Raw genomic sequence first — 57,671 nt, forward strand, 5'->3', positions numbered from 1 at the left:
GAAGGCAGTTTCTTCAGCCGCATTTACGACTACTTACGTTTACAGATCATGCAATAACCCTGTATCTAGTACGTATATAAAGCAACAGCGCCTCTATTTGAGGCGTTTTTTTTTGCCATAAAAATGATAGAATGCCGCCATTATTGAGGTAATGATGCCTAAGTGAAAACAATTCACATTACACAATCATTGCTTAGTATCTGTAGTGAGGAAACCGTCGTGGTAACACCTGTAAAAAACACTAAGTTTGATGAGTACTTAGAATTTCCCTGCCCGTTTACTTTTAAGGTCATGGGCTTGGCTAATGTTGATCTAACCGATCAGATTCTTACCAAAATGCAAGCCATTGCGCCTGGCGATTATGCGCCAAAGGTTAAACCGAGTAGCAAAGGCACATACGAATCTGTCACTTTGGTTGCAACAGTGACGTCAAAAGAGCACATTGAGCAGATATACACTGAGCTAGGTAGTATCGAAGCTGTTCGTTACGTACTGTAGTGAAGGAAGTCCATGAGCAACCATAATGTCATCATTCGCCACCTTGGGCGACAAAGTTACGAGCCTATTTGGCAAAAAATGCAGCACTTTACTGATCAGCGTGATGACTCAGCGGCCGACGAAATTTGGTTAGTTGAACACAGCCCTGTTTTTACACAGGGGCAAGCTGGCAAAGCGGAGCACGTACTCGCTCCGGGTGATATCCCTGTTGTTAAAGTCGACAGAGGCGGTCAGGTGACCTATCACGGACCTGGCCAGCAGATGATGTACGTTTTGTTCAATTTACGCCGCCTGAAAATTGGCGTAAGAGAACTGGTTACTTGGCTTGAAGAGACCATTATTGAATCATTGCAAGAGTACAATATCGATGCCTATGCTAAAGCTGATGCGCCAGGTGTTTATGTCAACAATTGCAAAATTGCTTCTTTGGGCTTAAGAGTTAGACGAGGCTGCTCGTTCCACGGACTTGCACTCAATGTCAACATGGACCTGAGTCCATTTTTGCGTATTAACCCATGCGGCTATGCAGGCATGGAGATGATACAAACTAGCGATTTAAATGGGCCTGCTACGCTTGAAGAAGCAGGTAACGGGCTTATTAAGCATATGCTTAAGCGCATTAACGCTGAGCATGTTGTTCACACTGAAGGGTTTGAGAACGAATGAGTAAACCAGTCAAAATGGAGCCGGGTGTAAAATTACGCGATGCCGAAAAAATGGCATTAATTCCGGTCAAAGTACTACCAACTGAGCGAGAGCAAATGCTCCGTAAGCCTGAGTGGCTTAAGATCCGCTTACCAAAATCAAGTGAGCGAATTGAAGGTATTAAAAGCGCAATGCGTAAGCATGGCTTACACTCAGTTTGTGAAGAAGCATCTTGTCCCAATTTATCTGAGTGCTTTAACCACGGTACAGCAACATTCATGATTTTAGGCGCTATTTGTACTCGTCGTTGCCCATTCTGTGATGTCGCACACGGTCGCCCATTAAAGCCTGATGCAGCTGAGCCAGAAAAGCTTGCACTGACAATTAAAGACATGAAACTTAAGTACGTGGTAATTACCTCAGTAGACCGCGACGACTTACGCGATGGCGGCGCACAGCATTTTGCAGACTGTATCAGAGAGATCCGTAAGCATAATCCGGGGATCACCATTGAAATCCTAGTCCCTGATTTCCGTGGCCGTATGGATAGAGCACTTGAGATCCTAACCGAAACGCCACCTGATGTATTTAACCACAACTTGGAAACTGCGCCTAGACTCTACAAATTAGCACGTCCAGGTGCTGATTATAAATGGTCTCTAGAGTTACTACGCCGCTTCAAAGAAGCACACCCAGAAGTTAAGACCAAATCTGGTTTAATGGTGGGGTTAGGTGAAGAGATCTCTGAAATTGAAGAAGTATTAAGAGATCTACGTGAACACAACGTGGATATGTTAACTGTTGGACAGTACCTGGCACCTTCGAAGCACCACTTGCCAGTTAAGCGCTACGTGCCACCAGTAGAGTTTGACGCACTGAAAGACTACGCTGATGAAATTGGCTTTTCACACGCAGCATGTGGCCCGTTTGTTCGTTCAAGTTACCACGCAGACCAACAAGCGGCCGGTAAAGAAGTAAAATAACTTTACGTCACACAAAAAAAGCAAGCGCCTGAGCTTGCTTTTTTTGTGGCTAATTTTCTATTTTACAATTATTTGGTCTTCCCACAGGTGGATGATATTAGGGTTCGTTAGGTTAAACACTTTAACAACCATGGTTTTACCCGCCGCATTTTCACATTCAATAATTTGATACAAAACCTGGTGGGCAGGGTTTGTTAACACCTCATTTTTAATAAACACATCTGAGTGAAATGGCCCTTTGCGATCTTCCCCATGGAACAGACCTAATGACACGCCTCGATTCGCTACTGTTGAGCAGTAAGATTGTGTGTTTTGATTATTCACACTTAAGCGACTGCGAATACGATATGCTGAGTGGTATCCGTATGAATATGGCTGATAAATAAACTTACCTTCAGGCTCTAGTGTTACCTGCCAATCCACAATTGGAGCGCCTGGCACATTGACCAACACGTTGTAATCGATGCCGTCGCCATCAAGACAGTTAATATGCACCGTTTTGGATGCCTGCAATGCATTTTCATCATGCAGATCCGCCTCTAACGTCAAGCTCTGCGTCGAATCCACATCCACAGACAAGCTTAAATTTGCGAGGTTATTATGGGTTTCGTTAGAATAAACGTTGGCGTTATAACAGCGGCTGAACTCATCTCTAAGCTGCACATTGAGCGTTAACTTGTGGGCATGTTCACTGGTGATCAGAACATGACTCACAGGGCCTTCAGTATAGTGTGTTAACCGTTCAAAGCCATCTTCGTCAGCAATATTTTGCGCAAGAGCAACCGCATTCAAGCTCGTCATTAACGTACCAAATACAATCGAAAGTTTAGATAAAGACATGACAATTTCCTTTTCATTGAGAGAAATCGGTATAGTCTGTACTACATACTCAGCTATCTGATGACTACAACTTATCAGCCAGTTCCTTCTATTACAAAAAACATGATGATGGTCGAAATCATCGTAAAAATTGAGAATTTATCCAAATTTTTTAACCTGTTAGGTGAGTACCTTTTTAAAATAATTAGTTGATAAAAAGTATTTCATAACCCTTCATAATCACGCACTAGTATTCCTATGAAACCCACTAGTAATCATCATCAATATTTTACAAATAACTAAGTGCATCCATTTCATTTAGCAACAAAGTGCAATCCTCCTTTGACAACTGGTTATTACGCACCTACTCTAAATGCGTAATAAATAAAATAATCGATATCATTTGGTATGTGCGTCATATTTTACGCAATCAACTCAGGATCATTTCGCACACCTTCAATCACTTGAGTGATGTCCATCAGGTAAACATCTTCAATCAATGAAATCACATCATTCCAACGAGGATTATATTCATTATTTTCCCATCGCCTTAGAGTCCGCTCTTCAATACCATAACAAGCTGCTGATTCAGCCTGCGTATATCCCCTGCACTTTCTCGCATACTTTAATAACTGTGCACCTTTTGGCGTACGAATTAACTTAGATGGTTGGGGGCTTATATCAGCACTACTTTGAGCAGACACCAAGTGCTGAGATAAACGAGCTTTCATTTGGGTATTGAATGTAAGGTGTTTGGCCATGTTCACTTTCCTTATTTTTTTACGCAAGTGAGTACGTCTGCACCCAGAGGTGCCCTACTAACTGTTATAACTTACCGTAATTAATGCATACTGAACCATTAAAAGGCTCGAATGCGTAATTTTTTAATAAGTATAGATTAAAATACTACGCACCACAACCGTAATTGAATTTAATAATGCGTAAAAAATTGCATTGAGTTTACTTTTAAACCTCCCTATAATGTCTGACATGACGCTTAAACAAATGTGATATAGGAAATAGAACCCATTATGGACGGAGTAAGTTACCTCAATACCTTGGCTGAGAGAGTCGAGGAAGCGATTAAACCACATAGTATTAGGGCATTTGCGTCAAAAATTGATGTTTCTGAAGGTACACTGCGTCGTATTTTAAAAGGCGAAGATCCTAAACTGAGCATCATTGAACGAATAGCCAATGAAGCGCAGGTAAACCTATTATGGCTTATCACTGGCACAGAAAGTGGTGTAGAGGATGTTGAGTCATTACATCCAGTCGTAAAATTAGATGAATTTAATGATGCCTTTGCTTTAGTTCCTGGTTACCACGTATCTGTAAGTACAGGGCATGGTGCATTTAATGACCAAACTCAAGTTTCAAGACATCTCGCATTTCGAAAAAAGTGGCTTGAATACAAAAACCTTGAAAAAAGTAAACTAGCCGTTGTTTTTGCCAAAGGCGACTCTATGGAGCCCACCATTCATAACAACAATACAATTTTGGTCGACTTAAGTGACAAGAAACTCAGTGAAGGCCTAATTTATGTAGTTAGACTCGGGGAAGAGCTATACGCAAAGCGCTTGCAACAGTATCTAGACGGGTCAGTAAGGCTTATCAGCGACAACAAAGAATATGTTGAGCAAGTCGTAAAACCTGATGAAATGGAGCAACTTGAGATCATTGGGAAGGTGGTATGGATAGGAAAAGATCTCACTTAAATCTTTTCCTATGGGTTAATGTGTGGACTGTCAGCCCACACATATTTTAATTAGAGTTTTTGCCATGCACTGCTTTTACCTGGCTCATCACCTTTGGTCCACCATAATGCTTTGTAACGTGCACATGAGTTAGCAGCGTCACAATGATTCACTTCTGAACCTGCATTGTAAGCAACATCAATGTGCCATGGAAATTCAGCTTGAGTGATCAAAGTCCATGCGTCAGCAAAACGCGTTGGCTCCACACCAGAAACCCAGTATTTAGCTTCCCAAACAAGTGTTTGCTTTACTTCTTGATCAAAATGACTCACTCGATCGCCGGTGTTGTAAACCGCTTGAGCATCATAAGCTGGATGACCACCGGCGCCTTTTGGTGTAACTGTAACGATTACTGTATCAGTATAGTTATCAACACCATTGTCAGATACACTCAACTGGAATACCAATTGCTCTGCTTGTGATACTTGAGGCGCTGCAAAACTAGCTTGATTGGTATCTGAACCAGCCAGTACAACAGCTGTGCCAGAAACCTGAGACCATGTATATGTTAAAACATCACCATCTGCATCTGACGTTGCGCTACCATCTAACACGACACTCGCTGTTTCTGATTCAACTTGTTGATCTGCTCCAGCATTCACCACTGGTGGTGTGTTTACAACACTGTCGCGAACTGTGATCACAACTTCGTCACTGGTATTTCCGCCTTTGCCATCGCTGGCACTAAAACGTAAAGTTACCGTTGCTTCGCCTATCACATCAGGCGCGACAAATTCTAGGTTCAATGCACTGGTGACGCCTAAAGTAGCCGCAGGGCCTGACACTTGCTGCCATTGATAAGTAAGTGCGTCATTATCTGCGTCACTCGCTGAGGCAGCCAGTTTAACCACAGAACCTGATAACACACTTTGATCCGCGCCAGCATTCACAACAGGTGCACGATTAGAGCCGTCCACGAGAGGGTGACCAAGTGACTCGTGCATCCAGTTCAAAATATCGCCATTGTCAGTATCGATCTCCCAACCGAACATACCAGCTAGGCCTTCTTGGAATACAAGCTCACCTTTTGCCTTAATCGACTTTTGATCATCATAAGAGATCAGATCCCCCGTACTAGGTCGGTAGATATATGGTGCTTGCGCAACCGTATCATAGTGGTACTCCCAGTCAGGGTGTTTTGCCCACTGTGCGATATTGGCATACATCAAGGTACCAGGTTCTAGCTTAAATGCATCTGCCGGTGCTGAAGGACCAGTTGCTTTACCTTGCATATGGTGTGTACCAGGCGTATGTTCAACACCAGTCCAACCACGACCATACATGGCAATACCTGCGATCAACTTATTGCCAGGCACGCCTTGTGCTTTAAGTAAATCAATACCTGTCTTGAGATTGTACTGCGTGGTACGTACATCTGAAGGTTTAAAATCTGAGGGATATACTGCTGTTTGGTGACCTAGGCCTTCTAAATCCCATGCGCCGAAGTAGTCATAGGACATCATTAAAATGTAGTCCATATACTTAATCGCTTCGCCGTAATTCACTTTCTCAAGCTTATCAAAACCGACATTAATCGCAGAAGTAAGTTCATACTTACGACCTGTACGCGCTTCCTCTTCATCCAACATCGCACGAAGCTCTTTCATCAACTTAATGTACGTCGCACCATCACTTGGAGACCCTAAGTTCGGGTTTGCTGCCGCGACGCCTGGGAATTCCCAATCGATATCAATACCATCCCAGAACTGCCATGTTCTTAAATACTGACGGCAAGATTCAACAAATGTTTTACGCTTAGCATCGTCTGCCATAAAATAGAAAGGATCAGAGAGCGTCCAACCGCCGATAGATGGAATTATTTTCAGATCAGGATAACGCTGCTTAAGTGCCATCATCTGGCCATAGTTACCTTTTATCGCATCTTGGTTTACCTGATCGCCGACAGGCTTCATATACGCCGCCCAAGGATCAGGTGGCGCAAGTTCAAAATCGCTCAGACCGGCTGTAACACGTTGAAAGGTGTCATAACCTGTCGGGTTTTCCTTTTTGAACGACTCGTTAGGTCCGGCAATCGCAACAAACCCATAAAAAATATGCGTCAGGTTTTCCGCAGGGATATTATCGATGTAATAATCCATCCCTTCAACACGATACACAGACCATTCCGCGGCATATGCCGCGACCACTTTGCCTGTTGTATTAACATAAGAGCGGTTAGTCATCTCGATTGGAAAACGAGGATCGTTCACTTTCATCGGTAAAGGATCTAGGTGACTGCCCGCAGTGTCTGCCACCACAAGCACTTTATTATTGGTGCTGTCACTACAACCATCAATATTACACAGTTGAACCGTTAAGTTGAATTTACCGCCTTTGGTAAATGTTAATGTTTCTACACCCGATTGCGAGCTGCCGACTTCAGTTAATACACGACTGTGGACTACCTGACCATCAAGTAATACTTTAACTGTTTCACCAGCTTCCCCAGTCCACTTTGACCAAGGCACAGAAACATCAACACTTGGCGCAACCAAAACGTCTTTGTATGCAAGTGAATCTGTGATTGTAACTAAACTGTGTTTTTCAACCATCCATTCTACTTTTGGCGCGCCAGGGGCTGCTGCAAGCGTAGAAAGAGAGGTGAAAAAACCAGAGAGAAGCAACGCGTGCTTAACCCGGTTTAATGCCCTTTTGTTTGATGTTTTCATTTTATATCCTTCAACATGTTTTTATTGTTACGCAGGTTTATCGACCTGCTTTTTTAAACTTCAGCGGACCCTTACTTCCCCCTGAAGCGTATTCTCCTATCAAATACTGTCCGTCCTCGGACAGAGTCAACGTATGGACACCCTCTGTTGTCCATCCCGGAATTTGTTGCGTTACCTGAACCTTCACCGTAATAGTGTCTTTTTCACGTACACCATTGCCATGCTCTACAAACGGCGTCCCTTTAAATTCTAAATAATGCGCAGTAAACACTTCATTCCCTTGCTGCGAAACAATCAAGTGGCCATTGGCAAAATTGCTGTTGTTTACATCATGCCAAAGACCTGCAATACGTCGCTCAGATACCTGTTCATTTACGTTTATCGAAGAAGAGACAGCGCTGTCATCAGCGTTTGAATAAAAAGCACAATTTATTGTCAGAAGCACACATATCGAACGAAAAGCTTTGTACATTGCTATAGGCCCTCAAATTAAGTTAACAAAATCATTAATGTTATTAACACCAATGTACCTAATATAAAGTAAAACACAACCCGCTTTAGGAACTAGCAAATACCAACTACGCAGAACTTAAAGCATAACTCCATCCAACTTTCGCTTTTTATAAGCGCTATCAGGCTGAATTTATTACTTTTAAAAAAATCACATGAATTACACTCAATGTAATGAAATAGTAAAAATAATGGACTAAAGCGTATTAGCTATCTGTATTATCTTCCAAATACCTGCCGGATGAGCGATTAACTAACTCCTTATACATAACAAAATCAACTAAAGTACTTGTAACTTATACATGGGACTCTGCACTAATATTGATCAACTGAATTGAAAACGCGCTGACCACGGTCCACATTAGAAGATTAAAACCAGTGAATAAAAGGAAAGGTGATGACAAAGACTAACTATACACCAGAACGAGTTTGGCAATGGCAAGCAGGTAACGGCGGAAAATTTGCCAATATAAATCGCCCAACAGCAGGACACAGATTCGACAAGGCTCTGCCAATTGGCAAGCACCCGCTCCAACTTTATTCTTTAGCGACTCCTAATGGCGTTAAGGTCACCATTTTACTCGAAGAGCTACTTGAAAAAGGTATCGCAGGAGCAGAATACGATGCCTTTTTAATTGATATTATGGAAGGAGATCAATTCTCCTCTGGATTTTGTGATATTAACCCCAATTCAAAAATCCCTGCGCTCATTGATAACAATCAAACGCCATCTATTCGAGTATTTGAGTCTGGCGCAATCTTGTTATATCTGGCAGAAAAATTCTCTGAGTTTATTCCTAAATCTCTCGCGCTTCGAACCGAGTGCCTTAACTGGTTATTCTGGCAAATGGGATCAGCACCTATTTTAGGTGGTGGATTTGGGCACTTTTATGCTTATGCACCGGAAAAATTCCAATATCCCATAGACAGATATACCATGGAAGTAAAAAGACAGCTAGATGTGTTAAATAATCACCTACAGAACAATACTTATATGTGTGGCGATGAATATACCATTGCAGACATAGCTATTTGGCCTTGGTATGGGGTACTCGTGGAAGGCGGGCTGTATGAGGCGGCAGAGTTTTTAAATGTACAAGAATACGGTCACGTTCAGCGCTGGGCTAAATCAATTTCAAAACGACCTGCAGTCAAGCGCGGGCGAATGGTCAACCGTACATGGGGTGAGCCAAGTGAACAGCTTCGCCAAAGACACGACAGCAGCGATTTCGAATTAAACACCCAAGACAAGCTCAACCAGTAATACAAGCACTATTAGCCCCTTTTGTGGGGCTTCATTTGATGTTATCACTGCGCTTGATGTTTAGACATAAACTCACCCATCCTCTCTTGTAACTCTGCTTCAGTTAAGTCTTCGATATGAGTTGCAATTGTCCAAACATGTCCAAACGGGTCTTCTAATGTGCCCGCCCTATCACCATAAAACTGATCTTCAACAGCTCTGATCTCTTTTGCCCCCATTGCCAAAGCTTGTGAGAAAACAAAGTCGACATCTTCTACATAATGCATCAAAGAAACCGAAGTTCCCCCCAATTGCTTTGGCCCCTTGAAATGCATATCAGGGCATTCATCACTGATCATGATATGCGAGTCGCCAATTTTCAGCTCAGCATGTGCAATTAATCCACCCGGCATGTTTAGCTGCATAACCAATGACGCATTAAATACTTTTTGATAAAAATGAATGGCATCAGCGCCACCTTGTACAATTAAATAAGGCGTGATCGCATGATACCCTTCGGGAATTCCCTTAACCGCCATAATTGTTGCTCCTAAGCCATGTATGTGAAACTAAAACTAGCCTAATATTTGTAAAGCACAACTTTGCCCTGAACTTCCCTCGTAACACGGATAAAAATATGACACTTTTATTCCGTCAAAAAAACGCTAAACTATGCGTTTTTATCGCATCTCAGGGTCATTATGCAGCGCAAAAAATTAGTTAACCAACTCACAGAATTACTCAAACCTTTTCAAATAAGTGACTTTTGCCCCAATGGTTTGCAGGTTGAAGGTAAATCAGAAATCAAAAAGATTATTACCGGTGTTACCGCCAGCCAAGCGCTGATAGATATTGCAATAAAAAAACAAGCCGATGCCATCTTAGTGCACCATGGCTATTTTTGGAAAGGTGAAGACCAACCAATTACAGGTATGAAAAAGCGTCGCATCCAAAGTTTACTTGCACACGACATTAATTTACTGGCTTATCACCTGCCTCTTGATGTGCACCCAGAGCTTGGCAACAATGCACAACTTGGTCAGCTCCTAGACCTGATTGTAGAGCGCCCACTGGAGCCGTGGAATAAGAACAGTGTCGCTGTTAAAGGAAAGCTAAAAACCCCGATGACAGTCGATGAGTTTGCGCAGTTAATAGAACATAAGTTAGATAGACCACCACTGGTAAATCAAGCTGGTGAGCACAAGATTGAAACGATTGCGTGGTGCACAGGCGGCGGTCAAAGCTTTATTGATCTAGCGGCAAGTCAAGGCATTGATGCCTACCTAACAGGTGAAGCATCAGAGCAAACTATCCATAGCTCTAATGAGCAAGGCATTCACTTTTTTGCCGCTGGACACCATGCAACAGAACGTTACGGTGTTAAAGCCTTAGGAGAATACTTGGCTGACAAATACGACCTTGATGTTGAATTTGTCGATATTAATAACCCGGTATAAGCCAACATGGCGAAAAAGCAACGTAAACCTAGCCCACAAGATCGTCACTTTTGTGATATCGCTGGCAAGTTTAAGAATAATATCTACGGTACAACCAAAGGAAAAATTCGTGAAGCTGTCCTCAAGCGTGATTTAGACGAGCTATTGAATCAACACTTTACAGATAAAGCCCTCAGGATACTGGATGTTGGTGGAGGTCAAGGCCAACTTGCGCTTTACCTTGCCAAGCGAGGTCATCACGTGACTTTATTGGATGTATCTGAGCCTATGTTAGAACTTGCTAAAGAACGAGCTCAAAATGAAAACCTTATCAATGAGATGAGCTTCATTCATGCTCAGTTACAAGATATCCCGGCACTTGACCTTGGACAGTTTGATTTAGTGCTTTGTCATGCCGTTTTAGAATGGATAGTTGAGCAGCAACACGCATTAACCATATTAAAAAATTGCTTAAAGCCTGATGGCGTATTATCTCTGATGTACTTCAATAAGGCAGCGCAACGTTTAGCCAACATGGTCTATGGTAACTTTGATTACGTAGCAAGCGGTTTGAAGGTTAAACAAAAAGTTGGACTTAGTCCAAATCAGCCACTAGAAAGTGAGCAGGTTGAACTTTGGTTAACCGAGCTTTCTCTCAAAACGATGAGTAAAACGGGCGTACGTTGTTTTCACGATTATTTACGCGAGCTGCAAAAAGCAGAAAACCAATTTGAAGCACTTTTAGCGCTTGAATTGCAATACAACAAAACAGAGCCATATGCATCAATAGGAAGGTATACGCATCTGCTGTTACAAGCATAAAAGAAAACGGCCTTAACATCTGCAGCACCCACCACGGTACTAATGTTAAGGCCAAGACATTTGCTGTAAGAGAGCAGCAACTAAACATTGACATAGTTGCATGAATTTGTCCCTTGAATCGCTTTGAAACAAGTTGAAAAGCAGATAAATCAAATATTTAACTTTTTAGATTAAATTTTTTCATCACTAAAGTGCAGCAATACATAATTGTAGAGCTCTTGCTTTTTAGTAGCGACTCCCTGGCCACCTGCCGATATGATCACTTCTTTTTGCTTATCAGACTCAACCCAGGTATAGACATAAAATGGGGTTTCATCTCCCACAGCACGCATCGCTCTGAGCAGTTTCAATCCTGCTAAAGGTTCACCATCGCGTCCCATATCTGAAATAACGACCGAATATTCGTACATGCTCAATAATAGCAGTGCCTCTTGTGTGGAGGTCGTATTGTAAACGCCTATCTTTTTCTTAAGAAAATACCCTTGCTCTTTTGTATTGTTTTTAGGGTTATCATCGACCCACAGTATTCTCCCTTTGGCATCAACGGGTTCACTGGCCTTAAAGCTCGTAGTTTGTTCATGTACAAAGCCGTGGTTAATCACTAGCCATATGCATACGCAACACATCAACAAAGTAACACCTATCCAAAACTTTAGATGCGCTCCATCAGAATTATGCTCTGCGCGTAGTATTGCTAACTCAAGCTGAGCGGTGTCATTTGCACTGCGAATTGTGACTTCAGGATTAAACTTGTAGCCCTGCCCTCGCACAGTAAAAATCACATCTTGTTTTACACCTAATCTTCGTAACAAACTTCGTGTATCTGAAATCAAGCGAGGCAGCGACCATGGGGAGACGACTGAATCAGGCCATAAGTAGGCAACCAGCTCTTCCTGAGAGCAAACTTTAGGGTGGGTATCAATTAAATAAGCAAGTAGCTTAAAAGTGCGATCTTCAAGTACCGCCTTTTTCCCATCTACTTCGAAGCTTTGACTTCGAGTGTTTAACACTGCATTAGAAAACTGATATTCCATATCTTCATGATTTCCAATTAATTAACTAATAATCAAAAGAATTCATAGACTATACCAAAGTCCTCAACAGAGCTAGTCTTTCAAGCTAGTAATAATGTCTAATGGAATGTACCTAAATACACACTTTCTTTGTCTGATTAGCTGAACACATTTAGTCCATTTATCATACGTAAACAGTGTGCATACAGGCTTTCAATCGGGCTGTTAGCGGCAAACATCATATATTAACTGGTTAGCTAGACTCGCTATGATACTCGCGTCCTTTTGAGCTTGAGAAAATGTCCTAAGTCCATAAATGCCAACAATTAAACTTTGTGCACGCTGCTCAGGTAATCGCTCCCCAGTTATAACACCTTCTTTTTCTGCTTGCATAAAAATGTCTTTCATAAAACTTTGCCACATGACGCACTGCTGGCTCAAAACAGCTTGTGCCTGCGCATCTGTTTGTGCAATTTCATTAATGGCTTTTTGGCTTAAGCAAGATTGAGTGGGATCGCCACTAATACACTCAGCAACAATACTATCTAAGTATGCTTGTAAACCACTTAATGCGCCGTTTTGCTCATGAAAAATAGCACGTAACTCTTCGCTTCTATCCAAGTTGTACTGTTCTAACGACGCAAGTAATAATCCTTTTTTATTCTCAAATGCACAGTAAATCGAACCTGGATGCAGCCCTGTGGCACGCTTTAAGTCTTGCATACTGGTTTTATTATAGCCTTTTTCCATAAATGCATTCATAGCGGCTCTTAGAACAGTTTCTCTATCAAACTCTGCGCTTCTCATTGATAACTCCACGTGGGGATTTAAAGGTATATTAAACAATTTTGAACAAATGTTCAAAAACACTCTTGAATGATCGTTCAAATAAAGCTATCTTGAATAAACATTCAAAATAAAGAGAACCACAACCCATGACAGACATCTTATTTCAGCCCTATAAATTAAACGCCGCAATCTCGTTAAAAAACCGCGTATTAATGGCGCCCTTAACACGCTGTATGGCAGACGATGCACTCGTCCCTACGGATGATATGGCAGCATATTATGCAAGACGAGCTGATGCTGGATTGATTATTTCTGAAGCGACTATTATCCGACCTGATGGCCAAGGCTATCCGAATACGCCAGGGTTATTTACTCCTGAGCAAATCATTGGATGGAGAAAGGTCACTGATGCTGTGCACAAGAACGGTGGTAAGATTTTTGCGCAGCTATGGCATACAGGCCGCACGGCACACCCCTACTTTTATGATGGAGACACCGTCATAGCGCCCAGTGATCGAGGTCTTGAGGGAACAGTCCCACGTATGAGAGAGCTTAGTTATCAAGTGCCAACTCCTGCTACCGTTGAGCAAATCAAGCAACTGGTTGATGACTACGCTCAGGCAGCTGCCAACGCGATAGATGCTGGCTTTGATGGTGTTGAGATCCATGGTGCGAATGGTTATCTCATCGACCAATTTTTGCATTATGATAGCAATACCCGAACTGACCAATACGGCGAAACTCCAAAAAATATGAGCCGATTTGCTTTGGAAGTCGTCGATGCCATTGCAGCACGTATCGGTCATGAAAAAACAGCCTTACGCCTATCTCCAGGTGCATATTTCAACATGGCTGCAGACGCACGCGACAAAGCTGTGTTTGACTATTTATTACCTGAATTGGAAAAACGCGATTTAGCCTTTTTACATATTGGGATATTCGATGATGACATGACGTTCGAGCATCTTGGTGGCCGAGCTTCTGATTATGTTAGAGCAAGATATCAAAAAACATTGGTCGGTGTGGGTGGATTTACCCCAGAAACAGGGGCTACAGCAATAGAGACCGACCGCTTTGACTTACTCGCAATTGGCAGGCCATTTATTGCCAACCCAGATTACATGTCCAAAGTGAAGAATCAGCAAGCTTTAACCGAATACAATGAAGAAATGCTAGCAACTCTCATATAATACTTTGACTATCGGGGTTACTACTTTACCAGTGGTAGCCCCTGCGACTTCCAGCCCAAAATGTCTCCCTCTAGGTGGAACAATGTAAAGCCGCGTTTAAATAAAGTGTTTTCAAAAATTTGCGCCCTCCTGCCAGAGCGGCAATAGACAACTAATGTTTGATCTTTTAGCTCATTAAGAAGAAATGACTGTGCTTCAATTTGGTCATAAGGAATATTGATTGCACCTTTAATATGACCATCAGCGTATTCTTCAACAGTACGCACATCGATAATCGTATATGGAGCATCTGACATTTGATTAATTAACAACTCTGCTGCTTTGACAACTTGAACATTAGCACTGACCACTGCACTAAAACACAGTGAAGAAACCAACACTATTTTTATTATAAATGCCTCAATAAACCGTCCAGAACTCAACATCAACAAACTCCTTAAAAAATTTTGAAAAATCGCATTACCAAAATAGCCTACCTTAGAAATCATGAAAAGACGATTTATGTACCATTGAACAAATCTTTTTTTAAAAAAAACACCAACCCCAAAAAAACATTAACCATCTAATTTTTAAAAGAAAATAAAACGCTTATTGAATTAATTAGCGTCTACTATCCTTTAGTCTAATACCGAAAATCCCAATACCTACTATTACTTACTGCACGCGCGATTGGACAATTGGTTAGACAACTCACCTTGTTAAATTTTGAGTTTTTAGTCTAATCTAAAATTGGATATTGAGCAGTATGGCAGGGATTTAAGTAATACGTGCCTAAATCAAATACAAAATCATGAGTATTTGTCTTTTATATTAAACAAATTAGTTATTAATTCGTCACATTAGACATGAACAATAACGTTAGTTTTAACCCGTCACTGAATACAACCACTTCAGTGATACGTGGCTTAGTTGTTCAGTTGTTTTGCCACTTAATGTTCGGAACAGCACATTATGGAAAATAAAAAAATAGCAGTAGTAACAGGCGCTTTAGGTGGAATCGGTACAGCCATTACCCAAAAGCTCGTAGAAAATAATTACTTTGTTATTGCAGTCGCAAGCCCAAGACGTAACGAGGCAGACTTTGATACTTGGTGTAATGAATCAAATATCAACCCGAAATATGTTTCACCATTATTTTTAGATGTGACTGACGCACAAGCATGCACTGATAGCCTTGAGTCAGTTATTGATAATCACGGGAAAATTGACGTTTTGGTTAATAATGCAGGTATTACTCGTGATGCTTCATTTAAGAAAATGAACGCGCAGCAATGGCACGATGTCATTGATACAAATTTAAATTCTATGTTCAATATGACTCAACCTCTTTTTGCACACATGTGTAGCAATAAGTCGGGTCGTATTATCAACATCTCTAGCGTCAATGGTCAAAAAGGACAATTTGGCCAAGCAAACTACGCGGCAGCCAAAGCAGGTATGATTGGCTTTAGTAAATCTCTTGCCTATGAAGGCGCAAGAGCAGGTGTCACCGTGAATGTTGTTGCACCTGGTTATACAGAAACCCCTATGGTTGCAAAAATGCGTGAAGACGTATTAGAAAGCATCAAGGCGCAAGTACCGATGCAACGACTAGCGACACCATTAGAAGTTGCAGAAACAGTGAGCTTTTTAGCCTCTGATGGTGCAGCGTATATTACTGGTGAAACGCTTGCCTTAAACGGCGGCCTGTATATGAACTAAGAACTCAACGATACCATTTAGAAAAGGCAACTTTTCTGTAGTAGATGGGTATTGCATTTTTAAACGGATTATCTCTCAATAGGAAGCAAGCCATGTACAACGACTTTTTTAAATCAATCACTGATCAAAGCGAAAAATTCTTCTCACCTGCAATTCAGTTCAACCAACTAGTTGCAAAAAATATCGAGCAACTAGCGAAAATTCAGCTAGATGCTGCGCATTCATTTACAGAGACATCTGTAGAGCAACTTAAAACTGCCGCTGAAGTAAAAGACGTTAAGTCTTTCATTGACTTCAATGCAAGCCAGCTAAGTGCAGTGAACAAGCTGAGTCAGCAGCTTATCGAAGATGGTCAAAAGTTAACTCAATTAGGTCAAGAGTTTAAAGATAACCTAGAGACTATCTCGAACGAGACTGTTAAAGCGGCAAAAGTATAATGCGCCAATATCAGCCTAGTGGAATTCAATTTTTCTAGGCTGATCTACCTTATTCACATGCAATACCACTGACAAGCTTATATTTGGTCATCACGATCTGTGAGTATGAGTATTAGAGAATATATGTGCCAATAAACAACGTCGACTCACACTCTCGTTAAAAAGTTTGTACAGCACATGCAGCGCATCTTTTAAAGCAATAACTCGTCTGTCACATCTCCGACTAGGAAGCATAAAATGGATACCGACAATAAAGATTTTACTCAGACCATGACCGCTTGGTGGCAGTATAATCAAGATCTCTACAGTATTTTTTCGCAAAACCTTTTTAATAACAGCCCGGTTCAAAAAGCGCTCAACGAACAAAGCGCGGAAGACTTTGGCCAATGGGCAAAAGAAATTACTAAGCAACCAGAACTATTCGCAAAACAACAAATTAACTGGTGGCAAGAACAATTAAAAATTGTTCAACAAACTTGGGAACAAAGCCTCAATGCATCAAGCGAAGAGGTAATTTCAACTGAGCGCGGTGACAAAAGATTTCTTGCCGACGAATGGCAAGATAACCCTTGGTTTAGCTATATCAAGCAAAGTTATTTACTTTTTGGCCAGTCATTACTTGACTCAATTCGCCAAACTCCTGGCTTAGATGAAAAATTAAAAGAAAGACTCGAATTCTTTGCAAGACAAGTTATAAACTCTATTTCTCCGAGTAATTTTATTACGACTAATCCAGAGCTTTTAAAATTAACCATTGAGTCTGAAGGTCAAAACCTCATAAATGGACTTGAACTATTTAAAAAAGACATGGCTAAAAGCGGTGATATGCTGAGGATCAGCATGACCAATGAAAACGCTTATGAGCTGGGAAAAGATCTGGCCACAACACCTGGTAGAGTCGTTTTTAAAAACCATTTATTTGAATTAATTCAATACACTGCGACAACTAAGCAAGTGCACAAAACACCATTGCTTTTTGTACCGCCCTACGTCAACAAATACTATATTTTAGATTTAAAAGAAGAAAACTCATACGTTAAATGGGCCGTTGATAACGGCCATACCGTGTTTATGATTTCTTGGAAAAACCCAGATCCAAGCATGGCAGAGGTTGGATTTGAAGATTATGTCGTCGATGGTGTGATTGCCGCTTTGGATGAAATAGAAAAGCAAACTGGTGAAGCTTATGTCAATGCCATAGGATATTGCATCGCTGGTACGCTGGTGGCAACAGCCATGGCATACTTTACATCTAAACGCATGAAGCAAAAAATTAAGAGCGCGACTTTGCTAACAACCCTACTAGACTTCTCACAACCAGGTGAACTAGGTGTCTTTGTTAATGAAGGAACTATATCTGCGCTAGAGGCCTACAACCTGCAAAATGGTGTTATGCATGGTCACCTGTTAGGCGTCTCGTTTAGCATGTTAAGAGAAAATAGCCTGTATTGGAATTATTATGTGAATAATTACCTCAAAGGCCAGCCACCAATGGACTTAGATCTGCTGTACTGGAATGGAGATAGCACCAACCTTACAGCTAAGTGTCATAACTTTATGCTGCGAGATTTATATTTAGAAAACAGGTTAATCGCCACAAAAGAAGTTGAAGTCCGAGGCACAAAGATCGATTTAGCCAAGGTCAAACAGCCTATCTACGCGTTATCAACCCGAGATGACCATATTGCACTGTGGCAAGCAACGTTCAAAGGCTTTCAATACACCAGTTCAAAAACAACTTTTGTACTTGGCGAATCTGGCCATATTGCCGGTGTTATTAACCCACCAAAAGCTAACAAATATGGCTTTTGGTCAGGCCCGGCACCACAGGGGGGTGCCAATGCTTGGCTTGAAAAAGCGGACCATACTAAGGGCTCTTGGTGGAATCATTGGGGTAAATGGATAACCCAATTTACTGATGAAAAAGTCCCGGCACGCGCTGTAAAAACGAAGGCAAACCCAGGTATTTACGACGCCCCAGGCGAATATGTAAAAGCTAGACTTTAACCATACGAGTAGGTAAAGGCACGGGTCTTTGCCTACCTCACTGCGACCTGCTTTGTATAACGATTTAGTATCTTAATAATCTGATTTTCTGAAATATATGGAAAATCCCGTCTCGATTTATAGCGCTTATAAAGCGGCATAAACATGTTATTCTCGGCTAGCATATCAAAATATGACAGGAACACTGTGGCGCTTTGGCTGACATTTATAGTTTTATTATCCCGGCAACAGGTCTGGTAACGCGCGAGCAATTTAACCATGTTGCAATCGGCACACTTGGATTGTAATTCAAGTTCAGCTTCAATAAAAAAAGCAACGCCACTCCAATATACACGCTGATAGGCTTTCAACTGCCACATGTTATTGGATATCTGCGATAATTGTCCAGCAAACTGCTTAGTCGCAAGCTCACCACGTTCGAGCCCTGCTTTAATTCTTTCGACAAAATCACGATTTGAAATAATGTCACCTTTGAGCATAATCACATTTTGTAAGTAAGTGGCAAGTCCTTCAGCCAACCAACTATCATGATTATCTAACCGTGGATGATATAAATGCGCTAATTCATGATATAACGTCCAATCGGCTGTTAGAGCACTAAGCGAAGCATGTTCATCAATATACAACTTGATACTATCTGGTTCACCACGCAATATTTCCCCCCAAGGTACAGGCTCCTTCGCATGCTTCATGTAATAAACAGATACAGGAATTACATTATTTGGAAGCTCACCAAGTGCTGATACCGTCTTATCAATTCCATGATGGATCCACTCTGGAACTGCTTCAACATGGGGAGCTGTAGGTGAAGTATTGTGCCACGTGATCACGGCCGAACTGCCCAAAGCAAACAAACTTGAGCTAAAAAAACAGAGTAACCACGTAGCAAAGTGCATAGACACTCAATAGAAGTAAGGAAATCGGAACTCCAATTATAGTGCTAGTTGCAGTCCTGCGTAGGATGCCTCGGTGTGCGAGCCCTTCTTAATAGTAAAGTGCTTTCCACCGAATCTGACACGACCACGTTTGCGCTCAATGATCTGCTCAGCAAGGCTTTTGTCATTAACTAAGTCGACAAACTGTTTGCGAGCACGGTGGATCTGTATATTGATATGGCTTTCACTAATGCCTAAGTCTTTTGACAACTGTGAAACACTGACCCAACCGCGTTCATTTTCTTCTTCGACTGCTGCCTCATCTCTTGCTTTATAACGGGCTAATAAGGCAGTTAAATAGTGATGAGTCCTAACATCAAAATCAAGTGATGCGCCGTTATGATTGACTTTTAGCTCAGTTATTTCTTCGTCTAGGCTAATATCAAATACAAACTCTAAACTGGACTGATGCGCCTTATCAATTGGCATAGTCGCTTCTTGAGATGCTGCTTCAACTTGGAACAAATACCAAAGTTCATTAGCAACACACAGATTGTCACTGTCAGTCAAAGGCACAATTTTGCCCGAGGCCAAGTGCTCGTAGCACCAACATAACTTTTCATTGTCGTAAAAAACAACCAACTCAGGGTCAGTTTCTGATGGCAAGAAGTGGTATTTCTCTAGCGGTATCACTTCATCTGGTTGCTCATTACATGACGGAATTAATAAATCTTTTGGTGGAGCAATAGAATCGACGACAAATGTTTGAGGATGCATCTCAGAAAAGGTAATTTCATCATCCACTTTAAGATGTATCGCTTGGTTGTAAGCTATGCGCTGACCATTTAGCCACACGCCATTTTTACTGAGATCTCGGAGCTCCCAATCCTCACCATTATGCTCTATCACAGCATGGATACGAGAGATTTCTACGCCACTAACATGAGTATCTACAGAATAAGTCAACCTACCAAAGCGATGGAACGCCTTTAAGTAGATAACATCTGAACAATCCTTTACTTTAAGCTTAGCCATGGGGTCACCTATTCCTCTATTAATACTCTATGTTGCAAGGACAAGTAAGCGCTTAATCACAGCGCTTTTCCTTGCCTATAGTGTAACTCTAAAGCACAGACAAATAAATTACGCTTCATTACAGCATGGTAGCTGTGTGTAAAACCGCGCTTTTCCCCGTAATCGGCTAACCATTCCCACTGGTAATATCGACCATAGTTGCCTAAAGTTATCAATGACTGCCTTCAATTTAACTATTACACTATTTATGATGCGTCCCATGCTTTCCCTGCTTGTTGTTATGCTTTTGGCCTATGGTGCGCTTTTGCCCTTAAATTCACATGCCACTATAAAACCACGTGTAACAATCTTAGTTGACGATAGCTACCCACCCTACTCTTATGAAAGTAACGGTTATTTATATGGCATTTATATTGAGCAAGTGAGACTCGCTGCGAGGCGATTATCCAATCATTATCAGGTGATATTAGAGCCTATTCCTTGGAAGCGTGGTGTTGCAGCTATGGAAAATGGTGAAGCCTTTGCACTGTTACCACCCTATATTCATAAAGATAAGCGGCCTTATATCTGGCCCTACTCAGTACCGCTGGGAGAAGAAGCCGTTGTTGCTTTTTGCAATCCAGGGATCACACTCAATAATATACTGGACAGATCCACTCAAAAGCCCCCAATCAATATTGGCATCAATGCCGGCTTTTTAATTCTGGATAAAGAGCTTAGGTTAGCAAGAAAAAAAGGCTTAATTAAAATATGGGAAAACAAAGATACCCTGACGAATATCAAAAAACTATCTAAGTTTCGTTTAGATTGCTATGTCAATGACAGATTGTCGACATTAATGGGCTTTGAATCCGTCAAAAAAGAACGAGACGACATAAATGTTAGGCAGTTTAGCGAAGATAGAGTCGTTTTAAGCCGCACTGCACATATTGGCTACACGAGAGACAATGGCAGTAAATATCCATTTAAATATGATTTTATAAAAAAGATGGATGAAGCGCTGCTTAATGTCCAGAAACAAATGCGCGAATAACAAAGTAGAAGTGCCAAGAGCACACTTGCTCAACTTGGCACTTTTCATCTGCACTTAATAGCTTTAACGCATCCACACTTTAATTTCAGCTAAACCATTAGACTGAAGTAGTTGCAATTGAGATTCTACATTCTGGCTTTGCTCAAATTCAAACGCATCCAACTCGTCATCAAAAGCCACGGTTGCTGCGCCATCACCACCGCTGCGCTTAACTTGGTGCAACGCAATATCCGCAAGGTTGACTGAGGCTTCCCATCCAATAACGTGTCCGCCTAACATTTGTAGTGGGTAGAACGACCAACCAACAGAGACTGTCATTTTTGTAGATTTGCCATTAGGCAAAGTAAAATCAAACTCTCCAATTGCCTTACAAAGATCTTTAACATACTGATCCACATCAGAACACTGAAAATCTCGCAGTAAAAGTAAGAACTCATCACCACTCCAACGCGCAACATAATCAGAGCCTTGCGTGCGAGTATTTAATAAAGTCGCTAATTGTTGTAAGCAACTGTCCCCGCCAATCGGTCCATTTGCATCGTTAATTTTACTGAACTTATCAATATTCAAAATCATCAATACAAGACTTTTACCTTGCTCTTTCAATGAGTGTGCGTTGCGCTGATAATGTTCAATATCTTTAGGCAATTGGTCAAATAAAAATCGTCTGCTTTTCAATCCGGTAAGTTCGTCTGAATGACTCACAAGCTTTAATTGTGTATTCACTTTATTGAGCTTTTCATTGGCTTTTCTAAGTTCAGTGGTACGCTCTGTAACCAGTTCCTCTAAAGCAGCTTGCTTCCGTCTTTCCTGCGCTCTAAACACCCAAAACACGAGATAGAATAAAAAGATAAAACCACAAGTAATAATAAGCCTAAAAAATACGGTTTCATCAAAACGGCGCGGCAACGTCAATTTGACCGCTTTCGAATGGGCTTCTTGCCAATCTTCTCCACGACGTTTTACTTCTAAGCGAAACGTAAACTCACCCGGTGGTAAATTAGTATAAATGGCTTCACGTCTTGCAAGTGCATCTCGCCACTGATCATCATGACCTTCAAGCCTATATCTAAACTCAATACTTTGCGGTGCATAGAAGTCAATGGCTGTGTAACGAATGGTTAAGTCTCGCTCATTGGTATCCAAAACGATACTTTCTACAATTTTGTTTGGCGTGAGCTCTCTAATTGGTGTGGTGATCCCTTCAAAGCGAGGCTCAAGTTCACTGTCGCTGAACAGCTTAACGCTTTTCGGAATTCTAACTACACCTTGTAGACTTGGGTACAATAAGACATCATCCACTTCAACAACTGAGTCATGGCCAAGGCCAGTACAACATTGACTGGGCATCCCATCTAATTGCCTATCGAACGGGTTGATAACTTGTTCCACTTTTAAATTTTCAATCTCTTGCGTAAATTGCTCTATTGACATGCGATAAACACCTTTCATAGAGCTGACCCAGATAAAGTTTTGCTCTTTGTCATAGTGCAAAGACAGAATAGGACCATAAGGTAAGCCATGAGAGGCATCTAATTGAAACCAATCACCAGACTCGGTGCGATAATATAATCCGTCGTAAAATGACCCCACCAAAGTGGTGTAGTTTTCAACATGCAATATACTGGTCACATAGGCAGTTTCTAACGACGTTTGACCACCTATTTTTTCAATACCGCGCTCATTGTATTTATACGCACCTTTATCAGTACCTATAAAACCATAACGGGGGAAATCGACAATATAAGTTACAAATTGACTCCCCAAAAACGCATTATATGTAAACGGCGTGAGTCCATTATAGTCAAGGCGATATAACCCACGACCTGTACCTATCCACAGCCCACCTTGATTGGATGGACTAATGGTAAATACTTGAGTTTGACGAAATTCTCGATTTGGAATAGCGAGTAATTGACCATTATCATATATCACGACACCACGGCCAGTGCCTAAATATAGGCGGCCATCTAAAAACTCCATGTCATGTACTTCAACACCCTTTAGTTGCGCTGGCGTAATAATTGGCTGGTAGTTATCATCTTGGTCCAGCATGCCAACCCCTTCTCGGGTAGCCACCCAAACATTACCTCGAGGCCCCATGGTCATTGCGGAGATTGCTTGTTTACCTCGAAGACCCGCTTGAAAGCGTTCAACGCGACCTGAATGAGCAAGCCATAAGCCTTCATTGATACTCGCAAGCCAAACGTTATTACTCTTATCTATGAATAGGTCGGTAAACCAAATACCCTGATCAAGTTGTACTAAATCTACTGATTGCCACTCACCGCCACTCTCTTTATACAACAAACGGCCATAGGTAGAGACCCACATCCCCCCTTGTTCATCACTCAGAAATTTGTAGACCGCGCTATTACCTATCTCATCAAAACGTCTTAATACTTCGTCAAAGTCAAGGAAAAATGCACCTAATTGAGATGCAAGAAAAAGCTTGCCATCAACCCAAGCTAAGTCATGAATATTGGTCTGTGCAAGCTGACGTGGCAAAGATATTTTGCTCGATAACTCTAACCGCATACCGTTAGACCCAACGAACTGTGCTTCGCCTATACGTAAAAGATGGCGCTCATTGACAACCCAAATACCATCAGGGGATGGCGCCATTTTTGTTACTGAGCCAACAATCTGGCTAATATGAGTGAGTGATAATTTACTATCGTCTAAGTTGTTTTTATCCAACATTAAACGTTTTGCAGAAATATAGTAAAGCCCATTTGCAGCGACCCAAATATTGCCATTATTATCTTCGATAATATCTTTGACATCGGCTTGAATTTTGAACTTCTGCGCCTTCATAGTTTGGGGATCTATACGCAATACACCTCGGCGTGTACCTACCCAAAGCATGCCGAAGCGATCAACAACCAGCTTATTGATCGCATTACTGACTAAAAAGTTGGTGTTTTGAGTGTTAAAGTTGACGAATTGATGCCCATCAAATCTGCTCAGACCAAATTGAGTACCTAGCCAAATATAACCTTGTTGATCTTGCACCACACTTTTGATGCTTTGTGATGGTAAGTCATTTTGCATGTTCCACTGTTTTACGACGTAATCGTTAATAGCGGCATTCACATTGAATGTCACTAGCATGATTAACAGTAGAAAAAATGTGCGCATAGATTCCCTCTTTTTCAACTTTGAGTTAGCCGCCTAGGACCCCTGTTTTAAACAAAGCTTGGACACAAATCAATGAAAAAATACCTGCCAAAACATCATCAGCCATAATTCCACGCCCGCCGTGCAGCTTTTTATCTAACATTCTAATGGGTCCAGGTTTTGCTATATCGAAAAAACGAAACAAAACAAAGCCCACAATCAACGACTGCCAACTAATAGCAGCGCCAATCATAGTAATATAAAAGCCAACCACTTCATCCCAAACAATCGCAGGGTGGTCATGCACATTTACATCTCTAGCTGTTTTACCACATACCCAAATGCCAAATATCGTCATCAAAACGGCAAGGCTAACCTGAAACCAAACGGGCAATGTCATTGTGGCAAAAATAAACGGCAATGCTGCTAGTGTTCCAACTGTGCCAGGTGCTTTGGGCGCAAGGCCCGTACCAAACCCCAACGCAAACAATTGGTGTGGGCGTTTGAGATTGAATTTTAACGACTTATCCAAGCTCGCTCCTAATTAAAGTGTTCATAGCCAGCTTGCTCTGAGATAGAGTATTTCTCGCCATCTTTATAAAGTTCTACGGTGCCCGCTGTATTGGTGATCTGCCCAATACAAATTGCCTGGACGCCATACTGGACCAGCCTCGCTTCAACAGCACTTCTGTTGTTGTCATTGACAGTAAACAGAAGTTGGTAGTCATCACCATAAGACAAACTCAGCATTTCTCGAAGGTTTTCGTTATCTAGTGCGCGTAAATCGTCGGAAATCGGGACCTTGCTTACATCTACCTCAGCACCTACCATTGAACGGTCAACAATATGCTGGAGATCCGCGAGTAAGCCATCAGAGATATCGATACAAGAAGTGGCAAGGCCTCTTAATACCTGCCCTGCAGCAACATGAGGCTTTGGATAGTGCAATTTTTCGGTTACACGCTTTTCTTGGTCTGGATCTAATGCAATGCCACGCTTGCGAGATTCAATTGCCAAAGCAGCATCACCTACTGGGCCTGTAATATAAATCCAATCACCCACATTTGCGCCCGATCGTGTTAAGGCTTTACCTTTGGGCACGATACCTTTAGCACAAATAGTAATTGTCAGCGGACCTTGTGTTGTATCACCACCAATCAGCTGTACATTATAGTATTCAGCGATTTCGTGCAGACCCTCAGTAAACTCCTCAAGCCATGCCATATCAACTGCAGGCAGTGTTAAACCGATGGATATCCAAGTGGGTTCAGCACCCATGGCTGCCAAATCACTTAAGTTCACGGCTAGAACACGATGTCCTAACGCCCTTGCGGGAATATCGGGAAAGAAGTGCACACCTTCAACTAAGGTGTCTGTGGTAACTGCAAGTTGACAATTTTCAGGAATATCAACTACAGCACAATCATCACCAATTCCAACGGCAACATCACGGCGAGTTATGCCTCTGCCTTTGAAGTAATGATTAATTAACTCAAATTCCTTCATACATTAAAAAAGCCGGCCAACGCCGGCTCTCCTCATGATTCTGATTACTTGCGGATTTTCTTAACTGCTTTGTCCAACACGCCATTCACGAATTTATGGCTGTCTTCTGCACCAAATATTTTGGCCAGTTCAATCCCTTCGTTGATAGCCACTTTATATGGCACATCTTCACGGAACTTAAGCTCATACGCGCTTACGCGTAAAGTCGCTAATTCAACCATGTCTAAATCGTCAAATGGACGAGACAGGTGAGGCTGAATCGCTTCATCCAACTGTTTATGGTTTACTGCAACACCACGTGCTAAATCTTTGAAGTATTCCACATCGACTTTTGATACGTCGTTCTCAATTAGCATTTGCTGCTCAATATCAGCAATTGGGTTGCCACTTAACTGCCATGAGTAGACAGCTTGCAATGCAAGCACACGCGCTTTACGTCTAGCTGCTGGTTTCACTTAGATTCCTCTTAAATTTGCTCAAGTACGTTAACCATTTCTAGTGCACCAAGTGCAGCTTCGCCACCCTTGTTACCCATTTTAGTTCCCGCACGCTCAATAGCTTGCTCAATACTTTCTGTCGTCAATACACCAAAAGCAACTGGAATATCGTAGTCTAATGAAACGCATGCTAGTCCTTTATTTGATTCGTTAGCAACCAAATCAAAGTGTGGCGTACCGCCACGAATAATAACGCCTAGCGCGATAATAGCATCATGCTCTTTTTTCATTGCAACACGTTTAGCTGCAAGAGGTAACTCAACTGCACCTGGTACATAAACCACAGTGATGTCTTCATCTTTCACGCCACCTGTGCGCTTAAGCTCATCTACTGCACCTTCTAATAAGCTGCTGCCGATGAAATCGTTAAAACGAGAAATGACAATGGCAAATTTTTTACCTGGTGCGAACTTGTTACCTTCAATTATTTTCATTAGATGATTCCTGATCAGTATTAGCAATAGCCAAATTGACGCGCATAATAGCACATCTTAAAGAAAAACACCTACTGTCCAACCAGACAGTAGGTGTAAAAAGTGAAGAGCGAGACTATTTCGGCTCTACGTAATCGACAACTTCTAAGTGGAAGCCAGAAAGTGCATGATATTTCTTCGGCAAACTCATCAGACGCATTTTCTGAATGCCCAAATCTGCCAAAATTTGTGAACCTACACCAACTGTGCGAGATGTACCTTGAAACTTACGGTAGTTGATTTTCTCGCCTTGATCTTCAGCTGCAAAGGCTTTAACCAATTGCTCTAAGTCTTCAGTCTGTTCATTTTTACCAAGAATGACCAATGCGCCTTCATGCTCTGCGATGTATTCCATTGCACCATGTAAAGTCCAGCTGCGATCTGCACTTCTATCAGATAGGAGAATATCATTGAATGTGCTTTGTAAATGAACACGTACCAGTGTCGGCTCATCTTCTTTAACTTCACCTTTTAGCAACACGTAATGCAGCTGATTATCAATGGTATCTTTGTAGGTAACTAGGTCAAATTCACCGTACTCAGTTGGCAGCTTACACTGAGCCACTTTTTCGATTGTTGTTTCATTCAGGTTACGGTATTCGATTAAATCAGCAATGGTGCCAATTTTAATATCATGTTCTTTTGCAAACACTTCCAGCTCTGGACGCCTTGCCATAGTGCCGTCTGGGTTCAGAATTTCAACAATTACTGACGACGGTTCTAGTCCAGCCAAACGTGCTAAATCACAGCCCGCTTCGGTGTGCCCTGCACGAGTCAAAACACCACCAGGTTGCGCCATAATAGGGAAAATATGACCAGGCTGAACGATATCTTCTGGAACAGCGCCTTTAGCAACAGCCGCTTGCACTGTACGGGCTCTATCCGCAGCAGAAATACCTGTTGTCACCCCTTTAGCCGCTTCGATTGACATCGTAAAATTAGTAGAAAACTGCGCGCCGTTATTTCGCACCATAAGTGGCAGGTCGAGTTGTTGACATCTTTCTTGTGTCATCGTTAGGCAAATCAAACCTCGGCCATAGGTCGCCATAAAGTTAATCGCTTCAGGCGTAATATGTTCTGCCGCGATGATCAGGTCACCTTCATTTTCTCGATCTTCATCGTCCATCAAAATAACCATTTTACCGGCTTTAATGTCTTCGATGATTTCTTTTGCGCTGTTTAAGCTCATAGTTTTCCCATTAATTACTTTGTTTGAATGGCCAATTACTTAATAAAGCCAGCTTGTGCCAACAAACTGGTTGTGAGAGTCGATTCACTTGAAGTCGTTTGAGTACCTTGCATTAAGCGCTCCAAGTATCTAGCAATTTGATCAACTTCTAGATTCACCACAGTACCGACTTTAAAATCCGCTATTGTTGTTTCTTGTGCGGTATGTGGCACTATGGTGAGTTTAAATTTATTTCCTTCAACAGCATTGACTGTCAGGCTTATCCCGTCGATAGCAACAGAGCCTTTATAAGGAATATATTTTATCAGACTATCTGGCGCCGATAGCCAATAATCCGTGGCGCGAGCATTTTCTTCAACTGCCACAATGGTTGCAACGCCATCAACATGGCCAGATACTAAATGCCCGCCAAGACGCGAAATCGGCTGCAGTGCTTTTTCCAAATTGACCTTTTGTCCAACTTGATAATCGCCAAAACGTGTAAGCGACAAGGTTTCATTTGATACGTCCGCTTTAAAGCCATTACTGTATTTTTCAACTACGGTAAGGCAAACACCATTAGTGGCGATACTATCGCCGAGCGCCACATCAGTCATATCTAAATTGTGAGATTGCACTTTTACACTTAAATCACCTTGCTTCAAAGTAAGTTCAGTGAGTGTACCCGTTGCTTCAATGATACCTGTAAACATATGTACTCTTATTTAGTGGTCGCACTTATGCGAATGTCTGTGCCAACTTGGACACACTCTGTAATTTTAACTTCTGATATTTGGGACATCTCTGTTAAAACAGAACTGTTAAATAGGCCCCTGCCACCTTCACCGATAATTTTTGGCGCCATGTAAATGATATATTCATCAATGAGCTTTTGCTCGTGCATTGCACCGCATAAAGTTGCGCCGGCTTCCAGCCAGATTTGATTAATATTTTGCGTCGCCAAGTAGTCAATTGCAGCATGTAAATCTAGCTTACCTTCGGTTTCAGGTAAGCACACTTGCTCTACAAAATGAGGCCATTGATGCTGTTTATCAAGCTTGGTACGTAAAATAATAATTTTAGATTCTTGGCTAAATAAGCCTAGGTTAGGATGTAAGCGATTTTGCGTATCGATGATCACACGAATGGGTTGACGTAATTGCGCTAGGTTATCCACCAATTCAAAGTCTTTAAATTCACTGGCGCGCACATTGAGCTTGGCATCATCAACCAACACCGTGTCGGCACCAGACAAAATAGCACAGCTTTGCGCTCTATAGCTCTGTACATCTTGTCTTGCAATTGGACCAGTGATCCACTTACTTTTGCCATTTCGTAGCGCCGTTTTACCATCTAAACTTGCGGCGAGTTTTGCAATCACATAAGGCTTTCCAGTTTCCATCTTTTTGAGAAAGCCTTTATTTAAAGCCCGCGCCTCTTGCTCCAGCAAGCCAAATGCGGTTTCAATACCTGCTTGCTCTAACATTTTTATGCCATTGCCAGCCACTTGTGGATTTGGGTCAACCATGGCGCAAATCACTTTTTTCACGCCCGCATCAATTAACCCTTTAGCACAAGGCGGAGTTCGGCCATAGTGACTGCAAGGCTCTAGGGTTACATAAGCTGTAGCGCCATGCGTCTTCCCTTCTGCTTCTCTTAAAGCATGTACTTCAGCATGAGGACCACCTGCCTGAATATGAAAGCCTTGCCCTATTATTTTTTCGTTCTTAACAAGGACACAGCCAACATTTGGATTTGGCGTTGTGGTGTACTGACCCTGCTTAGCAAGTTCAATGGCCAGTGCCATATACTCATGATCAGCTTGTGTAAAATGCATCAGTCTCCCAACCTCGCGATTTCCTCACCAAACTCTTTGATGTCTTCAAAACTGCGATAAACTGAAGCAAAGCGAACGTAAGCGACTTTGTCGAGCTTTTTCAGAGCTTCCATAATGCATTCGCCGATCATTTTGCTGTTAACCTCTCTCTCTCCGGTTGCTCGGATCTGAGATTTGATTTGATGTACGACTTCTTCAATTTGCTCAGTGCTAACTGGGCGCTTTTCTAATGCGCGATGTAAACCATTTAGCAATTTATCTTCATTGAAAGGCTCCCGTGTACCATCTTGCTTAATCACTCGGGGCATTAATAATTCCGCGCCTTCAAACGTCGTAAAGCGCTCATGACAAACTATACATTCACGGCGGCGTCTTACTTGGTGCCCAGACGCCACCAAGCGCGAATCAATCACTTTAGTATCTTTTGCCGTACAAAAAGGACAATGCATAAATTCTCACTGTTGGGTAGTATTTTTAATGCGGCGTATAAATATGGTCAATCTCTGCTTAACAGGTGCCTTTGTTTAGCACACCGAACGCATAGATAATAAAAAGGCCGCATAAATGCGGCCTTTATAATATCAAAAATAACGCAAATTGTGACTCTAATTATGCGTAAACAGGTAATTTAGCACAGATGGCTTTTACCTTTTCTTTTACTTGTGCCTGTACTGATTCATCATCGATGTTATCTAATACATCACAGATCCAACCTGCCAATTCACCTGCTTCAGCTTCTTTAAAGCCACGACGTGTGATAGCCGGTGAACCAATACGAAGACCAGATGTCACAAATGGTGAGCGAGGGTCATTTGGTACAGAGTTTTTATTTACTGTAATGTTTGCACGGCCCAGTGCTGCATCAGCATCTTTACCTGTGATGTCTTTATCAATAAGGTCAAGCAGGAATAGGTGGTTATCTGTTTTACCAGAAACAACTTTATAACCACGCTCTTGTAGAACAGCGACCATCGCTTGTGCATTCTTAACAACTTGTGTTTGGTAAGTTTTGAATTCAGGCTCTAGTGCTTCTTTGAATGCAACCGCTTTTGCTGCGATCACGTGACATAAAGGACCACCTTGACCACCAGGGAATACTGCACTGTTTAGCTTTTTGTAAACATCTTCATCACCACATGCAGAAACAATCAAACCACCGCGAGGACCAGCCAATGTTTTGTGCGTTGTTGTAGTCACAACGTGTGCATGAGGTACTGGGTTAGGGTAAACACCAGCAGCTACAAGACCAGCAACGTGTGCCATGTCTACAAGTAAATATGCGCCAACTTTGTCTGCAATTTCACGGAATTTAGCCCAATCAACAATACCAGAGTAAGCAGAGAAACCACCAATGATCATTTTTGGTTTGTGCTCAAGTGCTAACGCTTCTACTTGTGCATAGTCAATTTCGCCAGTCTCTTCGTTTAGGCCATACTGGATTGCATTGTATGTTTTACCTGAGAAGTTTACATGAGAACCGTGCGTTAAGTGACCACCGTGAGCAAGGCTCATACCTAATACAGTGTCATGTGGCTGAAGTAGCGCTTGAAAAACAGCAGCATTTGCTTGAGAACCAGCGTGCGGCTGAACGTTTGCGTAGTCTGCACCAAATAGTTCACATGCGCGGTCAATTGCCAGCTGCTCCACCACATCTACGTGCTCACAACCGCCGTAATAACGCTTACCAGGGTAACCTTCTGCGTACTTATTTGTAAGTTGTGACCCTTGAGCCTCTAAAACACGCGGGCTACAGTAGTTTTCAGATGCGATTAGCTCAATGTGCTCTTCTTGACGAGTCGTTTCAGACTGGATCGCGTTAAATAATTCAGGGTCAAAATCTGCAATATTCATGTTACGTTCTAACATGGTTTCTCCTAGGTGCACGTATGATTAAATTTACCGAATGCAATTGTACGCAATTTACATCCAATTGCCTACGAAATCTGCGTGGCTCTATTTAAGCAAGGATTGAATTTATTTCACAGTGTTTCAGGGATGATATTTTTTTATTTAAATATAAAAAATATTTATGTGGATTAGCTCATTCATTAAAAAATAAAATGTGCATACATTCACCTTTTGTTGATTTATGTATGCACAGGCCAATGAAATACGTGCGGTTAAGACCCTAGTTTCTCAAACAAACGTGACTTAAGCACACCATAATCAGCGTGGATAACCTCTGCTAAGCATGGCTTAGCTAAAGCCTGTGCAAGCACTTGCGGCATATCAAGTTGTTGTTCTAACACATCTTCAACAGAGTCTTTAAATTTAGCCGGATGTGCTGTCGCCAAAAATATCCCCGTTTGATTATCGGATTTATTAATTTGCAAACCTTCATAAGCGATCGCGGTATGTGGTTCTGCAACATAGCCAAGCTTGTTGATGTGCTTCATCACTTCTTGAGTACGAGATTCATCCACCGAACATGAATAAAAATCATCTTTGCCAAATATTTCTGCATTAAGTATGCTTTCAACACGAGGCCAGTTATTAGGTTTACTCACATCCATTGCATTAGATAACGACTCTAAAGTCGCATTGGGAGACCAACTTCCTGTTTCAATATAACGCGGTACAGTGTCATTTTGATTTGTCGTCGCACTGAGTTTATTGACAGGCAGTCCAATCGCCGCGGCTATCATCGCAGCACACACATTACCGAAATTACCACTAGGGACAGAGATATGTAATTGCTGGCGTTGACGCTCAGGTAATTGTGCAACTGCTTCAAAGTAATAACACACTTGAGCTAACAAACGGCTAATATTGATTGAGTTTGCCGAATTTAGCCCGAGCTTAGACTTTACTTCCTCATCCAAAAAAGCCTGCTTTACTAGTGCTTGACAATCATCAAAGCTCCCTTCTACCGCATAGCAATGTATGTTTTTACCCAGCGTTGTGAATAGTTTTTGTTGTGCCAGCGAAATTTTGCCTTGCGGGTATAAAATTACGACGTCTACATTTTCTTTACCGTAAAATGCATGGGCAACCGCCGCGCCAGTATCTCCGCTGGTCGCTGTTAAAATTGTAACCCGCTCGCCTTGATTAAATAAGCCGATGCACTCAGACATAAAGCGCCCGCCGAAATCTTTAAAGGCTAGTGTCGGGCCATGAAATAGCTCTAAGCAATACGTATTCTTTTCAACCTCAACAATTGGCGCAGGAAAATTAAAGGCGCTATCCACCATTTCATCAAGCGTATCACTTGGTAGCTCATCACCGATAAGATGCTGTAAGATTTTACTACTGCGGGCTTTAAATGGCATCGCTAACAGCGCATCAACATCTTCCATTGCCACTAATTTCTCAGGAAAAAAAACGCCTTGATTACGCCCTAGGCCAATTTTCACCGCCTCTGTAAATGAAACCTGCTGCTCAGGATCCATAAGATTAACTAAATTCATTTTTAATTCCTTAAACCAATTCTCTGGTGCCCATACTGTCTATTTGACAGATGTGACTAAACCCTTGTTCGTTCAGATAGTGTGACTGCAGCCAATTTTGACACTTTTGCGCAATCTCTAATGAATCGCACAGCGCAAATAGTGTTGGTCCAGCGCCAGATATACTCACTACACTGGCGCCCAACTCCGGTAAGCTCAACTTTGCTTCCTTCAACCCTTCAATAAGTGGCGAACGACTTGGCTCTGCCACCTTGTCTTGCATAAGCGCAACAGCCTCATCAAATCGATTTAACTGCAACAAAGTACAAAATGAGGACATTCTTTGGGCAAACTCAACACTTTCACTTAATGTGAGCGTCGTAGGTAATACCGCCCTTGCTTTAAATGTATTTAATGCAAATCCAGGATATGCCACAACAATATACCAGTTCGGGTCGACAGGTAATGCCAGTGCTCTGTCTGGTATTAATTCCGCAGTAAGCTGCAACCCACCCAAATAACATGGCGTAATATTGTCATAATGACGTGCGCCACTCACTTTTGCCTCAAAGTCCGCCATTAGTTCAATCATTCGGGGTTGAGACAGCTCAGTGCCAGCAAACCCATTCAGTGCCGCAAAAGTTGCAACAACAGAACAAGCGCTCGAGCCTAAACCAGAACCAACTGGTAATTTTTTCTCAAGTGTCAAAGAGACACTTGGCATGTCAGATTTCACATGCGCTCTAAAATGGACCAAACATTGAAATGCCAAATTTTCTTTTGGATCTGTTGGGAGCTTATGCGCATACTCACCAATACACTCAAACCTATCGTCATGGGCTTGCTCAATATGAACAACGTCACCCAAAAGCTGCCCATCTATCGGCGCGAGTGACGCACCGAGAGAATCAAATCCGACACAGAAGTTTCCGATAGAAGCCGGTGCATAAAATTTTTTCATCGTGTACCCCTAGCGAGACAGTGTTTTTAAGATATCGGCAAAAACACCCGCAGCGGTGACTTCTGCGCCTGCACCGTACCCTCTAATAACAAAAGGCTTCGGCTGATAATACTGGCTTAAAATTGCCAACGCGTTTTCACCATCACGAATATCATATAGCGCATGTTCTGAATCGACCGCTTCAATGCCAACGCGACAAATACCCTCTTTTATGCTGCCAACATAACGTAACTTCTTCCCCTCACTCGCTGCACTTTGCACGCGATCTGCGAAAGCTGCGTCCAGTTCAGGCAATTGCGCCATAAAATCATCAACGCTAGTACCAGCCGCAAATTCCTCAGGCACAACGGGCTCAACTTCAATATCACTTAGTTCAAGTTCCAAGCCTGATTCACGTGCAATAATTAATAGCTTTCTAGCCACATCGGTACCAGATAAATCATCTCTTGGATCTGGTTCTGTGAAACCATTTCGCTTCGCTTGTGCAGTTGCTTCAGATAAGCTTAACCCATCTTCAATGGCACCGAACATATATGATAAAGAGCCAGATAAGATCCCACTAAAGGACAGTAGCTCATCCCCTGCGCCAAATAAAAGCTGTAAATTATCGAGTACCGGTAAGCCCGCACCGACGTTTGTTTCATATAAAAACTTGCGCCCTGATGACTGAGCAGCTTGTTGCAATGCTCGATAATAGGCCATGTCACCTGTATTGGCTTTTTTATTAGCTGCTACCACATGAAAGCCTGCTTTGAGAAAGTCTGCGTATTGATCTGCCAATCGTTCAGACGAGCTACAATCCACAATAACTGGGTTGATCAGATGATTGCGCTTTACAAATTGTTCAAGTTCATTGAGCTCGAAGCCTTTATTAGCCTGTTTTAATTCGTTTTCCCATTGATCAAAAACAACGCCTTCATAGCTCAGCAAGCATTGCCTTGAGTTTGCCACGCCGTATAGGTTTAATTTGATATTGCGATTTGCAAGCCAGGCTTGCTGTTTTTCTAGCTGCTTAATTAACTCTTTGCCCACTAAGCCGCAGCCAAGTAAAAAGACATCTATTGACGGAACATGAGTGAAAAAGTTTTCATGGCACACCTTCATCGCATCTTTGCATAAGTCACCCGGCACAACCGCAGATATTGCGCTCTCTGTAGAGTCTTGCGCAATGGCCACTACATTTACTTGAGCTTGCGACAAGGATGCAAAAAGCTTAGCCGCTAAGCCCTTATGTGACTTCATGTTGTCACCAACTAGGGTAACAATTGCAAGATCTTTGCGAACTTCAACAGGTTCGATTAAACCGGCTTGTGTTTCTAATTCAAATGCCGACTCTAAGGCGCTTAAAGCCAAAGATAAGTCGTGTTCATAAACACAAAAGCTAATGCTAAATTCACATGAAGATTGTGTGATTAGGACAATTGAAACGTTGTCGTTGGCAAGCGCACCAAATACCCTCGCAGCCATCCCCACTTTGCCTTTCATGCCTGGCCCTGAAACAGTCAACATAGCCAGCTTATCCAAACTTGATAAGGCCTTTACAGGTTCATCACCACCGCCTTGGGAAGAAATGAGCGAGCCGGGCACGTCTGGATCATGCGTATTTTTGATTTCACAAGGTACATTTGTTTTCGCACACGGTAAGATAGTTTTAGGGTGCAGCACTTTAGCACCAAAATAGGCGAGCTCCATGGCTTCTTTATAAGAGAGACGTTCAATTTTTGTCGCTTTTTTTATGAGTCTTGGATCTGCACTATACACACCGTCAACATCAGTCCATATCTGACAAATATCTGCATTTAAACTCGCTGCCATAACTGCTGCCGAGTAATCAGAACCATTTCGACCTAGGGTTGTTAACTCGCCTTCGACATTGCTGCCAGTAAAGCCTGCCATAACGAAGATGCCGTCATTCTTATCATTAATATGTTGGCGAACTTCAACTTTTGTTTTGTCTAAATCAACTTCTGAGTCAAGATACTCTAAGTTCGTTTTTATACATGCTACAGCATCTAACGCCTGAGCATTATGTGTTTTCAACATAGAGACCATCAAGGAAACGCTAATTCGCTCACCAAAGCTAATTACATATGCATTAACCGCCGCAGGGCACTGCTTAAGTAGCTTAACACCCTCCAACTTTTCACGAAGCTGCTCCAACTGAGGCCAACCTAGTACTTCACCATACTCAGATTCAACTTCCTGCTTCAAACCTTCGCTGCGCGCGACAAATGCATTCCACTGAGCTGTGTATTGTTCACCTTTTTCTGCGCTTTGTGCTAAAGACACTAAACTGTCGGTCATACCGCCAGGTGCTGATAAGACAACAACAGCCTTATCACCACCGTAATTTAGAATTAAAGATCTGACCCGCTTTAAACAAGCCATATCGGCAAGTGATGAGCCTCCGAATTTTAAAACTCGCATAATCAATTTTCCTCATTCCAAAACCAAAAAAGGCCTGTGCTCTCAGTGAGCACAGGCCTTTTTCAAATATGCACGGACCTATGCCACTATCCAGTGTGGATGGTGGTCGTAATAATAATTGTCACGTTACATAAAATTGGGTTCATGGTTGTTTGTTAACCTAACTAAAATTTGTTTATAAAATGTCTACGTGATTTAGATTGCCCGATTTACAGTCAACCTGTCAAGACGATAAATGAAAATTAAATATGCAAAATGTTCAAGATACGTACAGGAAAGTGAAAAGCTTATCTAACGGATACCATATTCATTGAGTAAAGAAAGTAATTGTTCTGGCTTTACTGGCTTTTCGAGAAATTTAAGTGCGCCCAATTGAGCAACTCTCACTTTCATCTGATCCTGAATATCTGCAGATATAACCACAACATAAGTTTCTATTTTGTTCGCTTTAATCGCTTCAAGGACACCAATGCCGTCAAGGATCGGCATAGTTAAGTCTAAACACAGCAAATCTATTTGCAAATTTTGCAATATTTCAACAGCCTCTTGGCCGTTTTTTGCCTGACGGATCTCAACATCAAGGTTGGAGCTCAAGCATCGCATAACTTGCTTACGTGCAACAGTAGAGTCGTCACACACTAACACGGAGTAGCTCATAAGAAGGTAAATCTTTATTGTTCTAGTAACAAATAAACGTTATTGTTGTCTTAATCTTATAACACAATAATCAACATCCAGTAAGTTTTTTATATACTCTTATATGTTGTAAAGATAGCAAGATAAACATTTATTTTTAGCCATTTATTGGCTAACTTTAAGTTTAATACGTGTGCTATAACATGGTCTTCAGGAGCTAAGAACTCTCCATGCTACAGAAAAGTCTGTCCAAAAAACTACTAACAAACGTTCTGTCAGTTTACTTTCTACTAACGTTCGTCGTCACTTGTGGACAAGTGGTTGCAGAATATGTCAATACCAAAGACTACATTCGTAACGAACTGACTATGTTACAGAAAACATTCAGCCGTAGCCTTACTCGTGCGATTTGGGAATTAAACACAAAGCAAACGGTCACCACAGCAGAGGGCCTGCTTGCGATCCCCATGATTGAAGGGATCATAGTGCGTGATGACAGTGGTGAAATCATCTCTCAACTTGGCCGCTCTTTGAACATCCATGAGCTCTACAGTCAGCAACTCGTGCAAGAAGAGGCATTAATTGAAGATACCCCTTCAGGACTGTTTGGTTACACCTTTCCACTCATTTTCGAATTCTCTGGCCGTGCCACACAAGTCGGCGACGTCACACTATTTTCAAGCCGGGAAGTGGTCTTTAGCCGGATCATGATCTCTATCTATTTCTTGATAGGGAATGCCATGGTCAAAACAACCTTCTTAATCATTCTATTTTTGTTGGCATTTAGAAAACTGCTCACCGAGCCGCTGACAGATTTGACTGAGCAAATTGAAGATTTTGAAGTGGATAATGTGGATGGCCACAAGATTGACATCGATACCACAGAGCGAAATGAGCTCAAAGTCATGGAAGAGGCATTCAACAAGCTCATAGATAAAGTGGCTGAATATCGAAAACAATTGGACCAAACCCAAAAAGAGCTCATCATTAGCAATGAAAAGTTAGATCAACATAATATTCAACTTGAACAAGAAGTAGCGAGGAAAACCTCAAATCTTAGCCAAGCAATGATGGACCTGCAACAGCAAAAATATGAATTAGAAAAACAAAAGCTGACGTTAACCGAAGAAATTGATCTCAGACGTCAAACAGAAGAAGAGCTACTGACTAAGCAAAATGAATTGGAAAAATATGTCGAAGAACTTAATATGGCCCAAGAACGTTTAGTTGGCTCCGAAAAAATGGCAGCACTAGGCGGGCTCGTTGCAGGTATAACACATGACATTAATACACCAGTTGGTATTGGCGTAACCGCAACTTCTTTCTTGCAAGAACGTTTAGATCAACTAGAGACCGCTTACAAAGAAAAAACACTGTCGCCCAAAGCGTTAGAAGAATTTATGCATGAAGCGAAACAAAGTGCGAGCTTACTCACCAACAACTTAGCACGCGCTTCTGAGCTGGTGGCTAGCTTCAAACAAATTGCCGTCGACCAAGCAAGTGAGGCCGTTCGAACCATTAATTTTCAGCAATATTTAGAGGAAGTGCTGCGTTCATTGCATCCCAAGCTGAAAAAAACAGCACACGAAGTGAACATAGACTGCCCTGCTGATCTTACTCTCAACTTACCTGCGGGTGCTATCAGCCAAATATTTACCAACCTGATAATGAACTCTTTGATCCATGGTTTTGAAGGCGTCAATAAAGGCACCATAGATATTCAGATCACAGACGACAACGATGATGTCAAAATCGTTTACAAAGACAATGGTAAAGGCGTATCAGCTGCACAACTAGAAAAGCTGTTTGACCCGTTCTTCACCACCAAACGAGATCAAGGCGGTAGCGGTTTGGGAACGCACATCACATTCAACCTTGTGAAGCAAACTCTCAATGGCGATATTGAAGTCAGTTCCGAGGAAGGTCAAGGGCTTACATACCACATACGTTTTCCGAAAGAAATGAAAGCACAACAAGCTATGTTTAGCTAACCTCACGCTCTGGGGCATGAATAAATCATTTTATTCATGCCCCACTAACCAACCACTTTGCAAAATAACCAGCACAATAATTTTCGTTTTGCCCAGCCCAATAGGTTTGCTATGATGCAAGTCGATTTTTAACTTGGATATTTGAATATATGTGGTTCAGCAACCTAATCTGTTACCGTTTTAAACAAGATGTTTCGTACACACAAGAAGACTTTGAAAAAGCACTAGAGCAAGACATATTTCGCGCTTGTGGTAGCCAAGATATGAGCACCTTTGGTTGGGTAAACGCATTAGGGAAACACGGTCAAACCCTGTCTCACTTTTCACAAAATAGCATTCTTTTATGCGCTAAACGCGAAGAAAAAGTACTACCCGCTGCCGTTATTAATGACATGGTTGCAGAAAAAGTAGAGCAAATTGAGCGCGAAGAAAACCGCCCAGTTAAGAAAAAAGAAAAAGACGAGCTCAAAGAAAATATCTTAGCAACATTGCTCCCGCAAGCATTTAAAAAGTCGAGCTTACAATTTGCTTTTATCGATCAAGAAAGCGGTTGGGTGATTGTAAATAGCGCGAGCTTTAACAAAGCCGAAGAGATGATGGCCTTGTTGCGTAAATCGCTGGGTACCTTGCCTATTGTGCCAGCATTTGCAAACTACGACCTAGATGTCTTTTTAACTGACTGGTTGACTAAATTTGAGGCACCTGAAGGGTTTGCCATTGGCAATGACGCTGAATTGCAAGATGCTGCCGATGAAGGCGCACAGGTTAAACTAAAACAACATGACCTAGCTAGCGACGAAATTAAGCTTCACTTAGAAAATGGTAAGCGTGTTACCAAGCTTGCATTAGATTGGAAAGAGCGTGTTCAATTCCTCTTACAAAACGATGGCTCAATCAAACGTGTTAGCTACAACGATGCACTCAAAGAGCAAAACGCTGATATTCCAAAAGAAGACTTGGCAATCAAACTAGACGCTGACTTTATCCTCGTTTCTGAAGAGATCAAAGAGTTGCTCGAAGACCTCACCAAAGAGCTTGGTGAAAAAGACGACCTATAATAGACAAAAGGGCCAACTGGCCCTTTTTACTTTAATTAATCCATCTTAGGAAAACATCGACTTCACATCCGTTAGCAAGTCTAAATACGCGTCATCTGTAAACATATCAATAGAGCGAAGCACACCTTTTTCTTCATAGACCCCAAGTGCAGCAGCTTTATCTGACACTTGTAAAATACCCTCTACAATGGCCCCTGCACGAATAAAATCAACATAACAAACATGCTCCGGCTTATAATTCGGATTCGCCCAACTTTCTGCCACTTCAACAAAATCATCAGTAAAGCCCCACTCTCGCATAATCGCTCCGCCAATACGCCCAGCTAACTTTTGGATTGCATGCGCTAAGAAGCTGGGATTGGCAAACACTTCTGGGTGCTTTTCTGCCTCAGTTAAAATTGGCAAAACCCCAATGTTAAACACCAAAGATGCCAGCGTAATGGTATCTTTATTCAGTGAAGTATGCTTGTTTAAACGCAGATAAAACTCCATGGTAGAAATGGCCTGACAGGCAACTTTTAACGTTTTTTGCCATGCCTTGTCCATGTAGGTTTTGATTAACTTATTGTTAGAAACAAACAACTGCTCCATCGCCATCGCCGTTGCAATGTTTTTAATTTGCCGCAAGCCGATTCGGGTCACAGCCTGATTGAGCGTATTAACTTTAATAGAGCGCCCCATAAAGCCACTGTTTGCGACCTTAATCATACGTGCAGCCAATGCCGGATCATGAGAAATGACATCCGCCATTTGCAACAAGTTTACTTCAGGGTCGTCGGCAGCCTGACGGACTCGAACAGCAACTTCGGGGAGTGTAGGTAAGACAAGTGTGTCATTATTGATTTTATCGACAAGAATGGTAAGTAATGCGTTTTCTGTAGACATATGGTCAAGTCCTTTAAATTCGCCACTTAACTATGGCCTTATAATTTTTACTGCTTTAAGTATTGTCTAACTTCTCGATAAAGTTAAGAAAAGTATAAAAATTATTCTTAGCATTTAGGCGCGAATAAATACTTCGTTTTAACTGTTTGCTCAATTGCTATTTTTTAAGCATCATAGATGCCTCACAATCATAATAACTAAAATCTCAAGGGTAAATGATGAAACTTTCTAAACTATCCAGTGCTATTTTGGTCGCCTCAGGCCTGATAGTAAGCGCATGCTCTCAACAACCATCAGAAAAAGCAGATGCTAAGCAAGCAGAAACGCAATCCTCTGCAACACATTCATTAATAAATATTGATCAGCAGCGACTCAATATTTATACCGAGGTCACCTTAACAAGTGATTTGAGTCACCTTAATGACAACCAAAAAAAGATGATTTCACTGCTCATTGATGCATCTAAAATAATGGATGATTTATTTTGGAAACAAGCTTTCGGTCAAAATAAATCCGCATTCCTAGCGGGCATCGAGGATGACAAAATACGCCAATTTGCCGACATTAATTATGGCCCTTGGGACCGCTTAGATGGCGACAAAGTATTTCTGAGCGGGTTTGAAGAAAAAACACCTGGCGCACAGTTTTACCCAAGTGACATGACTAAAGCAGAGTTAAACCAAGCTGAATTTAAAGACAAGCAAGGTCTTTACTCCATGGTAAAAAGAGATGAGCAAGGAAACCTATATTCCGTACCCTACGCCACTGAATATCGAGCTGAGCTAGAACACGCTGCAAACCTGCTCAGACAAGCAAGCTCATTAGCTGTAGATAAGCAATTTTCTAACTACTTAAACCTGCGCGCAGATGCCTTATTAAATAACAGCTATCAACCTTCTGATTTTGCATGGATGGAGATGAAAAATAATCCCATTGATGTTGTCATCGGCCCTATTGAAACATACGAAGACCAACTATTTGGCTATCGCAGTGCATTTGAGTCTTATGTATTAATTAAGGACTTAGCATGGAGTGAGCGTCTAGCTAAATTTGCGGCCTTTTTACCAGAACTTCAAACAGGTTTACCAGTTGCGCAGAAATACAAGCAAGAAGTACCGGGCTCTGATGCAGATCTCAACGCCTATGATGTAGTGTACTATGCAGGTCACTCAAACGCAGGCAGTAAAACAATTGCCATCAATCTCCCTAATGATGAGCAGGTACAACTAGAAAAGGGTACCCGTCGACTTCAGCTAAAAAATGCAATGCGTGCTAAATTTGATAAAATTTTAGTCCCTATCGCTGATGAACTGATTGTGCCAGAACAGCGCAAGCACATTACCTTTAACGCATTTTTCGCCAACACCATGTTTCATGAAGTTGCCCATGGCCTAGGTATTAAAAATACCATTACAGGTAAGGGCACTGTTCGACAGTCACTACAAGAGCACGCCAGTGCAATCGAAGAAGGTAAAGCCGATATTTTAGGTTTATATATGGTTGAACAGCTTTTGAGAAAAGGCGAAATTACTGAAGGCACATTGGAAGATTACTATGTCACCTTTATGGCTGGCATATTCCGCTCAGTGCGCTTTGGTGCATCCAGTGCTCACGGTAAAGCCAATATGATCCGCTTTAACTTCTTTAAACAAGAGGGCGCGTTTTCTAAAAATACACAAGGCCTTTATCAGGTAGATATGAATAAAATGGGCGCTGCCATGGAGAAATTATCAAACTTGATCCTCACATTACAAGGAGAAGGTGATTACCACAAAGTCGACCAGCTCATTGCAACCCACGGTGATATAAAAGCTGAGCTGCAAGCTGACTTAGATAAGCTGGCAAATGCGAATATCCCAGTAGATGTGACATTTAAACAAGGTAAAGCAGTATTGGGCCTTTAACCATTAAAGGCGCTACAGTGCGAGCGCCTTTTTCAATTCTGTGAGCTGCTCATCCGTATACGGTATTGCAGGATGCAGACCCCATACTGGTTTTGGCCATGCCACATCATGCGTAAAACGCGCGATATGATGTACATGTAATTGCGGCACCATATTACCAAGAGCGGCGACATTGAGCTTTTCAGGCGTAAAAACTGCCATTAACAACTCACTCAACTGCTTTGACTCCTGCCAAAACTGCTGTTGTTGCTGCTCATTTAAATCAATGATCTCACGCGCGCCATCAACTTTAGGGACCAGAATAAACCAAGGGTATTGGCTATCATTCATTAAAAGCACCGTACTTAAAGGCCACTGCGCTAATTCAATACAATCTCTTTGTAATTCTGGGGCAAGTTCAAATGCCATTTTTTCTACTCCGATAAAAAAGCAGATAACGAGTATCTGCTTTAGGGTAATTTTACTTAGTTAGAGCACATAATACTCTATCAATGCTTACAGGCAATAACGTGCAAACAAACTGCTCACAGTTGCAGCCGTTGGCTTACCATGCTGCCAATCGCCGCCTTCAACACCACTACCTGCAATGTCCATATGAACGTAAGGTAAAGGTAGTTCAGAGTCACAACCATGTTTATCCAAGCCACCTACAATCGCCAAAAATGCCATAGGGAACTGGTGACCACGTGCTGTCACAGCTGATGGCGCATTGTTACTTGAAAGCACATCATCCGCCAACGTGCGAGGCTGAACAAAATCGTAATCTTCACGACGACTGCGAGATACCTCTGCACAATCAGCCCAAATATCCCCTTGATCTGCAATTTGGCGTGAAACCGCATTAGCGCGTGCCGGACCGTTTTCAACAAACGCACTGTATGGACCCATAGCGCGCGCTGCATGACCTGTCAACGTTGCTACAGTGAACAGCTCAGGGTTAACCTCTGATTTAGCTAAATCTTTCATTTCACTTAGCAGATCGCCCATCGCTAAACGCCCTTCAGCGTCGGTATTTCCGATACGAACACGCACGCCTTCGCGAGTTTCAATGATCTCATCTGGCACAAAACAATCAGAGCCAATTGAATTTCGCACAACCGCCAAGTAAGCAATCACTTTCACGCCTTTTGGCTGATACTCTGCTACTGATTTCATAAAGCCTGCAACAGATGCTGCACCACCTTTATCGCGGCTCATGCCTGCCATAAAACCACCTACTTTCAGATCTGCACCACCCGTGTCATAAACAAGGCCTTTACCGACAAACATCAATGTGCGTTCAATATCGCCTTCAGGTACATATTCCATCTTAACTACGCGTGGGTGATGACGCTCAACGGCATACGATGCACGCGCCACAGTGCCAAGCATAGGGTAGTCTTTGTCAATGGCATTAATGTCTGAGATCACCTCAACTTTGACTGAGGTGTTTTCAAACAATGAAACACAATAGTCAGCAAAGCGCGGCGGTGCCATGCGCTCTGGTTCAGTACCACATAAATCACGTGCCGCATACTGACCCGCTGCGATCGCATTGATCTGAGCACACATAGCGTCATCGGCATCAACCAAGAAAACCTGCTCAACTGGCTCAATATGCTCACCGCGATACTCACGCGCTTCTAGTGGTTGCCACAATGTTTGACAAGCACCTAAAAAAGCAACTTGTAACGCATTTTTATAACGTTCGTCACTGGGGACGCCCGCTAACACGATCACTGGTTTCACAGCACCTGACGCTTTTGCTTGAGCAATGGCAGCTTGGCCCGCGGCAAAAAAGCGACGCACATCATCATAATCACGGTTAAGTGGACCTGTTGGTGCAATGATTAAACGCTGCCCTGGCACTTGAGGTGCTAACAAAACATTCGCTTGAGTGGCCAAACGCGCATCAACGGCTAAATACGGTGCGGCTATGTCATTAAGTTGCTGATCGCCTAAGTCGTTTACATCAGATGTGATAACGATCACTGCATCGGCATCGCTTTGCTGCCAGTTAGAAGCTGGCAATGAGAGAGGAAAAGACATAAAAATGGCCCTTGTTCTTGTAATTTAAGGGCCAATTATCGGTTATTTAGGCACAAGAGCCAAGCTAGCTGCTCGATTCTTCACTGTCCGGAGCAGCTTCCGCTGTACTTTTGAGTTTACTGACAACACTCCATGCTTCGAGCATAACAAGGACACTCACCACCAAAACCACAATATCCAGGCCAACCAATAGCCAGTTACCTTTCTCATAGTATTCACCCAATTTAATAAGACCGGCAAAAAAGGCCATTAAAATAACAAATATCATGGGGATTAATGTAAATTTTGCGGGTCTGCCAAGCTTGATAAGGTACACAGAAATGACCAACAAGGTTAAGCTTGCCAGAATTTGGTTGGTCGAACCAAATAAAGGCCAAATGATCATGCCACCGCTGCCAGATGCGCCACCAGCCCCAAAAGCCAATAACAAACAACACCCTACTGCGACTAAGGTAGCAATAATGCCATTTTTCAAAATAGGGAGTTTATAAATATCACCCCACTCTTGGATAATGTAGCGCTGCAATCGAACACCTGAGTCCATCGTTGTACCTGCAAACAACACCACCATCACAGCCAGTAATGTAGAAGCTATCTCAGCAGACAGCCCCCAACCTGTGCTTATCAAGTTTGAGCCTCCCTGAATGAACGCACCGACTGAGCCCGCACCTAAATGGCTATAAATTTCATGCCACTCTTCAGGGGAAACCGCCAGCATCACACCACTGACGGCCACCAGCGTGATCAGCGCTAAAGAACCCTCACCAATTGCACCTAAATACCCAACAAATCGCCCGTCGGTTTCTTTATTTAATTGTTTGGAGCTTGTACCTGAAGACACGATACCATGAAAACCAGATACAGCACCGCATGCAATCGTGACAAACAGTAGCGGAATAATACTAGGGGTATCTATTGCGGTTTGTGTGTTAAAAGCAGGTGCTGTGATGTCTGGCATTACGACAAATACCGCACCGTATAGAAGAACGAGACCAACCAGCAGTTGCATGCCATTAATGAAATCACGGGGTTGAAGTAACATCCAAACTGGTAATAGCGAAGCAACCGCCGCATAGACGAATAAAATTAAGATCCAACTGGCTTTATCTGTTAGCCCAAACACTTCACTGGGCAGTGCAATCGGCATTCCACTACCTGCATAAATCGTTGCATACAATACCACAACACCGACCAAACAGAGCGGAATTAAAGGCACTTTACGCTTTAATAGCTGACCAATGATAAGTGCAACGACTATAGCAGCCCAAGCAGGGAAAACAGCATTTGGATTAGCAACAAATGAATTTGCGATCACCACACCAAATACGGCGTTGACCATCAGTAATACCAAAAATACCACAATCATAAACAGTGAACGTGTGCGTTTACCTATAACTGACTCAGACAGTGCCCCCATGGACTTGCCTTTGTGACGCGCACTGGCCCATAAAGCGCCCATGTCATGCACACCGGCAAAAAAGATAGTACCAAAGACCACCCATAAAACAGCTGGTACCCAACCCCAATATACGGCAATCGCTGGACCGACGATGGGAGCTGCGCCAGCAACAGATGTGAAATGGTGCCCCCAAAGTACCACTTTATTAGTTGGGACATAGTCAACACCATCGTTAAATTCATGGGCAGGGGTGACGAAGTTATCGTCCATTTTAAAGATTTTCGTTGCGATAAACTTGGAGTACACAAACCAGCCAAATAGCATCCCCAAGATACCAAACAATACTATCATGATAGATTGCATGGGTTGTCCTCAGTGTTATTGTTGTATTAACACCACTTTAACACGGAAAACTGCAATTTCAGTTATATTTTAGTCGCACAGACGGGCAGAGATAAAATGACATCATAGCGTCAATTAAATAATCCCATTTGAATTTGATTGCTTGGCGAATCACCCAACCCAATTTGCACCCCAACTAAACGAACTGGTTTATTGCCATGACGAGCAATCGCTTGCTCTAATAAAGTGCACAAAATATCTGGATCAATATGGCTACATTGGCATTCTTTTGTGGTTTGAGAAAAGTCGTAAAACTTCACTTTAACACCCAACTTTGTGAAGGCACGCTCTGTTTGATACCCTTCACTGCGACGAGTCAGTTCAGGTATGAGTTTGTCACATAAAATCGACTTTAATTGCGTCAGATCTTGGATATCTTTTTCAAACGTGGTTTCAACCCCCACGGATTTTCGCACACGCTCCGTTTCAACACCCCGCTCGTCTATTCCTTGGCACCGTCGCCAAAGCACCCTGCCAAACTTACCAAAGCGATGTGCCATTTCATCCAAGCTTAAGCCTTTCACATCCTTGCCATGCACTAAGCCACAAGCCAATAATTTTTCATGTGTAACCTTACCCACCCCCGGAATTTTGCGAAGTGGTAGCTCATCGATAAACGCATCTACACGCTCTGGCGTGATCACGCACTGCCCATTGGGTTTGTTTTCATCACTGGCTATTTTTGCCAAAAATTTAATTGGCGCTATACCTGCTGATGCAGTGAGCCCTGTCTCATTAAAAATATCTTTGCGGATTTGTTCTGCAATTAATGTGGCACTGCCATGAAATGCAGTGCAATCAGTCACGTCAAGATAAGCCTCATCTAAGGATAAAGGCTCTATCAACGACGTATACCTTGCGAAAATAGCACGAATTTGATGGGATACTTCTTTATAGACCTGCATACGCCCTGGCACAATGACAAGCTGAGGACAGAGTTGCTTGGCCTTATAATTAGACATGGCTGAGCGCACACCGTATTGGCGTGCAATGTAATTAGAGGTTGAGAGCACGCCTCGGTGGCTTCTGCCTCCAATGGCCATTGGCACATTAGCCAACGAAGGGTTGTCGCGCATTTCTACCGCCGCATAAAAACAATCCATATCAATGTGAATGAACTTTTTCACGAACGCACACCTAACTACTGTTTACTTATACAGTATATTGACAGCTTATATCTCGCTTGTCTACGCTCTGTTCACTCCTTTTGGTTAAGTACCACCTTAAGCGCCTTTACTAGACGAAAATAACCTTATTATTTAACATCTTAAAATACACATCAAATAAATGAATGCATTAGGGTCAGCAATCACAAGTGTCGCTTCAATTAAAGCTTCTTACATAGCTACAAACAGGCTTGGTTTAAAGAAGACGCGCATCAGATTAGTTTGACAGTAAAAGCGGCTTTACCAAAGCTATATCAAATACACTTTTTAGTTTCTGGCTTCAAGGTCAGTGTGTACATACTCAGCGCATAAATCGCAGCACATTGGGCTAAAATAACGCATGCGATAAAGTAGTTTCTAAAATATAGCTTGATGAATGCATTCTCTATTACCCCGTACTTATAGCAAAGCACTTCTACCCAAGTAATAAAATTAACCAATGCCGCTGCTGCTAATAATTGAAGAAATCGAACTTCATAACGAGACAATATAGCACGCTTAGCCACGCTCAAGAAAAACGCTTGCTGAGTACATCGATAGCAAAATAAGGCCATTGGATGTCTAAAAACGATAGGCGCCATACACACAAGGCACATAAATACCTCAAAAATATAATAGTGTACTCTCCATGTGATTACTTCATTAAAGGTAAAGAACTGAAACATTTCAATTATCGCAGAACAGAGAAGAAGCCACCTAGCAAGCGGATCACGCCAACTGATGATGAGGCCAAGAAAAAGTACTACAAATACCAAATGGTCGATAATCGTAAAAATAATTATTTCATTCATACTTAATACAACAGCTCGCCTTGCAAAGATGATATATAAAATACAATAAGTTACATGTCGCATTCACACAACCAAAATGTATTTTCACGCAATAAATAAAATACCAGCCAACTTTTTTATCTTCACCAGTGACTCAGTACTCACGCGCCAACAAACACCTGCACAATAAGAAGAAATGCTCTACACTGCTGGTAGTCGATATAAATCTTAGCGCTGCAATTTAGCAGTGTGAAATTGTCAGATTTTGCAAGGAGTATCTATGAAGTACAGCCAATTAGGCCACTCACCATTAAAGGTTTCGCGAGTTTGTTTAGGAAGTATGACTTGGGGTTTGCAAAACAATCAGCATGATGCGGATGAACAGATTAATTATGCCTTAAGTCAGGGTATTAACTTCATTGATACTGCTGAGATGTATGCTGTCCCCCCTTCGCCCGATACTTATGGAAAAACCGAACAAATCATAGGGGACTGGTTAAAACGTCATGAAGAAAAAAGATCTGAAATTGTTTTAGCTACTAAAATCGCCGGAGCTGGACTAAGTTGGGTGCGAGATGGTAAACCCATAAACAAACAGGCGGTGATCGAAGCTGTAGATCACTCTCTCAAACGATTAAATACAGATTATATTGATGTATACCAGTTACATTGGCCAAACAGAACATCTCCCCACTTTGGTAAACACTGGCATGGTATGTTAGACCTGCACGCGGTGAGTAAAAAGCAGCAGCTAGACGAAATGAGTGACATTTTAGAAGGTCTCAAAGCATGCTTTAGCCAAGGCAAAATTCGCCATTGGGGACTATCTAACGAAACCCCTTGGGGTATCAATACCTACCTCAACTTATGTGAGCAACATCATATTGAAAAGCCCGTTTCAATTCAAAATGAATTCAATTTACTACACGAAAAAGACTGGCCTTATTTACTAGAGAATTGTGTTAACGAAGACATTGCCTACCTGCCATGGTCGCCTTTAGCTGGTGGCCTGCTAACGGGTAAATATTTAGGCGGTGCAAGACCAGATGGCAGCCGCTGGACGTTAATGCAGCGCCATGGCTTATTCAGAGACACCCAGTATTCACAACAAGCAACAGCTGCATACCAAGAAATTGCTCATGAGCACAACTTAACAACAGCGCAACTGGCGTTAGCTTGGTGTGATCAAGTCGATGGTGTGACCTCTACCATTATTGGTGCAACATCAATGGCGCAATTAAAAGAGAATATCAGCGCGTTTGATAAACCACTACCTCCAGAAGCGCTTGCTGAAATTGATACCATCTTAAAAACTTACCCGGTGCCTTTCTAGTCGTCGCACACAACGAGAATGTAAATATGGTACACTCACCAATTTGCATTCTCTAACAACAAAGTCATTATGAAGCAACTCAATACCAAACCCGCTGAGGCGTTGCCTGGCAGTCATTTTATTAGGCACGCAGCACGTGCAATCGTCACTAAAGATCAAGAAATTTTACTGCTCTACACCGCTAGGTATGATGATTACACTTTGCCAGGAGGCGGTGTTGATGAAGATGAGGATATGGAAGCTGCGCTTGGCAGAGAGTTGCTAGAAGAAACAGGTGCAAAATCCATTACCCAGATTAAGCCCTATGGTATTTATGAAGAGTTTCAGCGCTGGCACAAACCTGAATTTGATAATGTACATATTATCTCACACTGCTTCATCGTAGAAATTTGCGGGAACTTCACAGCACCTCAAATGGAAGCGTATGAGCAAGCCAATGGTATGCGACCTGTGTGGGTACCAATTCAAGATGCCATCGCACACAATCGAGATACTTTGGCTAATAGTGATAAAAAAGGTCAATCTGTACAAAGAGAATTAACCATCTTGGAAAACATCGCTAAAGATATCATGAAGTTAAACCTAGGCTAAACCTAATAGCAGCGCGAGCTAGTCCGTTCGCTACAGGAAAACATAGACATTGGCTCGCAATGTGCCCGAGGCTATCACAAATAATGTATCGTCTCAGTTCATGCCAGTGACGAACTCTTTGATGAGAGTTCGTCACACAAAGAAGTAACATAAAACAAACACCTCATACCCCACTCAATTATGAGTAATCACCAGGCTCTCCCTTATTTGCATTGCACCGAGATGGTAGATTGTTGAAATAAATAAAAGGCATTGTCTTTGGAGTATCCTATACCATTTCTCATGTTTTGGGGCCACATGTGCATGTTTGTAATATAAATGTAACAAAAATAACTTGTGACGTCATAATGAATAAGTGGTTAGACAAATAATCTCAATAAATTTCATTGCTAATTGGTAATTTCAAAATTCTGTTCTAAGTTTTGTGATGGGAGTATCGAAGCTAAGGAGTAGACTATGACCATACGTCAAACTTTCATTTTACTTTCTTCTCTTGTCATGATCGCACTGTTTTGCATGGTGGGTGTCTTGTGGTATGAAACAAGCCATATAGCGAATTTAGGACAGCGACTCGCAACCAGTAAAGAGATCAGTAATGACCTTTTGATGCTCAGACGTCATGAAAAAGACTTTTTGCTTCGCAAGCAACAAAAGTATGTCGATAAGTTTGACGCTCGTATCAAACTGATGCGACAAAATATGTCAGTCCTTAGTGGGCAGCTTCCTACTCACTTACAGCAAGCCCTCATTGTCGCCGAAAAAGACCTGAGCAATTATGAAACCAACTTACGTAACTTAGTCGCACTGGATACAAAGATTGGATTTACCCCTAACCAAGGCCTGCGAGGAGAATTCAACCAAGCTGAAATCGCATTGCATGAGTCGCTCACCAATATCGGTGATATCACAGCAATGAGTAAAGCGCTTCGGCTAGTGCTGTTGGAAAATGACTTTCAAACGAACCTCAACATGTCGACCAAAAATGAAGTAACCCAGCAGCTGGCAGTAATGAAAGTCTATTTCAATGATCAGTTTAGCGGTGGACAAAATGACCTTACTTTATTTGAAAATACGGCGCGTGCACTCACTACCGCCCTGGTTGAGCGAGGGCTAGATGCAAGCTCAGGGCTAAGAGGAGAGCTTAGAGGCAGTATTCATAAAGTTGAGAGCACAATGAATCAACTGTCTGGCGATATAGATCAAGGGATCCAGCACGAGCTTATCGCTGCGAAAAATCAAGGCTTGATGCTAGCTGGTATCCTAACCGTCATTATCGCTGGGCTATTACTATGGAAAGGTGCGCATATTGTGCAACGACTCAAAGTTGCCAATGCTAATATGGCTACCATTAGCCATGGCGAAGGGGACCTGACCCACCATATCGAGCTGAGCGGTCGTGATGAAGTCACAGAGTTTGCAGGGTCAGTCAATCAATTTATCGATACAACCGCCGATATTGTCAGGGAAATAAAGCATACGGGCGAAACAGTAGAGAGTGGCGCGCATCAATCGGTTGAGGTGACGAAACGCTCACAACAAGCCATCGAAGAGCAAAAAAATAATACCCATGCCGTGAAGGTGGCGGTCAGTGAGCTAGTGCAAGCCGTTTCTCTGATTGCAGAAAACAGCGTTGCAGTGCAAAACAATGTCAATGAGGCCGATGAAAATATGGCCCGCGGCTCAGAAATCATGCACAAAGCCCACCACAACATGTCGGAGTTGACGGGGCACATCAACGAAAACAGTAAACTGATGCAGCAATTATCCTCTGCCAGTGGCGAAATTGAAAGTGTGACTTCAGTCATACGTGGGATCACAGAACAAACCAACTTACTCGCACTTAACGCCGCTATAGAAGCTGCGCGCGCTGGTGAAAGCGGTCGAGGCTTTGCGGTCGTTGCTGACGAAGTGCGCACACTGGCAAAACGGACTCAAAGCTCTACCGTTGAAATCGAACGCATGATCCATGGTCTGCAAAGCTTGGTCCATGATTCAGAGCAAGCAATGCAAACAAGCTTATCTTTAAGTGAACAAATGTACGAAGGGATCACAGATGCCCAGCAAAGCATGGATGATAACAAACATGCGATGGATAAAATACGCGATATGGTGATCCAAATCGCAGGCGCAACAGAAGAGCAAATGGCAACCGTTCAAGGGGTAGAAAATGCGGCAGCCAATATCTCTGTATCAGCAGAGCAGCTCTATGTTGACTCTTGCCAAAACTGCAAAAACTGTGAAGCACTTGAATTTGACGCCCATAAAATGCAGGAGGACGTATCTAAATTCAAAGTATAAATCATCAAACGCCTTACACAGCGGCACTTTTGCACCTTAAAAGTGCCGCGAGATCAAAGTAATTCTCTTATCTTCTCGAAATATGATGTAAACATGTTACAGTCTTGAGTAAGCATCTCGCTTAATATAGGCAATTCAAAGGAGTAGGCATGAGTGTAAAGCGCATCGGTCAGTTTTTTAATCCCAAATCGGTTGCAGTCATCGGCGCCTCCAATAACCCAAACAGGGCTGGCAATGTCGTCATGAAAAACTTGCTACAAGGTGGGTTTAAAGGGCCTATTATGCCAGTCACACCAAAATATACAGCGGTCAATGGTGTACTTGCCTATTCGGATATAGAGCAGCTGCCCTGTATCCCAGATCTTGCCATTATATGCACGAATAAAGCCACCCTTTGCCAACTCATAAATGCACTCGGTACACTTGGCTGCAAACACGCCATTATCGTCGCTGCTGGATTAAACAATGAAGAAAAAAATACCTTAAGGCACTGCGCACAACAAGCCGAGGTGACCCTACTTGGAAGTAACAGCTTAGGGCTCATCTTGCCGCATATTGGTTTAAATGCCAGCTTTTCACACACAGTAGCGAAACCGGGTAAACTCGCATTCGTATCGCAATCGGCTGCAGTTTGCTCAACCATTTTAGACTGGGCGAAGAACAAGCACATTGGCTTTTCTCATTTTGTCTCTGTCGGGGACTGCCTTGACATCGACTTTGATGAGCTACTTGATTATTTAGCACGAGACAGTAAAACCTCAGCCATTTTGCTCTATATCGATAACATCAAAGACGTAAGACGCTTTATCTCCGCAGCTCGCGCAGCTGCGTTCAACAAGCCAGTTATCGCAATAAAAACAGGTAGAACTATTGCCGGCGCGCGCGCAGCATACAATCACACAGGCGGTAAAACGTCAGATGACGCGGTCTACGATGCCATGTTTCAACGTGCTGGGATGCTGCGCGTAAACGATTTACGAGAGCTGTTTGCAGCCACGCAAACACTTGCCCTCCACCCCAAATTACTCAAAGTCGAACACCTAACAATCTTAACCAATGGTGGCGGCCCAGGGATAATGGCTGTCGATACCCTATTGATGCGATCAGGTAAGCTTGCAAAGCTCAGCGACAAAACCATAGAAGCCCTTAACAATATTGTGCCTCAATCATCTCAAACTGATAATCCGGTCGATATTTTTGGCGACTCGTCACCTGAACGTTACCAGAAAGCTTTGGAAGTTTTATTAAAAGCCGATGAAGTTAAAAATTTACTGATCATTCATACGCCTTCAGCACTGGCACCCAGTTCAGCATATGCCAAGATCATCGCACAAACGCTAGAAAAACTGCCCAAGATGGCCAGACCGTTTGTAATGACTAACTTTATGGGGGAGGAAGCCGCACGTTCCGCCAGAGATATTTGCGTACTGAGTAACATACCAACATATCGAACGCCTGAAGGGGCAGTCAGTGCCTTTATGCACCTGATCACCTATCGCCGTAACCAAAAGCACCTGACGCAAACCCCTGAGTCCATCATTCAAGACGAGTTAATCGATAGCCTTGCTGCAAAGCAACAAATCAATCATTACTTGCGTGCAGGGCATCAATATTTATCAACCCACTCAGCGAGTCAAATCCTTAAAAGCTATGGGATTGATTGTATTCAAACCGAAGTCGCCCTCACCCCGAGTGAAGCCAAAGAGCAAGCAGAAGCCATTGGTTTTCCTGTCGCATTAAAGTTACTGAGTGCGGCCATTCCGTCTAAATCAGAGGTCGGCGGCGTGGTGCTCAACCTAAACGATGGAAACGAAGTGGAGCAAACCGCTTTTTCTATGCTGCTTCGAATAAAAAAATCATATCCTGATGCAGAAATAGAAGGCTTTTCTCTACAAAAAATGGCATCTAGAGCCGGTACACAAGAACTGCGCATTGCGATAAAAACAGAACCTGATGTTGGGCCAGTGATTCTACTGGGGGAAGCCGGTACAGGCCTGAACTTCTCTCAAGCTGCTGTTGCACTTCCCCCTTTAAATATGAATTTGGCTAAATACCTCATCGCCGCAGCCCATGACAAAGGCGTTTTAAAAGAACGTACTTTGCCAGATAAAGTCGATAAATATCGACTGTGTGCCCTACTCACTCGGGTGTCTCAAATGATCATCGAGCAACCTGATATACATAGCCTTGAGCTCAACCCTATTTTGGCAAGCTCTGGACAGTTTTTAGTACTAGATGCACAGATAGGTCTATCGTCATATCAGCCCAAAGCACATCGTAAACGCTTAGCCATTAAGCCATACCCCAAAGAACTGGAACGCCAAATTACACTCAAAAATGGCCAGCAAGTTACACTTAGACCGATAAGACCTGAAGATGAGCGCCACCATCAAGAGTTTGACCAATCACTTACAAAAGAAGATAGGTATAAGCGCTTTTTTGGCCAGTTACCACAGTTTACCCACGACCAATTGGCTAAGATGACACAAATTGATTACGATCGCGAAATGGCATTTATCATTAGTGAACGACATAAAAGCACGTTTCGTACACTGGGTGTTTCGCGAGTCTTGATGGACCCAGACAACACGCAGGCTGAGTTTTCTGTCATAGTGCGCTCGGATTCTCAAGGCCTAGGCTTGGGGAAAATACTGATGAGCGCAGCCATTGATTACTGCAAAGAAAAAGGTGTCGACACGATTGAAGGGATCACCTTGTTTGAAAACACGGGTATGATAAATTTAGCAAAACACCTAGGTTTTAATGTCAGAAGAGACTTTGAAGAGGGCGCTGCGATTATGACGATGCCGCTTCAAGCAACTAATCCGTAGTTAAAAAACATGAGCTTAACGCTAAGACAAAAAACGGCAGCCATATTGGAAGGCAGCGGTAAATACCGCAAAATTGCCCACAGCTTAGATATATTTCTAATCGCTTTAATTATTTTTAATGTGGTCGCGATTGTCTTAGAGTCCGTGCCTGACTTAGCAAGTCAATATTATTCCGCGTTCTTCTATATTGAGGTAATATCCGTCGGTATTTTTTGTATCGAATATTTACTGAGATTATGGTGTTGTGTCGATAAGCTCAACTTTAAAGACGATAACAAAAGTCATTTTGCTATTCGATTGAAGTATATCCGCTCCCCCCTTGCTGTCATTGATTTAATCGCCATTTTACCTACCTTATTGATGGTGTTTTTTACGTTCGACCTCAGGTTTTTGCGCGTCGTCAGGTTAATGCGTATTTTTAAGCTTACTCGGTACTCTCGAGCAATGCAGTTACTTCTGGCAGCATTTAAGGAAGAAGCCAGCTCGTTAATGGCGGCTTTTTTTATTATGTCGCTCGTCTTGATTGTTGCATCATGCGGCATTTATCTCATTGAGCACGATATTCAACCTGACAAGTTTGGTTCGATCCCCGCTGCTATGTGGTGGGCAATGGCAACACTGACAACAGTAGGGTATGGAGATGTAGTGCCAATTACACCATTAGGGCGCTTTTTCGGCGGCGTCATTACACTACTCAGTATGGGCATGGTGGCCATTCCGACTGGATTATTGGCATCGAGCTTTGCCGATCAATTGCGTAAACGCCGAGATGCCTTTCATGAAGCGGTATTACATGCGTTGGTTGATGGTAAGTTAGACGATGCTGAAGCTGAGCATCTAGAAGCACTCAGGCTAGAATTGGGCCTCAGTGCCTCTGAGGCCAATCAAGCAATTAAACTGATGACCTCAGAGCGAGCACAAAGCCTTTACTGTCGTCACTGTGGCGAGAAGCTCTAGCTTTCAAACATCTCTTGCCAAGAGTTCGCCATTAAGTGTGCAATCATGTCACCTGGCAGCGCTGGACTAAACAAATAGCCTTGAAAGCGCTCACAGCCAAGCATTCGTAAAAACTTAAGCTGATCGATATTCTCTACTCCCTGAGCAATACAATCTTTACCCAAGCTATGAGCAAGGGATAACGTTGAATGAATAATGCTTTCATGATCCTGGTTATTACCGATGTCGGTAATAAAGCCTTCATCAATTTTTATTGTGCTCACTGGGAACTGAGTCAAATACATCAAAGACGAGTATCCAGTACCAAAATCATCCATAAATACACGACACCCTAACGCATTCAGTGCCAGCATTCGTTCTATAGATTGCGCGACATTTTTCATCATAACCGACTCAGATATCTCAAATACCAAACACCTTTCGGGTAGGTGAGTTTTCGCCAGTGCTGCCCTTATGCCCTCAACAAACCCATTGGAGTGTAAAAACTGTGCAGGTAAATTAACTGAAATATAAAGCTCCGGCCATGACAAATGCCACACCTTCAGCTCAATTAAGGCTCGCTCAATCGTCTGTAAAATAACGTCG

53 protein-coding genes (2 of these 53 cut by a window edge) are annotated in these 57,671 nt (G+C 42.4%); 22 read left to right on the forward strand and 31 right to left on the reverse strand.

Annotated elements, in window-relative coordinates; genetic code table 11:
- From L1077_RS12395 to lipA, 4 genes are all read left to right on the forward strand, one after another.
- Positions 1-57, forward strand: partial view of a serine hydrolase gene (locus L1077_RS12395; RefSeq protein ID WP_237137197.1) — the 3' portion only. Its footprint begins 1,107 nt before the window's first position; only the last 57 of its 1,164 coding nucleotides appear in the window; its start codon lies beyond the left edge, outside the window; it ends in the stop codon at positions 55-57.
- A 162-nt stretch (positions 58-219) separates the two neighbouring features.
- Complete coding sequence (gene ybeD, locus L1077_RS12400; RefSeq protein ID WP_039611602.1) at positions 220-498, forward strand: DUF493 family protein YbeD; 279 nt, start codon at positions 220-222, stop codon at positions 496-498.
- A 12-nt stretch (positions 499-510) separates the two neighbouring features.
- Positions 511-1,164, forward strand: a complete 654-nt coding sequence (gene lipB / locus L1077_RS12405; RefSeq protein WP_237137130.1) for a lipoyl(octanoyl) transferase LipB — start codon at positions 511-513, stop codon at positions 1,162-1,164.
- Positions 1,161-2,126 carry a lipoyl synthase gene (lipA, locus tag L1077_RS12410; protein ID WP_237137131.1) on the forward strand — a complete coding sequence of 322 codons (966 nt, stop codon included), beginning with the start codon at positions 1,161-1,163 and terminating at the stop codon, positions 2,124-2,126. Before lipB ends, lipA begins: the two co-directional genes overlap by 4 nt.
- A gap of 57 nt (positions 2,127-2,183) precedes the next feature.
- Here lipA and L1077_RS12415 read toward each other — a convergent pair whose 3' ends face one another.
- On the reverse strand, positions 2,184-2,966 hold the full coding sequence (locus L1077_RS12415) for a hypothetical protein (RefSeq protein ID WP_237137132.1): 783 nt from the start codon (positions 2,964-2,966) through the stop codon (positions 2,184-2,186).
- Between the two features lie 401 nt (positions 2,967-3,367).
- Positions 3,368-3,706: a helix-turn-helix transcriptional regulator gene (locus tag L1077_RS12420; protein ID WP_237137133.1), complete on the reverse strand. Its 339-nt coding sequence runs from the start codon at positions 3,704-3,706 to the stop codon at positions 3,368-3,370.
- 270 nt (positions 3,707-3,976) lie between these two features.
- On the opposite strand from L1077_RS12420, the gene L1077_RS12425 reads away from it, so the two are divergent.
- Positions 3,977-4,663 (forward strand): XRE family transcriptional regulator, encoded by a 687-nt coding sequence (locus tag L1077_RS12425; RefSeq protein WP_063361840.1) that lies wholly within the window; start codon positions 3,977-3,979, stop codon positions 4,661-4,663.
- Positions 4,664-4,713: 50 nt separating this feature from the next.
- Here L1077_RS12425 and L1077_RS12430 read toward each other — a convergent pair whose 3' ends face one another.
- On the reverse strand, positions 4,714-7,371 hold the full coding sequence (locus tag L1077_RS12430; protein WP_237137134.1) for a glycosyl hydrolase family 18 protein: 2,658 nt from the start codon (positions 7,369-7,371) through the stop codon (positions 4,714-4,716).
- Between the two features lie 37 nt (positions 7,372-7,408).
- A complete protein-coding gene (locus L1077_RS12435; RefSeq protein WP_237137135.1) occupies positions 7,409-7,843 on the reverse strand; it encodes a hypothetical protein in 435 nt (144 codons plus the stop codon).
- Positions 7,844-8,278: 435 nt separating this feature from the next.
- Here L1077_RS12435 and yghU point away from each other — a divergent pair, with 435 nt between their 5' ends.
- A complete protein-coding gene (gene yghU, locus L1077_RS12440; protein ID WP_237137136.1) occupies positions 8,279-9,145 on the forward strand; it encodes a glutathione-dependent disulfide-bond oxidoreductase in 867 nt (288 codons plus the stop codon).
- A 44-nt stretch (positions 9,146-9,189) separates the two neighbouring features.
- Here the strand turns inward: yghU and L1077_RS12445 are convergent, their stop codons facing one another.
- Positions 9,190-9,663 (reverse strand): VOC family protein, encoded by a 474-nt coding sequence (locus L1077_RS12445; RefSeq protein WP_237137137.1) that lies wholly within the window; start codon positions 9,661-9,663, stop codon positions 9,190-9,192.
- Positions 9,664-9,825: 162 nt separating this feature from the next.
- Here L1077_RS12445 and L1077_RS12450 point away from each other — a divergent pair, with 162 nt between their 5' ends.
- Positions 9,826-10,581 (forward strand): Nif3-like dinuclear metal center hexameric protein, encoded by a 756-nt coding sequence (locus L1077_RS12450; protein ID WP_237137138.1) that lies wholly within the window; start codon positions 9,826-9,828, stop codon positions 10,579-10,581.
- 6 nt (positions 10,582-10,587) lie between these two features.
- Positions 10,588-11,382, forward strand: a complete 795-nt coding sequence (locus tag L1077_RS12455) for a methyltransferase domain-containing protein (protein ID WP_237137139.1) — start codon at positions 10,588-10,590, stop codon at positions 11,380-11,382.
- A gap of 170 nt (positions 11,383-11,552) precedes the next feature.
- On the opposite strand, the gene L1077_RS12460 is transcribed toward L1077_RS12455, so the two are convergent.
- On the reverse strand, positions 11,553-12,416 hold the full coding sequence (locus L1077_RS12460) for a winged helix-turn-helix domain-containing protein (protein WP_237137140.1): 864 nt from the start codon (positions 12,414-12,416) through the stop codon (positions 11,553-11,555).
- Between the two features lie 204 nt (positions 12,417-12,620).
- Positions 12,621-13,202 carry a TetR/AcrR family transcriptional regulator gene (locus L1077_RS12465; RefSeq protein WP_237137141.1) on the reverse strand — a complete coding sequence of 194 codons (582 nt, stop codon included), beginning with the start codon at positions 13,200-13,202 and terminating at the stop codon, positions 12,621-12,623.
- A 128-nt stretch (positions 13,203-13,330) separates the two neighbouring features.
- Here L1077_RS12465 and L1077_RS12470 point away from each other — a divergent pair, with 128 nt between their 5' ends.
- Complete coding sequence (locus tag L1077_RS12470; protein ID WP_237137142.1) at positions 13,331-14,374, forward strand: alkene reductase; 1,044 nt, start codon at positions 13,331-13,333, stop codon at positions 14,372-14,374.
- A 20-nt stretch (positions 14,375-14,394) separates the two neighbouring features.
- On the opposite strand, the gene L1077_RS12475 is transcribed toward L1077_RS12470, so the two are convergent.
- Positions 14,395-14,799, reverse strand: coding sequence for a rhodanese-like domain-containing protein (locus L1077_RS12475; RefSeq protein WP_237137143.1), 405 nt, complete (start codon positions 14,797-14,799; stop codon positions 14,395-14,397).
- Positions 14,800-15,325: 526 nt separating this feature from the next.
- Here L1077_RS12475 and L1077_RS12480 point away from each other — a divergent pair.
- The 3 genes from L1077_RS12480 (at position 15,326) to phaC (ending at position 18,519) form a co-directional block, all read left to right on the forward strand.
- Positions 15,326-16,075 (forward strand): SDR family oxidoreductase, encoded by a 750-nt coding sequence (locus L1077_RS12480; RefSeq protein ID WP_063361851.1) that lies wholly within the window; start codon positions 15,326-15,328, stop codon positions 16,073-16,075.
- Between the two features lie 92 nt (positions 16,076-16,167).
- Positions 16,168-16,512 (forward strand): phasin family protein, encoded by a 345-nt coding sequence (locus L1077_RS12485; protein WP_063361852.1) that lies wholly within the window; start codon positions 16,168-16,170, stop codon positions 16,510-16,512.
- A gap of 237 nt (positions 16,513-16,749) precedes the next feature.
- Positions 16,750-18,519 carry a class I poly(R)-hydroxyalkanoic acid synthase gene (phaC, locus tag L1077_RS12490; RefSeq protein WP_237137144.1) on the forward strand — a complete coding sequence of 590 codons (1,770 nt, stop codon included), beginning with the start codon at positions 16,750-16,752 and terminating at the stop codon, positions 18,517-18,519.
- A gap of 32 nt (positions 18,520-18,551) precedes the next feature.
- Here phaC and L1077_RS12495 read toward each other — a convergent pair whose 3' ends face one another.
- Entirely contained in the window at positions 18,552-19,415 is an 864-nt protein-coding gene (locus tag L1077_RS12495; RefSeq protein WP_237137145.1) for a M61 family metallopeptidase, read from the reverse strand.
- 36 nt (positions 19,416-19,451) lie between these two features.
- Positions 19,452-20,429, reverse strand: a complete 978-nt coding sequence (locus L1077_RS12500; RefSeq protein ID WP_237137146.1) for an FHA domain-containing protein — start codon at positions 20,427-20,429, stop codon at positions 19,452-19,454.
- Positions 20,430-20,733: 304 nt separating this feature from the next.
- On the opposite strand from L1077_RS12500, the gene L1077_RS12505 reads away from it, so the two are divergent.
- Positions 20,734-21,462, forward strand: coding sequence for a transporter substrate-binding domain-containing protein (locus L1077_RS12505; RefSeq protein WP_237137147.1), 729 nt, complete (start codon positions 20,734-20,736; stop codon positions 21,460-21,462).
- Positions 21,463-21,525: 63 nt separating this feature from the next.
- On the opposite strand, the gene L1077_RS12510 is transcribed toward L1077_RS12505, so the two are convergent.
- The 14 genes from L1077_RS12510 to L1077_RS12575 all read right to left on the reverse strand — a co-directional run bounded on the left by L1077_RS12510 (position 21,526) and on the right by L1077_RS12575 (position 37,494).
- Entirely contained in the window at positions 21,526-24,603 is a 3,078-nt protein-coding gene (locus L1077_RS12510) for a ligand-binding sensor domain-containing diguanylate cyclase (RefSeq protein WP_237137148.1), read from the reverse strand.
- Between the two features lie 25 nt (positions 24,604-24,628).
- On the reverse strand, positions 24,629-25,114 hold the full coding sequence (locus L1077_RS12515) for a phosphatidylglycerophosphatase A family protein (protein ID WP_237137149.1): 486 nt from the start codon (positions 25,112-25,114) through the stop codon (positions 24,629-24,631).
- 8 nt (positions 25,115-25,122) lie between these two features.
- Complete coding sequence (gene thiL, locus L1077_RS12520) at positions 25,123-26,088, reverse strand: thiamine-phosphate kinase (RefSeq protein ID WP_237137150.1); 966 nt, start codon at positions 26,086-26,088, stop codon at positions 25,123-25,125.
- Positions 26,089-26,132: 44 nt separating this feature from the next.
- Positions 26,133-26,543, reverse strand: a complete 411-nt coding sequence (gene nusB, locus L1077_RS12525) for a transcription antitermination factor NusB (RefSeq protein WP_023398524.1) — start codon at positions 26,541-26,543, stop codon at positions 26,133-26,135.
- A gap of 11 nt (positions 26,544-26,554) precedes the next feature.
- Complete coding sequence (gene ribH / locus L1077_RS12530; RefSeq protein ID WP_039611622.1) at positions 26,555-27,019, reverse strand: 6,7-dimethyl-8-ribityllumazine synthase; 465 nt, start codon at positions 27,017-27,019, stop codon at positions 26,555-26,557.
- Positions 27,020-27,134: 115 nt separating this feature from the next.
- Positions 27,135-28,247 (reverse strand): bifunctional 3,4-dihydroxy-2-butanone-4-phosphate synthase/GTP cyclohydrolase II, encoded by a 1,113-nt coding sequence (ribBA, locus tag L1077_RS12535; protein WP_063361859.1) that lies wholly within the window; start codon positions 28,245-28,247, stop codon positions 27,135-27,137.
- Between the two features lie 35 nt (positions 28,248-28,282).
- Positions 28,283-28,939 carry a riboflavin synthase gene (locus L1077_RS12540; protein ID WP_237137151.1) on the reverse strand — a complete coding sequence of 219 codons (657 nt, stop codon included), beginning with the start codon at positions 28,937-28,939 and terminating at the stop codon, positions 28,283-28,285.
- Between the two features lie 8 nt (positions 28,940-28,947).
- Entirely contained in the window at positions 28,948-30,063 is a 1,116-nt protein-coding gene (ribD, locus tag L1077_RS12545; protein ID WP_237137152.1) for a bifunctional diaminohydroxyphosphoribosylaminopyrimidine deaminase/5-amino-6-(5-phosphoribosylamino)uracil reductase RibD, read from the reverse strand.
- Positions 30,063-30,512, reverse strand: a complete 450-nt coding sequence (gene nrdR / locus L1077_RS12550) for a transcriptional regulator NrdR (protein WP_023398519.1) — start codon at positions 30,510-30,512, stop codon at positions 30,063-30,065. The genes ribD and nrdR overlap by 1 nt, the downstream gene beginning before the upstream one ends.
- Positions 30,513-30,672: 160 nt before the next feature.
- Entirely contained in the window at positions 30,673-31,929 is a 1,257-nt protein-coding gene (glyA, locus tag L1077_RS12555; protein ID WP_237137153.1) for a serine hydroxymethyltransferase, read from the reverse strand.
- Between the two features lie 254 nt (positions 31,930-32,183).
- Complete coding sequence (thrC, locus tag L1077_RS12560; protein ID WP_237137154.1) at positions 32,184-33,470, reverse strand: threonine synthase; 1,287 nt, start codon at positions 33,468-33,470, stop codon at positions 32,184-32,186.
- A 10-nt stretch (positions 33,471-33,480) separates the two neighbouring features.
- Entirely contained in the window at positions 33,481-34,410 is a 930-nt protein-coding gene (gene thrB / locus L1077_RS12565; RefSeq protein ID WP_237137155.1) for a homoserine kinase, read from the reverse strand.
- A 9-nt stretch (positions 34,411-34,419) separates the two neighbouring features.
- Positions 34,420-36,837, reverse strand: coding sequence for a bifunctional aspartate kinase/homoserine dehydrogenase I (thrA, locus tag L1077_RS12570; RefSeq protein ID WP_237137156.1), 2,418 nt, complete (start codon positions 36,835-36,837; stop codon positions 34,420-34,422).
- Positions 36,838-37,128: 291 nt separating this feature from the next.
- Entirely contained in the window at positions 37,129-37,494 is a 366-nt protein-coding gene (locus L1077_RS12575; RefSeq protein WP_237137157.1) for a response regulator, read from the reverse strand.
- Between the two features lie 209 nt (positions 37,495-37,703).
- Here L1077_RS12575 and L1077_RS12580 point away from each other — a divergent pair, with 209 nt between their 5' ends.
- Together L1077_RS12580 and rdgC are read left to right on the forward strand one after the other, a co-directional pair.
- The gene (locus tag L1077_RS12580) at positions 37,704-39,464 is read left to right on the forward strand and encodes a sensor histidine kinase (RefSeq protein ID WP_237137158.1); all 1,761 of its coding nucleotides are present in this window, start codon (positions 37,704-37,706) and stop codon (positions 39,462-39,464) included.
- Positions 39,465-39,613: 149 nt separating this feature from the next.
- Positions 39,614-40,522, forward strand: coding sequence for a recombination-associated protein RdgC (gene rdgC, locus L1077_RS12585; RefSeq protein ID WP_237137159.1), 909 nt, complete (start codon positions 39,614-39,616; stop codon positions 40,520-40,522).
- A gap of 45 nt (positions 40,523-40,567) precedes the next feature.
- On the opposite strand, the gene L1077_RS12590 is transcribed toward rdgC, so the two are convergent.
- Positions 40,568-41,407: an HDOD domain-containing protein gene (locus tag L1077_RS12590; RefSeq protein WP_237137160.1), complete on the reverse strand. Its 840-nt coding sequence runs from the start codon at positions 41,405-41,407 to the stop codon at positions 40,568-40,570.
- A 218-nt stretch (positions 41,408-41,625) separates the two neighbouring features.
- On the opposite strand from L1077_RS12590, the gene L1077_RS12595 reads away from it, so the two are divergent.
- A complete protein-coding gene (locus tag L1077_RS12595; protein ID WP_237137198.1) occupies positions 41,626-43,311 on the forward strand; it encodes a dipeptidyl-peptidase 3 family protein in 1,686 nt (561 codons plus the stop codon).
- A gap of 12 nt (positions 43,312-43,323) precedes the next feature.
- Here the strand turns inward: L1077_RS12595 and L1077_RS12600 are convergent, their stop codons facing one another.
- The 5 genes from L1077_RS12600 to L1077_RS12620 all read right to left on the reverse strand — a co-directional run bounded on the left by L1077_RS12600 (position 43,324) and on the right by L1077_RS12620 (position 48,860).
- Entirely contained in the window at positions 43,324-43,719 is a 396-nt protein-coding gene (locus L1077_RS12600; protein ID WP_237137161.1) for an HIT domain-containing protein, read from the reverse strand.
- An 87-nt stretch (positions 43,720-43,806) separates the two neighbouring features.
- Positions 43,807-45,339: a leucyl aminopeptidase family protein gene (locus L1077_RS12605; protein ID WP_237137162.1), complete on the reverse strand. Its 1,533-nt coding sequence runs from the start codon at positions 45,337-45,339 to the stop codon at positions 43,807-43,809.
- A gap of 64 nt (positions 45,340-45,403) precedes the next feature.
- Positions 45,404-47,101, reverse strand: coding sequence for a carbon starvation CstA family protein (locus L1077_RS12610; RefSeq protein WP_046356692.1), 1,698 nt, complete (start codon positions 47,099-47,101; stop codon positions 45,404-45,406).
- A gap of 110 nt (positions 47,102-47,211) precedes the next feature.
- On the reverse strand, positions 47,212-48,267 hold the full coding sequence (gene dinB / locus L1077_RS12615) for a DNA polymerase IV (protein WP_237137163.1): 1,056 nt from the start codon (positions 48,265-48,267) through the stop codon (positions 47,212-47,214).
- 293 nt (positions 48,268-48,560) lie between these two features.
- The gene (locus tag L1077_RS12620; RefSeq protein ID WP_237137164.1) at positions 48,561-48,860 is read right to left on the reverse strand and encodes a hypothetical protein; all 300 of its coding nucleotides are present in this window, start codon (positions 48,858-48,860) and stop codon (positions 48,561-48,563) included.
- A gap of 3 nt (positions 48,861-48,863) precedes the next feature.
- Between L1077_RS12620 and L1077_RS12625 the strand changes: the two genes are divergently transcribed.
- The 6 genes from L1077_RS12625 (at position 48,864) to L1077_RS12650 (ending at position 57,086) form a co-directional block, all read left to right on the forward strand.
- Positions 48,864-49,103, forward strand: coding sequence for a hypothetical protein (locus tag L1077_RS12625; protein WP_237137165.1), 240 nt, complete (start codon positions 48,864-48,866; stop codon positions 49,101-49,103).
- 253 nt (positions 49,104-49,356) lie between these two features.
- The gene (locus tag L1077_RS12630; protein ID WP_237137166.1) at positions 49,357-50,409 is read left to right on the forward strand and encodes an aldo/keto reductase; all 1,053 of its coding nucleotides are present in this window, start codon (positions 49,357-49,359) and stop codon (positions 50,407-50,409) included.
- 69 nt (positions 50,410-50,478) lie between these two features.
- Positions 50,479-51,000, forward strand: coding sequence for an NUDIX hydrolase (locus L1077_RS12635; RefSeq protein ID WP_237137167.1), 522 nt, complete (start codon positions 50,479-50,481; stop codon positions 50,998-51,000).
- A 456-nt stretch (positions 51,001-51,456) separates the two neighbouring features.
- Complete coding sequence (locus L1077_RS12640; protein ID WP_237137168.1) at positions 51,457-53,298, forward strand: methyl-accepting chemotaxis protein; 1,842 nt, start codon at positions 51,457-51,459, stop codon at positions 53,296-53,298.
- A gap of 149 nt (positions 53,299-53,447) precedes the next feature.
- On the forward strand, positions 53,448-56,129 hold the full coding sequence (locus L1077_RS12645; protein WP_237137169.1) for a bifunctional acetate--CoA ligase family protein/GNAT family N-acetyltransferase: 2,682 nt from the start codon (positions 53,448-53,450) through the stop codon (positions 56,127-56,129).
- A 9-nt stretch (positions 56,130-56,138) separates the two neighbouring features.
- Positions 56,139-57,086: an ion transporter gene (locus L1077_RS12650; RefSeq protein ID WP_237137170.1), complete on the forward strand. Its 948-nt coding sequence runs from the start codon at positions 56,139-56,141 to the stop codon at positions 57,084-57,086.
- On the opposite strand, the gene L1077_RS12655 is transcribed toward L1077_RS12650, so the two are convergent.
- Positions 57,083-57,671: the 3' portion of an EAL domain-containing protein gene (locus L1077_RS12655; RefSeq protein WP_237137171.1), read on the reverse strand. It continues 3,866 nt past the right edge of the window; the window shows 589 of its 4,455 coding nt (coding positions 3,867-4,455); the start codon falls outside the window, past its right edge; it ends in the stop codon at positions 57,083-57,085. The two genes, L1077_RS12650 and L1077_RS12655, sit on opposite strands and share 4 nt — an antisense overlap.

This window comes from Pseudoalteromonas luteoviolacea, assembly GCF_021654285.1.
Classification (GTDB): Bacteria; Pseudomonadota; Gammaproteobacteria; order Enterobacterales; family Alteromonadaceae; genus Pseudoalteromonas; species Pseudoalteromonas luteoviolacea_J.

Coding starts and splice junctions, on each gene's coding strand:
- lipB (WP_237137130.1), top strand. CDS start 511: ATGAGCAACCATAATGTCATCATTCGCCACCTTGGGCGACAAAGTTAC.
- lipA (WP_237137131.1), top strand. CDS start 1,161: ATGAGTAAACCAGTCAAAATGGAGCCGGGTGTAAAATTACGCGATGCC.
- L1077_RS12415 (WP_237137132.1), bottom strand. CDS start 2,966: ATGTCTTTATCTAAACTTTCGATTGTATTTGGTACGTTAATGACGAGC.
- L1077_RS12420 (WP_237137133.1), bottom strand. CDS start 3,706: ATGGCCAAACACCTTACATTCAATACCCAAATGAAAGCTCGTTTATCT.
- L1077_RS12425 (WP_063361840.1), top strand. CDS start 3,977: ATGGACGGAGTAAGTTACCTCAATACCTTGGCTGAGAGAGTCGAGGAA.
- L1077_RS12430 (WP_237137134.1), bottom strand. CDS start 7,371: ATGAAAACATCAAACAAAAGGGCATTAAACCGGGTTAAGCACGCGTTG.
- L1077_RS12435 (WP_237137135.1), bottom strand. CDS start 7,843: ATGTACAAAGCTTTTCGTTCGATATGTGTGCTTCTGACAATAAATTGT.
- yghU (WP_237137136.1), top strand. CDS start 8,279: ATGACAAAGACTAACTATACACCAGAACGAGTTTGGCAATGGCAAGCA.
- L1077_RS12445 (WP_237137137.1), bottom strand. CDS start 9,663: ATGGCGGTTAAGGGAATTCCCGAAGGGTATCATGCGATCACGCCTTAT.
- L1077_RS12450 (WP_237137138.1), top strand. CDS start 9,826: ATGCAGCGCAAAAAATTAGTTAACCAACTCACAGAATTACTCAAACCT.
- L1077_RS12455 (WP_237137139.1), top strand. CDS start 10,588: ATGGCGAAAAAGCAACGTAAACCTAGCCCACAAGATCGTCACTTTTGT.
- L1077_RS12460 (WP_237137140.1), bottom strand. CDS start 12,416: ATGGAATATCAGTTTTCTAATGCAGTGTTAAACACTCGAAGTCAAAGC.
- L1077_RS12465 (WP_237137141.1), bottom strand. CDS start 13,202: ATGAGAAGCGCAGAGTTTGATAGAGAAACTGTTCTAAGAGCCGCTATG.
- L1077_RS12470 (WP_237137142.1), top strand. CDS start 13,331: ATGACAGACATCTTATTTCAGCCCTATAAATTAAACGCCGCAATCTCG.
- L1077_RS12475 (WP_237137143.1), bottom strand. CDS start 14,799: ATGTTGAGTTCTGGACGGTTTATTGAGGCATTTATAATAAAAATAGTG.
- L1077_RS12480 (WP_063361851.1), top strand. CDS start 15,326: ATGGAAAATAAAAAAATAGCAGTAGTAACAGGCGCTTTAGGTGGAATC.
- L1077_RS12485 (WP_063361852.1), top strand. CDS start 16,168: ATGTACAACGACTTTTTTAAATCAATCACTGATCAAAGCGAAAAATTC.
- phaC (WP_237137144.1), top strand. CDS start 16,750: ATGGATACCGACAATAAAGATTTTACTCAGACCATGACCGCTTGGTGG.
- L1077_RS12495 (WP_237137145.1), bottom strand. CDS start 19,415: ATGCACTTTGCTACGTGGTTACTCTGTTTTTTTAGCTCAAGTTTGTTT.
- L1077_RS12500 (WP_237137146.1), bottom strand. CDS start 20,429: ATGGCTAAGCTTAAAGTAAAGGATTGTTCAGATGTTATCTACTTAAAG.
- L1077_RS12510 (WP_237137148.1), bottom strand. CDS start 24,603: ATGCGCACATTTTTTCTACTGTTAATCATGCTAGTGACATTCAATGTG.
- thiL (WP_237137150.1), bottom strand. CDS start 26,088: ATGAAGGAATTTGAGTTAATTAATCATTACTTCAAAGGCAGAGGCATA.
- ribH (WP_039611622.1), bottom strand. CDS start 27,019: ATGAAAATAATTGAAGGTAACAAGTTCGCACCAGGTAAAAAATTTGCC.
- ribBA (WP_063361859.1), bottom strand. CDS start 28,247: ATGAGCTTAAACAGCGCAAAAGAAATCATCGAAGACATTAAAGCCGGT.
- L1077_RS12540 (WP_237137151.1), bottom strand. CDS start 28,939: ATGTTTACAGGTATCATTGAAGCAACGGGTACACTCACTGAACTTACT.
- ribD (WP_237137152.1), bottom strand. CDS start 30,063: ATGCATTTTACACAAGCTGATCATGAGTATATGGCACTGGCCATTGAA.
- nrdR (WP_023398519.1), bottom strand. CDS start 30,512: ATGCATTGTCCTTTTTGTACGGCAAAAGATACTAAAGTGATTGATTCG.
- glyA (WP_237137153.1), bottom strand. CDS start 31,929: ATGTTAGAACGTAACATGAATATTGCAGATTTTGACCCTGAATTATTT.
- thrC (WP_237137154.1), bottom strand. CDS start 33,470: ATGAATTTAGTTAATCTTATGGATCCTGAGCAGCAGGTTTCATTTACA.
- thrB (WP_237137155.1), bottom strand. CDS start 34,410: ATGAAAAAATTTTATGCACCGGCTTCTATCGGAAACTTCTGTGTCGGA.
- thrA (WP_237137156.1), bottom strand. CDS start 36,837: ATGCGAGTTTTAAAATTCGGAGGCTCATCACTTGCCGATATGGCTTGT.
- L1077_RS12575 (WP_237137157.1), bottom strand. CDS start 37,494: ATGAGCTACTCCGTGTTAGTGTGTGACGACTCTACTGTTGCACGTAAG.
- L1077_RS12580 (WP_237137158.1), top strand. CDS start 37,704: ATGCTACAGAAAAGTCTGTCCAAAAAACTACTAACAAACGTTCTGTCA.
- rdgC (WP_237137159.1), top strand. CDS start 39,614: ATGTGGTTCAGCAACCTAATCTGTTACCGTTTTAAACAAGATGTTTCG.
- L1077_RS12590 (WP_237137160.1), bottom strand. CDS start 41,407: ATGTCTACAGAAAACGCATTACTTACCATTCTTGTCGATAAAATCAAT.
- L1077_RS12595 (WP_237137198.1), top strand. CDS start 41,626: ATGAAACTTTCTAAACTATCCAGTGCTATTTTGGTCGCCTCAGGCCTG.
- L1077_RS12600 (WP_237137161.1), bottom strand. CDS start 43,719: ATGGCATTTGAACTTGCCCCAGAATTACAAAGAGATTGTATTGAATTA.
- L1077_RS12605 (WP_237137162.1), bottom strand. CDS start 45,339: ATGTCTTTTCCTCTCTCATTGCCAGCTTCTAACTGGCAGCAAAGCGAT.
- L1077_RS12610 (WP_046356692.1), bottom strand. CDS start 47,101: ATGCAATCTATCATGATAGTATTGTTTGGTATCTTGGGGATGCTATTT.
- L1077_RS12620 (WP_237137164.1), bottom strand. CDS start 48,860: ATGGCCTTATTTTGCTATCGATGTACTCAGCAAGCGTTTTTCTTGAGC.
- L1077_RS12625 (WP_237137165.1), top strand. CDS start 48,864: ATGTCTAAAAACGATAGGCGCCATACACACAAGGCACATAAATACCTC.
- L1077_RS12630 (WP_237137166.1), top strand. CDS start 49,357: ATGAAGTACAGCCAATTAGGCCACTCACCATTAAAGGTTTCGCGAGTT.
- L1077_RS12635 (WP_237137167.1), top strand. CDS start 50,479: ATGAAGCAACTCAATACCAAACCCGCTGAGGCGTTGCCTGGCAGTCAT.
- L1077_RS12640 (WP_237137168.1), top strand. CDS start 51,457: ATGACCATACGTCAAACTTTCATTTTACTTTCTTCTCTTGTCATGATC.
- L1077_RS12645 (WP_237137169.1), top strand. CDS start 53,448: ATGAGTGTAAAGCGCATCGGTCAGTTTTTTAATCCCAAATCGGTTGCA.
- L1077_RS12650 (WP_237137170.1), top strand. CDS start 56,139: ATGAGCTTAACGCTAAGACAAAAAACGGCAGCCATATTGGAAGGCAGC.